This window comes from Pseudoalteromonas sp. SANK 73390 (assembly GCF_054966645.1).
On sequence record NZ_ARPN01000118.1, the window covers coordinates 57,672 to 115,342 of the forward strand.

A 57,671-nucleotide genomic window follows, 5' to 3' on the forward strand; every position below is an offset into this window, starting at 1 on the left:
TGATGGTGGCGCTGATGCGTTAGAGCTGGGTATTCCATTTTCAGATCCGATTGCCGATGGCCCGGTGATCCAAGCTGCAAACATTAGAGCATTAGAGCAAAACATTAATACCCAAGATTGCTTTAAAATAATCAAGCAAGTACGCCAATACAATGCTGATATTCCTATTGGATTATTACTTTATTCTAATCTTATTTTTGCTAAAGGGATTGATACCTTTTATCAGCAAGCAAAAGAAGCGGGTGTGGATTCAATCCTCGTAGCAGATGTACCGCTACATGAGTCAAAACTGTTTCGACATGCCGCACAAAGTGTAGGTATTGAGCCTATTTTTATTGCCACGCCTAACGCCAATGATGACACACTTCGAGAGTGTGCCAGCTATGGTCGAGGATATACTTACTTGCTGTCACGCGCAGGCGTAACAGGGACTGACACCAGCGTTCAAATACCAGCGGACTCTATAATCAGCAAACTTAAAGAATATCACGCTGCGCCAACTTTACTTGGTTTTGGTGTTTCAACACCCGAGCATGTAAAAGCAGCGCTTGACTCAGGTGCTGCTGGTGCAATTAGTGGCTCAGCTGTGGTTAAAATTATTGAGCAACACCTTAGTGAACCTGAGCGCATGTTAGCTGAACTCACACAGTTTGTCAGTGCAATGAAAGAAGCAACCTTAAAGTAACTCAACAGTCAGGTTAAGGCGTCTTTAAGCGCCTTAGCCGCTTTAAATTGTACTTTATTTGCCCCTGCAATGGTGATTGCTTCTCCCGTTCTTGGGTTGCGCCCTGCTTTTGCTGGATGGTAACTCAATGCGAAAGTACCTAATCCTGATATTGGCACCTGATCTCCCTCCGACAAACGCTTTTTTATGACAAACAACAGCGCATTCAGCGCATCCTGCGACTCTTTTTTAGTCAGTTCACTATGCGTGGATATAGCTGTTATCAATTGAGATTTATTCATTACTACACTCTCATTAGGGGTTGCTTAATAACCTAAGCGCTTGGTAAGCGAAGTTGTCCACTCTCAGCGTTGTTTTTATTTGTAATAGCCAACTATTTCTGCATAAAAACGCCCTGATACTGAACAAAATATCTTGATCAGATGATAAATAACGTAAGTTATTACATCTTTACTATTTCAAAATTCTTATCCTAACCTCAGGTTAATTATGCAACACTTTGACGATACAAATAATAAAAACCGCAGAGGCTAAGGAGTTAGCATCAAAATGTCAATCTTGAACTTCGTTAAATAACTTGGTAAAACCAAAGGATTGTTATTGAATAGGTGACCATAAATGGCCGCATTGCTTGAATACTTGCCACTCATTTTATTTTTTGCCGTCTATAAATTTGTTGATATCTACTGGGCAACAGGCGTGTTAATCATCGCTTCTATCATTCAGCTCGGTTTTTATTATTTACAAAGTGGCTACATTGCCACAAGACATTGGGTGTTTTTCGTTATTGCTCTGGTACTTGGTGGCATGACTGTGGTGTTTCAAAATGAACATTTTATTATGTGGAAAGCCACAGTAATTTATGCACTACTTGCTTTATCATTACTCATCTCTCGCTATATTTTTAACAAAAACCTAGTTGAAAAAGCACTGCTCGGGCTCCTTAACACAGTCAATGAAAAAGAGAATGGCCGTGATTCGCAGCTTGAAATTACCATTCCAGAGTCAATTTGTGAACAACTGAACATGATGTGGATGGTACTTTTAGCATTTATTTCTGTTCTTAACTTATATGTAGCATATAACTTTTCATTAGATACGTGGGTAAACTTCAAGGTTTTCGGATTAATGGGCATAACCTTTTTAGCTATTTTAGCTACTATGGTACGTATTTATAAATACCTACCCGACGAAAAATAGCACTCTAAAGTATTCAAGCTAGAGCCACAATGCTGCTTGCCAATATTGTCGCAATAATATCACTTACAAAGGCATTTTTACTGCTATAGTTTTTGTAACTGATTGAAAGTGAGAATATCCTTGAACGCTAGTCAATACCGTTGGTGTGAACTGTTTTTAATTTTCTTTTGCTTGCCAATTCTTGCATATGTTTTTCGTGATCACTTGTCCAATTGGCTATTTCCTGCACTCATTATTTTGATGATAGTTTGCAGCTTTCTATTACTTAGCGACCCCCACTTTAAGCGCTTTCGTTTGACCAGCTTAGGGCAGTTTTCTACGATTAAACGGCGTTTGTTTACAACTTTTTTTGCAGGGGCCCTATTTTCAGCCATGCTATACGGACTGTCTAACCAAGAGAATTGGTTTGCATTGCCGCTGAATTCAACAACCCAATGGCTGTATTTACTCATTGCTTACCCAGTGCTTTCCGTGCTCCCGCAGGAGCTTATCTTCAGGAGTTATTTTTTCCACAGGTACAAGCGCATACTACCAAAAAAAAGCGCACGTATCGTCCTCAGCGCCGCTGTATTCGCTCTAGCTCACTGTGTTTATGATAACTGGATTGCAATAGCACTTTCTTTCGCTGGCGGTTTGTTGTTTTCTTATACCTATGCACACAGTCGTTCACTGTTAGTGTGCGTACTTGAGCACAGTTTGTGGGGGCTGTGGATTTTTACTTTAGGGCTAGGTGAATACTTAGATTCTGGTATGACTTTTTGACAAAAAGCCGAGACACCTCGGCTTTTTGGCTCAAGATTAAGATAGGCTAGAACCCGAATATACTAAAAGCAAAAAACTTGGTCGATACCGTATTAACAAAAATAATAAGTAGTATGACTGGGATAAAGGTTGAAAGTGAGAAGTTTACGTATTTTTCACCAAAACTGCCTTTGTAGTGCTCACAACCTTGCTCTAACTCCGCATTTAAATTTGATTTTTTCCAACGGTAAATAACAAACAAGCAAACCATTAAGCCATTTAACGGTAAAATTGTGTCGTAGAAAACATCATAGACCAAGTCAAATAAGCTTTTGTTAGCGCCACCATAGTTTACAAATTGAGTTAACCAATCAACCATACCAAATGACATGGTACATAATACAGTTAACAACCCTGTTGATGCTGCTAAAACTAGTAATGCAGTTTTACGGCTCAAGTTTTTTTCTTCCATCAACGCAGAGGTAGGCACTTCTACGATTGATACCAAAGAGGTGATCGCAGCAAAAAACACTAACAAGAAGAAAATAAACGCGACAATAGATGCCCCTACGTAACCTATATCACTTTGCGTTGCTAATAAGATTTTTGGTAAAAACTCGAAAATCATTGATACAGATGATTCAGATAACTCATCAGTATTGGTTGCAGGGTTAAAACTAAAAATAGCAGGAAGCACCATGAGACCTGCAATAAATGCCACTAAAGAGTCCGTAATAGCCACCATTTTTGCTCCGCCTACAATATCGTCTTTCTTAGAAATATAAGACGCATAGGTCATCAAAATACCCATACCCAATGACAGTGAGAAGAAAGCTTGTGATAAAGCGCCATTGAGCACACTGGCATCCATCTTAGAAAAATCTGGTACTATGTAGTAGCGCACTCCCGCCATGGCATTATCAAGTGTTAAGACGTAAGCAACTAAACCTGTTAACAGCACAAACAGAGTCGGCATTAGGAACTTCGCAGCTTTTTCAATCCCCTGTTTAACACCGCCCACTAGAATCAAATTAACAATTAGGCCAACAAGCAGCATGTACCAAAATACGCTAGTTTGGTTTATAAACTGACCAAAATGGCTAGGATTAGCCAAAGCATCTAAATTGCCCATGGCGGTTTGTACTAGATAGCCAAAGATCCATACCGTTATAACCATATAAAATACCGCTATCATAAACGGCGTTAATACAGCTAACCCACCTGCAATAGACCACCGCTTATCACCCCCAGATAGGTCTTTATAAGCACCGTAAGGGTCTTTCTGCGATTTTCTACCCATGGCCATTTCAGCCATCATTACAGGCAAACAAATAAATGCCACAAATAAGGCATACACTAATAAAAATGCACCACCACCATTTTTAGTTGCAGAAACAGGAAAACCGACCAAATTACCAATACCAACCGCAGATCCCGCGGCCGCTAATATAAAACCCAGTCGAGAGCTAAAATGCTCACGATTTGCACTCATGTGAAAAACCTTATTATTATTTTTTCTTAATATCCGAGCGACTCTACCAGCCTTGATATAGGCTTTTCAAGTTTTAAAGGATAAAGCCCCCTACAAATGTCATGAAGGATTTACATTAATATGCAAAGCAGACTAATATATGCGTTTGTTTGTTCTAACAATGAATCGCTCACTATGCTTTATATGATTTATTCTACTGATGTAGAAAACTCTTTAGAAAAACGCCTTGCAACAAGACCAGCTCATCTTGCACGCTTAACCGAATTGCAAACACAAAATCGCCTCTTTGCCGCAGGGCCATTGCCAGCTATAGATAGTGAAGACCCAGGACAAGCGGGCTTTAGTGGCTCCTTAGTCATTGCAGAGTTTGCATCGTTAGAGCAAGCCAAAGCTTGGGCAAACGCTGATCCCTATATCGAAGCTGGCGTTTACGCTAATAGCGTTGTTAAGCCGTATAAAAAAGTATTGCCATAATTCAGTTTTGGTTAATTACACGTACCATAAGATTGCGACAGATGTTTAGCAATGCAAACAATGGAGCTTAGTAAAATGCGATTGTCAGTTTGTTTTCTTTTTATTGCCTGTCTCTACTGCACTGATGTGTTAGGTGCAGCAAACGAAAACAAAAATGTGAATAAAAAACAAGCCATTGAACTAGCCCTAGCAGAATATAAAGGGCGAACGCTCAAAATTACAGAACAAAATGACAGTTTCATAGTCAGAGTGTTACAAACTGATGGCCGTGTTATCGATATTATTGTTGATAAAAAAACAGGCACGGTCACAAAGGATTAAAAATGCGAATTTTAGTAATCGAAGACGATATACAGCTAGCAGAAAACCTGCGCAGCGCACTTGAAAAAGAAAAGTATAGTATTGATTTATGTCATGATGGAGAGTCTGGGTTATTTCATTTGACTGAATACCCACTTGATATGGCAGTGATTGACTTAGGGTTACCAAAATTAGATGGTATTGAACTAATCAGACGGGCTCGCGCAGCCGGTATTAAGATCCCAATTTTAATCTTAACGGCGCGAGACCGATGGCAAGACAAAGTAGAAGGGTTAGACGCGGGCGCCGATGATTATCTCACCAAGCCATTTCATGTAGAAGAACTGATAGCTAGGTGTAATGCGCTTATTAGACGTAGCGCAGGTCAAGCAAATCCAGAGATTTGCATTGGCCCGATTAAAATTCACACTCGCTCTCAACAGGTTTGGGTGGGTGAACAAGAATTATCACTGACTGCATATGAGTATAAAGTACTTGAATATATGATGGTTAACCCACAAAAGGTGATTTCTAAATCTGAATTAACAGAGCATATATACGATCAGGACTTTGATCTTGATTCAAATGTCATCGAAGTATTTGTATTGCGTCTGCGTAAAAAACTTGACCCCGATGGTAGTTTAAACCCAGTAGAAACATTGCGTGGTAGAGGGTATAGGTTTAAAACCCAGTGGTAAAAACAGCTCAAATTTCTCTCAAAATAAGACAAGGATTTATCCTTGTCTTTGTGCTTTTAGTGGCACTGCCTGCACTATTTTTTTCAATTGGTCGTGCTTATCATGCATCCCTAGTAGAAGCGACTGAAAAAACGCTTGAAGCACATCTATATTCATTAATTTCTGAAGTCGAATTCTTAGAAGACGGATTGGAAATGCCGCGTACAATCTTAGCACCAGAGTTAAACCGAATAAACTCAGACACGTTTGCGTTAATTTACCAAGGACAAGAGCTTATCTGGTACTCTGAATCGGCGATTAATTTGTCTTTTTCACCCATTTTTGATGATGATGAAGCTGGTGCCGCTGATTTTAAATTGATTAGCTACAGTGGCAGAGAGTTTTGGCAACTAAGTTTAACTGTGATTTTAGGGAATGCAGATTATTCTCAGCAAGCTAAGTTTGTCTTACTCAAAGATAACAAAGCACTAATAAAATTGATGTCCGGATTTAGAAATACATTAATTAGCTGGACCATGATTATGGGTGTAATTATTGCCGCACTTATGGCAATCGGATTCATTTGGAATGCCCGGCCATTACAGCGATTGGACAAAGAGATCAAAGCCATTGAAGCGGGTAAAATAGAAAAAATCACAGGCCTCTACCCTAAAGAGTTAGTGACAATAAAATCAGACTTAAATTTATTGCTTGATTCACAAAAGCGCCAGAAGGAACGTTATAGAGCCTCTTTGAGTGACTTGGCTCACGCACTCAAAACACCACTCGCGGTACTTAAATCGAGTGAATTAGCCAAAGATCACGATGCTCAAGAGCAACTAGACCGCATTAATGTGATGATCGAACATCAGCTTAAAAGAGCCGCAACTGGTGCATCTGACACTTGGAAAAAACAGACAATCATCAAACCAATTCTCAACTCAATTTTAAATGCGATGAAAAAGGTCTATCATGATAAGGAGATTATTTTTAATTCTCAATGTGATGACAAACTTGCATTTTTGGGTGACAAAACCGACTTAATGGAAATTTTGGGCAATCTTATCGATAACGCATGTAAAGCATGTAATACACAAGTGGAAATTAATGTGCGCTTTGATAAACATAACACGCTTCAGTTCGAGATAGAGGATGATGGTCCTGGTGTACCTGAACATCAACGCTCGGAGTTGCTCAAAAGAGGAAGCCGTTTAGATACATACGAAGCAGGACACGGCGTCGGGATGGCGATTGTGTCTGACTTAGTTAATGCTTACCATGGTAATATTGAGATAGGAAGCTCTAAATTTGCAGGTGCAAAATTTTTAATCGAATTCAATTATGACAAAAATTAGTGTTACATTAGTTTTCTTGTTGCCACTATGTGCACAAGCAAGCTCAACAGACATCACACTACAGGATTGCTCTTCGCTTGAAAGCTATCACCCTGTTGATTCAAAAGTTTATATTAAGTGCTTAGACAGTAATATTAATATGGTGCGCAGGCACCAGCAAAGCTGGATCAATAAGCTGTTACACGATATTGAGCAAATTCAAACTCAAACGGGCAACACTCAACTGATGCCCATTATCAAAAGAAGTATTGTGTACCATGAGCAGTATTCTGACGATACCTGCAAATGGCGCTACCTTTACACACTACCAAACTCTATTAAGGCTTCAGTAGCATACAAAAAATGTACACTACACATGTTACACCGGCATATTGAAGACTTACAGCAACCTTATTAAGCAGTTACTCGTCTCTACCACCTAGCATAGTCGCTAACCAACGACCATCATCACTGTTTTCTAACGCTATTTTTACTACCATTGTCAAAGGAACTGACAGCAACATACCGACTGTGCCTAACAACCACCCCCAAAATATTAAAGATAAAAATACGACTAGCGCAGATAGCCCAAGTCCTCTGCCCATATATTTTGGCTCTACAATATTACCCATCACAGTATTAATGGTTACGTAGCCTATCGCTACAATACCTGCGACCAAAGGGCCATGTGTAACAAGCGCAAGCAGTACGGCCGGAATAGCAGCAATAATAGAACCGATATTAGGGATATAATTCAATAAAAAGGCAACCACGCCCCACAATACAAAATAATCAACATTCAGCAACCAAAGTAACAACGACGCGCAAATACCAGTAGCCAAAGAAACCATTGTTTTAATAGCAAGATATGAGTTAATTGACTCCAAGAATCGATCAATTTGTTTAATTTTCATTTCTGGGTCATCAAGAGCCAAATGCACCTTGTTAGTGATCATAGGTGCTTCAAATAACATAAAAACCACTGTCAGTATGATCAAGAACACATTAGCCATTACACCGCCAAATCCCGTCAACATGGAAGATGCCATATCGATCATTTTCCCTGGGTCAAACAGTGAGATAATTTGTTGTTTATCAATTAAAATATTATATTGTGCTGCAGTATTGACTAACCAAAGAAATTTACTTTGCAACTGCTCCCTATAACTCGGTAACTGCTGTGAGAAATCGGTAACCGATTGGCCCACTAACCCAGCAATACTAGTGCCAATCGCAAGCACAAGAAAAATCACAATGATAATCGCTATTCCTTTGGGGATGTGAAACCTCGCAAAAAACTTTAAAAGTGGATTACAAATAATGGCGATAAAAGCAGCCAAGATAAAAGGCACGATAATATCGCTGGCGAGCTTAACACCCGCAAATACGATTACAAGCGAAGCCAAAACCACGAGACTTTTATTTAATCCTGATAATGATGACACATAACTTCCTTACTAAGTTTTTGCTGAGTTTAAAGTATTACCATACAAAATAAAACGTTATGATCTTTATTCAGTATTTTCCGTAAATTACCTACACTTGATTATATAAACACATCTTCAGAGCAAACGAATATGAATATTTTGGTTACAGGCGCTACTGGCTTAATAGGCGATCACCTATGTCGATTTTTATACAACAAACATCAGGTCAGTATATTGACGCGTAATGTACCAAAAGCACAGCAGCAATTCAGGAACCGGGTAAATTGTTTAAATAGTCTTGATAAGATAGATTTCAACCAAATAGATGTTGTTATAAATCTTGCCGGAGAGCCAATCGCAGAAAAACGCTGGACAGACAATCAAAAACAACTAATACGCCAAAGCCGTTTCAATATTACACAAGCTATTGTTGAGAAGATAGATAAAGCGCAAACACCGCCTCACACATTTATATCAGGTAGTGCAATCGGCTATTATGGTCGCCAAAGTAACGATGTAACCATTGATGAAAAGCACGACAAACCATATGATGAATTTAGTCATCGCTTGTGCAAACAGTGGGAAGACCTTGCCATGAGCGCGCATAGCCCATCAACTCGCGTATGTATTTTGCGAACGGGCATTGTGTTGAGCCAACATGGTGGTGCACTTAAAAAAATGCTATTGCCATTCAAATTGGGCTTAGGTGGCAAACTTGCCAACGGCAAACAAATGATGTCTTGGATACATATAGATGATATGGTTCATATCATTTTATTTCTACTCAAGCATAACGAAATTAATGGCGTGTTCAACGCAACAGCCCCCACCCCTGTGAGCAATGATAATTTTACCCAAGCACTGGGCATCGCATTACGTCGGCCAACATTTTTACCCATGCCTGAGAAAGCCCTAAAGCTATTATTTGGTGAAATGTCTGAGCTATTAATTTATGGTCAAGCGGTCATTCCAAAACGTTTGCAACAATCGGGGTATCGGTTTAGGTTTAGCAGTATTAGTGAAGCGTTGTCCAACTTATTGGTCAGAGATAGCTAAAATAGTAAAGTATGCCGTGAAAGATTTAAGGCTTGAGTAATTGGTTTGGTATTAAACTAATTATATGCACATCCTGCGTTTGCTAAGGTCTGTTGATCTTTGCTACGTGTTTTTTCAACAGTCATTCGGGTATTTTCTCAAGGCAGAACCTGCATCCAGAGCTATTCTATGTAAGTCAGGTGATAACGTAGAAAAAATGCCCGAATAGCGCTGCCCAAAGGGTTCACTACTTTATTATTCGCAACTGACATAAACTAAAAATGATTCATGTAGAATAACTACATATCGAAATTTGTGCCTAGTTACAAAGCCATTTATCTGTCGAAATATCTATTCATTTAATGCAATTGGTATGATAGTTGTTTTAGACTGCATGAAAAAGCGACAATGCAAAATGTATACTCTTTGTCGCTTTAACTGAGTAAACTTACATATTTAGAGCTAATGTTAAATACTAAGGCAGTACGCTATTAATAAGCTGAGATACACTCTTGCTATCTGAGCTTTTCACATAACGATAGTGCTCTTTGAATATCCAAAAGCCAGTGCTTTTATCATAGGTTTGAAAGCCAACATTACGCCCAGCTACGTCTATGTTGTTTTGTGCTATTGTCACCTTCCCTTGGTTATCAGCTTTACGGATATTACTATGTGTATAGTCATCAGCCATGATTAACGGGTAGTGGTACGGCATAAATCCAGTGACCGCATTACTTTGTGATTTGATTTTCCCATCCATTGCAATCTGTTGCGAACAACTACCAAACCTTCCGACCCTGCTGGCACCACATGCAGAGTGCGAGGCAACAACACCATCATCACTGCCCTTTAAAAATCCACCCGTAATGCCAAAAAAGTCACTTGAATTAGCAACAAAACGCAGCCGTGGTGCTCGGCTATCAGGTAAAGGTGCTATTTTTCGCGCGTTATTAACTTTTAAGTCATGCAGCACGCCCAATGCATCGACTGTAGAGCTGCCTAACCATAAATATATCGCAGCTTCGACTAAGTCATCCCAGGCATTCCCGCCCATTAGCGCACTAACTGCTGTATCTGCTAACTCACTACCTCCACCTGCGCCTGCAATATCAAAGGTTGCAACAATATTAAGCGGTTGCAATCCCGCATTTTCAAGCCAGTTTGCTTGATTATCTAACAGATAACGCGCAACTAGATCGCCAGTTGAGTGTGTTAGTAATACACAACCAGACTCACACAAACCTGATTGAGAAAGTTGTTTTAACTTAGGCCATAGCCAATCAGTTGCAATCTTGCCTTCAATACGTTCATATGATGGCCAATCAATACGCTCGTCAGCTTTATCTGTCCAGTAAGATGACCAATAAGATTGACCATCACTAATAACATTTGTACCGTTGGGATTAGTCAATTGAGATGGCTGAAAACCATGGATAAGAATCGTTTTGTAATCATTACTGTGCGCTGTAAAACTTGTTAATAAGCATAAAATAAACACCCCTAGGGTATTCCCAAGGGATTTGATGCTCAACTTACCGAATTTGTTGTTCATGTAAAACTCCTGAGTATTTATTTATTATTCATTTGTACACTCAGACATCAGATCTCGTATCACTGAGTGACCTCAGTATGTTTAAGAAATAAACAAAGTTCAACAATAAATTTACAACAAACCCGATTTAGACAACAAACATTCTCCTCTTAGAAACACCTTTAAGTATAAAAATCAGATAAGTACATGTTATTTTGATAAAGAACAAATAGATTAATAACTCTACTTTAACTTAATGTGTTCCTTAGCTTGAGTACGATGAAACTGATTAACTTATTGAATAAGATACCTCTGTTACCGACAAGCTAAAGCTGGCCACTATTAGCTAGCTGGCGTAAAAACTCCAAGCTCTGTAGTTCCTTTGAACTCGCTTGGTAAGGTAGCTGCTGTAAACTGTCATAGGGAAAGTCTTGGATCTCATATAACTTTATATCACTACTGCCATAACTATTAGGTTCGTCAGGGCTTGGTGACATGCGCTCAATAACAAATCCAGACAAAAGCATATTGGAAATTTTCGGTTGTAGAACTGACCAATGTGCCTGAAGCTTAATCGTTTGTGTGCCTCGTGATAACTTTTCTTTGCTCACTAAATGCGCTAAAGGCAGTTCACCTGCAAATAGGTTCGCTCTTAAACGATATACACCCGGATTTGTAACTTCTAAACGCACATCAACGACCATATTATCATTGTGGGGGTATACGTCAGAAATAGAGACAACTTTTGCACTGGGCTGCATGTACTGAAATTGCGCAATAATAGGCACCTCCTTTCGTTCAAGCTGAGCGCTGGCAATAAGCTGGAGATTTCTAGGCAGTTGCTTACTCCCTTTAAATCGCGCTTCATAAGGATGAGTTAATAAGCGGGTAGATGCATATTCTTGCTGGTTATCTATATCTACCAATTTTAGTTCAACGTTTTTAACGTCAGGGCCACTTATCTCAACAACAATATCTTCTGGATACACATAACGATATTTTGAAAGTTTAATGGTCAACGGTTCTGACTTATCAGCAATCACACTTGAAACGGGGTAAAAATAGTTGGGCCTTAGACGATCGTCGTCATTAGCTGATAAAGGTTGAGAATATGGAGGATATTTTAGCGCTTGTTGGTATTGAGTCGCGACATGTTCTGCTGCTTCACTAAGTTGATCACTCATTTGCACCATGGCATGTACCGTGTTTGTTTGTGGCTTTGGCAATGGCGCTACGCCCTTTGTTACATCAGTTAAAGCTGAGCCTACTGGCGGCTTCTTATACACACCTTTACTTTTACTCTCTTGCTCTTCATTATCTGATAGAGACCAAAACAATAAACCTGCAAGACATACACTTAGCACAAGGTACTTTTTTTCCATACCATACTCTCTCAGTTATACAGTTGTCATGAAAGAAGTCAAAGATAAAGCTCCCTACCTAAGACCTTTAGAGTTATTTTAAAGCCAGTATGTAAAATTTAAACCAAGCATTCAAACAAAATTCAATATTTATTAACCTATGCCGCAACTAGTTGACAGACTTCGCTCATAAAACTCGAAGATAAATAGGTACGATTGAAATAGCATCAATCATTACACACTTTAAAATGCACTAAAGCGACTATAACTCAACCAATACTTTATCTAATAGCTGTGTTAATTGCTTCAGGTCTTGCGATGTTATATTTTTGAAACTACAACGTATTCTTTCAGGGATCGCCTGAGCATCAGCTTTAAGGTTTAAACCTGAGGGTGTTAAAATAACCCACTTTTTTCGTTTGTCATGTTCATCTTTAACAATATTGAGTAACGACTTAGCAACCATTTTTTTTAAGATCAAAGTCATGGCGCCTCCATCTATGGCAGTTTTTTCCAGCAATTGCGCGATCGTTAACTTATCATGCTCCCACATTGCCATCATCACAATATATTGTGGATAAGTGAGATCAATTGTTTCGAGTAATGGTCTGTAATTTCTAGTTACACCATTTGAAGCCATATACAACCGGTGACATAGCTGGTTTTCTAACTTAAGAAGACTGTCATTCATAATATTTACCTCTAGGCTTATTTTATTTTGTACGCAAAGTATTTGCAAATTATTTTAATGTTACATATACTTTGCATGCAAACCAAATATAACCAACTAGGAGAAAATAATGAATCAATTACAATCAGTCGCCTATTCAGCCCAAGCGAGTGCAACCGGAGGTCGTGAAGGCACTGCCAAATCAAATGATGGCCGTTTGGATGTGAAGCTTTCAACTCCAAAAGGGCTAGGTGGTGATGATGGCGCTGGTACTAATCCAGAGCAATTATTTGCAGCAGGATATGCAGCTTGCTTTATTGGTGCGTTAAAGTTTGTCTCTGGGCAAAATAAACAATCGCTGCCTAGCGATACCAAAATTGACTCGCAAGTTGATATTGGCGCTATTGAAGGTGGTTTTGGTATTGCTGTAAAGCTTACCGTAACTATCCCTAATATGGATAAAGATACAGCGACGCAACTTGTTGAAAAGGCGCATCAAGTATGCCCTTATTCAAATGCAACGAGAGGCAATATTGCTGTAGAACTGATAGTTGGCTAACAGTCGACAATATGTAGGTATAATATTCTATACTGATGGACTTAAATCCTTTTTAAGTCCTAATTTATAATAGTTAATAATTTTATGGTGTTAGTATTACCGTATTAATAGTTTAAATTTTTTTGGTAACTCATTTGTTCATTACTACGAAATATCAGTTTTTTACTCAATCCGAAACAAAATAACATTGTTTAGGTTGAAAAATTAACACCCCCTTCCCTGCATAATAATTAGTGCTCAGTGCAGGCTACCTACTAGTTCGCTTGCACAGACAAGTACCATTGAACAAAAGCAATTAGAGGTCATTACGGTTACCTCTTGTAAAAAAGTCGAGTCGATTCTTAAAATACCTATGAGTGTCTCTGCGGTTTCTGCCGCAGCACCGAGAAGTCAACTTATTTTACGTGGTTTAAGTGGCGGTAATGATACCACTCCTGATACACCGCCATATTTATCGATGATATTCCCTATGAATTTACAAATTTAGCCGATATCAAACGGGTAGAAATATTACGCGGCCCACAAGGCACACTATATGGCTCTAACGCTATCGGTGGTAATGTACGTGTTATCACCAATAAACCTCGTTTAGATGAATTTGAACTATTAGATACTATACAAGGGGCTGCTGAAAAAGATGTAGATGGCTACGACAGTAGCATGTCTTTAGGTGTCAATATGCCTTTAATAGACAATACCCTAGCTATGTGCATAAACGGTAACATCACTAATAATATGCGTCCTATGGCTAGCAAAGCCACTGGTCAACTGAGTGAGAAAAACCGACTTCATACGCACCCAATTATTGTGACAGCCAATAGATGGCACAACGGTTAACTTTACATAAGTTCGAGATGAGCGAAACCCAAAGGATACACGTCAAGCGATAGATCAAAACCTGCTAGCTATTACAGCTTAAACTATAAAAATTACCCGAATGCTCAGAGGTATCACACCAATGGAATGACTGCGACCCAAGCTGAAGTCGTGTGCGTTGCGCACAAAGCAGTGAGTTTGTAACAGGCGCAGTTGACTAATATTCTGTATATGAAACATTCGATGGTTGGGGAAAAGGATACCTGTGGTTTTAGTTATACAGCTAATGCCGGTGCTGCACAATCTCGTGGTCTTGAGTTTGAGTCAAAAGCCAACCTAACTGATAATTTATCACTTATCTTTAATGCTTCGTATACTAAATCGGAGCTTACGCAAGACAATGACACTATTGGTGGTAGCAAAGGCGATGAAGTGACCTTAGTACCTAAATACAATGCCTACATTGCGCTTGATCAAGAGTTTGAATTTAGAGGTCGTCCGGCTTTTATTCGCGCTGATATGAGTGCCTATGGTAAATATCAAGCACATTTTGATACTAAAGATGGCGATAAAGTACCTAGTTATGAGGTGTTTAACTTATCTGCACGCTATGAGCTAAATGACAACGTAAAACTTAGCGTTCACCTGAACAATGTTGTTAATAATGATGCGGTTAAATATCAAAAGGACAGAAGTCGAAGCGATAGTGCAACAGCGCAGAAATATATCGAGTTTTTACCCGGTAGAACCCTAGCTGCACGCTTAGATTATATTTTCTTCTAAAATCCAAAAAGATACTGAAGGCAATAAAAAATCCGATGCATTACATCGGATTTTTTATTGGATTACGTAAAACTAAGCTAACGTTTTAAAATAGCAATCACTCTATTGCTATCAACTTGACCATTACAAACACTAAAATAATCAAGCAAACACTGCTTAAAACTGACTTTTTCGCCCTGCAATTTTGCATCCAATAAGGCAACTTGCTCAGCCATACGCAGTGATTTTAACTCAGCTGGGGAGCTAACTTCTGCCAGAATTTCTAAACGAAGTAATAGTTGCTCACCCGTAAGCTTACTTATACTTTTAGCTTGTTGCCAAGCTTCAGGAAGTGGCTCACCATGCTCTATGGCTGCAATAAGAACATCATATTTTTGCTGATCTTTTTTTACCGCTAGCTTTTGCTTAAGCTGTGCAGTTTTATCTACTAAAGCTGCTTGGAGCTTTTTCATGCTAGGCAATAAGCGTAATTCAGAAACTTTTGCAGCAAGTTGTTCAAGCTCTTGCTCTGATAAGTCGTTATGTAGTTGCGATGCCAAAGCATCTAACTGAGCCTGCTGCTGAGTTTCTTGTTCAGATTGCTGCTGCTTATGTAATTCAAATTGCTCACTTCGCTTAACAAACACCGCATCGTTATGTGCTCTAAAGTTTTGCCATAAAGTATGCTCTTGTTTAGAGCCTGCAAAACCAATCGTTTGCCATTGTTTTTGAAGCTCTTTAAGTTGCTCACACGCTGAAGCGAGGTCATCTAATTCAAGCTGCTGCTGCGCTTGCTCAACAAGCTGTTGTTTCAATACTGCATTACTTTGGTGGTAGGCCTTTAAACGATCATTCACCACATTATAATTGCTGCGATATTCATTATTGAGTGTTTTATACACTGCGCCATCAACACTGCCAGCTGAGCGCCATTGCTTTGCTATACGATTGAATTGGCTTTCATATTGTCGCCAATCAAATATCTGCTGTTGCGTATCTTGAAGACCAAGTTCTTGCATTTGCTCAATAATAAGCGTTCTCGATTTTTTAGCTTCATCGCGTTGACGTTCCTGCTGCGCAAAGAATTCACGACACGGTGCAAATAACAACTCTATTTTTTCATCGAACAAGGCTGCCTGAGCTTTTTCTTCATCTGTATCTATACGGCCTAATTCGTTCCAACGAGCTCTGAGTAATTTAACTTCTTTCGCTCGCTCTTTAGGGTCAATATCAGTTTGAGTAAGTTTTTCATCAAGTAGTAATAATAACTCAGCACGTTTAGGTGTGGCTGCGTATTTTTGCCAATCACGCACCTCTTTTAACGCGTCACTTAAACCACTGTGCAACTTCTCAATACTTTGCTGATTGTATTCAGTTAGTTTCTCATAATGCTCTAAAAAGCCATTGAACACACCAAACGCGACATTAAAACGGCCTTGTTCGATAAGCCTTTGCACATCTTTAGCTTTTCGTCTTGCTTGCTTTAGCTGGTTTTGCTGCTCATCGACTAACGGCGAGACATCCTGCTTAAACTGCTTGCTCAAAGCATTTAAACGCGCTGATGCCTGCTTATGTAAATTCGATGGTAGTTTGCGTAATGTAGTTTTACACTGTTCATACGCTGCTTTTTGTGCAGTTAATACAGCATCTAACTGCGTAATATCTTGTGCAGGTTTAATCTGTTCAAGCTCATCAAGGCTTTTTTGCATCAATGTATTAGCAGCAATCAGTTCAGGAAGCTTCGCCAATTGTTGCGTCAAGCTATCAACCTGCTTGTTCAATGTAAGCAACTCTTTTGATTCAATAAACTCACTGTGCGTTAGCTGTGCTTTTAAATCAGCAAGCATGTCACCTAAAGCTGACGAATGCTGCTCTTCAAGCGCCTCAATGGCTGCAGCTAATTGCATTTCAGCACGTGTCGCGGCCTCTGTCATTTGGCTAATAAAGTTCGCTTTAGCTTGCAATGCCAGCTCATGCGCTTGCTGTGTGTAAAAATCATGCTTTAGCTTGGCTAAATGTTGAGTTAACTTTTCATTGATACGATTAAACTTTTCATCCACCGTAGCGATGGTATCTTCATTCAACCATTTTAGTTCAATTTCTTGCCACTGCATTAGCAGGGCAGTTGATTGCTCTTCAACTTGCAGGTATTGCTGCTTTTCACGCAAGGCATTGAGCTTGGCCAACACGACTTTGGTCTGCTGCTCAACTTGGGCTGGCATTTCTTTAGCTAAACGTTGCTGCTCGATACGGTTAGTAATGTGCGTCTTAGCTGCGTTGTGGGCGCTTTTAATAACTGCTTTTTCTAATTGATACTGTTCAATTAAAGGCAGCAATGCAACTTGCAACTCTTCTGCACCATCTTTAAAGGCGCGTTCAATTAACTTTGTATTGGCCAAACGCTTAAGTAATTTGACTCTGACCTGAATCTCTTTTTCTGAAAAAGCTAATTTCTCTAGTAGTTTTGCTGATGCATATTTATCTATATACTCGCAGCGAATATCATCGGATAACGCCTCATTTTTATTTAGTACAGCACTGGATATTTGTTGTTCAGCAAGCTCTTTCAGACTTTGATCTTGTTTGTAGGCTTGCCACCATAACACTAAATTATTAACTTTGTGCAATGCTTTTTTACGGATTTCAGCTGAGCTATCCTGAAGCGCTAAAGTGTTCAATACCTCGGCATCTTTTCCGGTATCTAGTTTATCAACTGCGGCTAGACGCACCGCTGTTTTTGGATGCTTCCACTTCGGGGTAAAAAGGTGTTTAAAGATCATTTTCGCTGAACCTAGCTATTTCATTTTGGGTTTTAAATTCTTGTTGCAACTCACGCTTTGATTTTTGAACCATTTCGCCACGTTCATTAACAGTAAATTGCTCATTACTTTTTGCTACTTTGGCCTGATACAGCATTACCAATTGTACCGTTTGCACTTTTTGCGCTTCACTGAGCACTGTGCCATCAGGCCACTTACCCGTTGATGCACCATATTGCAAACGTTCAAACACATCTGGAGTAATACTATTTACCAAATTATCAATATTCATCGCTACTTTTTCTTTTTCAGATATATCAAAATTACACGGTTAACCAAATACCACACACAACCAGTCGCGATTGCTCCTTGGGCTGCCATCATCTGAAATGAACCGGGTTCGGGTTGACGCCAATACATGTAAAAAAAACCACCCAAGAACAAGATTAATGCTAAAAATGAGTGATTAATAAATTTTTGCTGTTTACTGATACGCTTTCTACTTGCAAGGCGTTCAATTTGTTCAGCCGTCATTTCACCTAACTGCATTTGGCAGTTCGGGCATACGGTGTTTTTATTTGAAATAGATTTGCTGCAACCGGGACATTGTACAATTGCCATAAATAACTCTCCAAATGCTACAAAAAAGCGCCCATTGTGGGCGCCATTTTACTCGCTTTCTAATCGAATGTCTTTGTTCAATTAGACTCGTTTACCCGCATGCTGTTTTTATCATCACCTTTGTTCGGATTTTGGTCATCAGCATTATGCTCAGAGTTAAATTTCTGCCAATAATCATCAACAGACTCTTTCATTTCTTTACGGAGTAAGAAAATACCAAACAAGTTAGGTAATGTCATCACAACGATAGCGACCGCTGCCAACTTCCAAACTAGCGTGGTATCTGCAAATGATGCCCAGAAGAAACCTGCTACATAAAATACCCGATAAGGCATTACTGAACGGCTACCAAGCAGGTAAATCATCGCACGGTCACCATAGTAAGACCAAGCAATTGCAGTTGAAAATGCAAACATAAGTAAACCAATGGAAACGATGTATTGTCCACTGTCACCAAAGAAACCTCGGGTAAATGCTTTCGTGGTCAGCTCTGCTGAGTGCACCAGCGACTTACCTCGAATGCTGATACTGTTATCAACTACTATACCATTTGCAATTTCGACAGTGCCAGTATAAACATGTCGCTCCGTAATACCAAAGCGGATATTTTCACCAATTGAGCGAGAGTGAAGGATAGTAAAGTCATTGCTCAGGGCTTTACCTTGAACTACTTCAATATTGCCATTATAAAGCTCAATATTATGCTCTTTACCCCCATTTAGATACTGATAAAGAGACTCCCTTTGTTGCGCGTTACCCTCACTATATTGACCTTGAATAATAGTCATAGATGAGCGCTCAAATTGTGTATCGAATTTTTCGGACCACACGCCTGATGATAAAATAACAAGGCCCGTCAACGTACAAATAATAATAGTATCAATAAATGGCTCAAGAATTGATACCATCCCTTCAGATACTGGCTCATCAGCCTTAGCCGATGCGTGAGCTATTGGTGCAGAGCCTTGCCCCGCTTCATTTGAAAATAACCCTCGGTTTACTCCACGGTTAAACGCATAGGCAAATGATGCCCCGAGGAATCCACCTGCCGCTGCAGAGCCAGACATTGCATTTGTAAATACTGATGCAAACGAAGGTCCAATATTCTCTATATTATAAAAAAATCACACCGAATGCACCGACGATATATACTGCAGCCATCAGTGGTACAATGCGAGAGGTAATTGCAGCTATGCGCTTAATACCACCAAGAATAACCAAAGCTAATAGTACAGATAATACGCCACCAGTATGCCAAGGTTCAAAACCAAATGTCGCCTCCATACCCTGAGCAATATTATTGATTTGCGGCAAACTGCCAGTACCAAACGAACTAATTACTGTGGCTATGGCAAATAAGATAGCCAACCACTTCATATTCAAGCGACGGTCCATATAGTACATTGGGCCACCCGCCATAGTACCATCGTCTGTTTTTACACGGTATTTATGAGACAACGTCACTTCTACAAACTTGGTCGTCATACCAAAGAATGCCGTCATCCACATCCAAAATAATGCGGCTGGACCACCAATTGAAATCGCCAATGCAACACCGCCGATATTACCTGTACCTACTGTGCCCGATAAAGCTGTTGCCAATGCTTGGAAATGCGTGGTATCTCCTTCGTGACTCTTTTTATCAAACTTACCAGTAACCACTTTACATGCATGTTTGAAATATCGAATTTGTGGGAACTTGAGATAAATTGTAAAAAAGAACCCTACACCTAATAATACATATGGGAACCATGCCGATCCCCCTAAAATACTATCTAGAAAATCTAGAAACTGTCCGAACGCATCCACGACTCACCCTCTTGTTGTTATACGTAAAAAGCAACCTTATATTAGGTTGCTTTTTGCATTGTTTATTATCTTAAGTTATCTACCACACTAACGATAGCCGCTAATGTATCTTGTCCAAATTGATATGAACGTCTGTCGGACCAACCATAATATGGATCAGGCAAGTTCGCATTATCTTTAAACGGCATTTCGATAGTAAATGCCAACACTTTAAATGCCTCGCCAACTGCACTTGAAGCAACCGTTAAATTAGCCTCCCCAGGTGCATCTTTATCATAGCCAAATTCATCTTGAAATTCAGGTGTAATGGTGAGCAATGCATTTTTAAACACCTCTTCAAGGTTTTTAATACGTGCATCATAACTGGGAATACCCTCACCACCAGCTACAAAATTGTATGGTAGCGCTTCATCACCATGGATATCTAAATACATATCAACACCCGTTTCATGCATTTTATTTAATACATAATAAACCTCAGGTGATTTTTCTAAACTCGGCGTTTGCCATTCTCTGTTTAAATTAACACCCGCTGCATTGGTACGAAGATGCCCTCTAACACTGCCATCAGGGTTCATGTTAGGTATGATGTGGAATACTGCTTTTGATAGTAATGCAGCAGCATGAGGGTCTTCATCATCAAGTAGTTTATGCAATAACCCCTCAACAAACCACTGTGCCATAGTTTCACCGGGATGTTGACGAGCAGTTATCCAAATATGTTTTTTATCGTCGCTGGGTTCACCTATCGTTAATAAACTAATATCTCGTCCATCTAGGGTTTCGCCTAGTGTCTCAACTTCACTAATATCGTGACTTTGAGCCCAATAAACTAAATCTAGATGGCGCTCATAACTATAAGGTGTAAAATAAGCAAAGTAGGTATGCGCATACTCAGGTTCAAAATCAATAACTAATTGACCATTATCGTACTGACTCGGTACTCTGAACCAAGTTTGGCGATCATAAGATGCGACTGCATGATAGTCGTCCCACCCCTCAGGGTAAGCAGACTTGTCTAAACCATTTATATGTAACTTATGACATAAAAACGGTGTGCTTTCGAGGCGAAAGTGAAACCACTGGAAAAATTCCGACTCATTGTCTTGGTTAATTTCTAACTGAATATCAAGTGGCTCGCTTGAATCAAGCACCTTGATATTGCCACTGTCAAAATTACTGGAGATCTTCATTATGTACCTTAATATTTCATTCCATACTAATAAGATAGAACCACTGCGCTGTTAATCTTGTTATCTACCTGTAACGTAATAGGGTCAAGAGTAACACAGCATGATAAGTTCAAAAACCAAAAAAGCCAGCAAAAGCTGGCTTTTTGAAGCTAAAATGTATTAACGAGGTAGGCTTGGAAAAGAGACTTCTGCCATATCGCGCATTACTCGCACTACCTGACAGCTATAGCCAAACTCATTATCGTACCATACGTAAAGTACAACTCTGTCGCCGTCAACAATAGTAGCTTGGGAATCAACTACGCCCGCATAACGACTACCTACGAGGTCAGTTGATACAATTTCTGTTGACGCCGTATAATCAATTTGGTCGCGTAACTCTGAATACAACGACGTGTCACGTAAAAACTCATTTAACTCGTCACGGTCAGTCGCATTTTCAAGATTTAAGTTAATAATCGCCATCGACACATTAGGTGTAGGTACGCGGATAGCATTACCTGTCAACTTACCAGCAAGCTCAGGTAGAGCTTTAGCAACCGCTTTGGCTGCACCAGTTGAAGTAATAACCATATTCAATGCAGCACTACGACCACGACGTTCAGCCTTGTGGTAGTTATCAATCAAGTTTTGGTCATTAGTATACGAATGCACTGTTTCTACATGGCCATTCTTAATACCAAACTTATCATTAATTGCTTTCAATACAGGTGTGATGGCATTAGTTGTACAGCTAGCTGCTGATACAATTTTATCTTCGTTCTTTATATCCTGGTTATTTACACCATAAACAACGTTCTTAATGTCACCTTTAGCAGGTGCGGTCAATAATACTTTAGCCGCACCGGTAGATTTCAGGTGAAGGCCAAGACCATCTTCATCTTTCCAAATACCTGTATTATCAACAATCAAGGCATTTTCAATGCCATACTTAGTATAATCTACTTCATCAGGAGAATTTGAATAAATTATTTGAATGTAATTACCATTTGCTTTGATTGCACTCTTTTCATGGTCAACAGTAATCGAACCATTAAAAGGCCCATGAATAGAGTCACGGCGTAGTAAGCTTGCGCGTTTTTCCAAATCACCATCACGACCACCACGCACCACAATTGCACGTAATCGTAAATCAGCGTGAGAGCCGCCACGTTCAATAAGTAAGCGCGCTAATAAACGACCAATGCGGCCAAAGCCATACAACACAACGTCACGAGGTTTCTGCTCACCATCTTTATTGAGCAACTCACTTAATTCTGCGTTTAAATATTCTTCAATAGAGCGACCTTCGCCAGCATTCTTATAAATATAGCCGTATGCTAGCTTGCCCAAATCAATACGTGCTGGCGCTAAGTCCATTTTACTGATTGCTTCTAGAAATGGAAAACTTTCGCGCAAACGCAATTTACGCTCTTCAAAACGAGCAACCGTTTTGTGTGCTTTAATTACATCAATCGTGCTCGTATTTACTAATGGACGACCGTAAACAGCAATTTCTATGCCTGCGTTACGGTATAAACGGCCAATAATTGGCTGCATGTTTTCTGCGTAATCTTGGCGTTCTTGCCAGCTATTTTGATATTCTTGCTCGTGAGATAAGGTCATTTTTTCTGCCTAATAAACAATTTTTGAACGGATAGCCCACTTGGGCATCGCTATTCTAATTTAAACTGCTTTGATTCTCCACTGTTACTCATCAATTCATTGGGCTAGAATACTAATTAACAACTAACCATTAGAGGAAGTCTTATGGCATTAAGACAATCTATTGTCTTATCTGTATTGCTGTTGGCTGGGTGCGACGATACCATAACGTTAAGTCATGTTTGTAACGAAACCCCTGGTTTGTGTAGTGACTTAAATACTGATAGTCATTGTAGAGAAGAGCGTGCCAATGTCATAATCGCTCGCTATCATGAATATAAAGAGCCTACCGACAATAACAAATACCAATTACTTAAATTATTTGAAGGCTACAACAAGTGCGTATCACGTGCTGCAAAAATAGAACACATAAAGCTAAAAGAAAAAACCACTTCACGAGTAGAAGGTCACTTAACTAGCCTCAAAGAGATGAACCGGATTTTTAACGAAACCTTAGATACTTCTCATCCAGGGCTACTCTACTATCATTGGTCTCGTAACAATAATAAAGCAGCCATGAATAAATTGCTAAATATGCAAGATCAAAAAGATGTGCGTAACGACTCTGAACTGCAATTATTTTTAGCGACGTTTTACGCAAAAATTGATGATGATAAAACGATAAATATTCTGTACCGTGTCTTAGAGCTAAATCAAGCGGGTCAACATCCAGCTGCAGAGGTTTATGAAACATTAACCAGCATTTTTTATAAACAAGAAAAATATAAACACGCTTACACCTTCGCGAAAGTAGCAACTCTATCTGGCTACACAAATGTAGATATCATCCCCATAGAAAACCAACTTATAAGTGCGGGAAAGTCATTAGACTCTTATGATGAACTCGCACAACAAACTTATAAGCAAATACAAGAAGGTATATTTGTTTCACCAAGAGAGTTTTAAAAAAAGAGCAGCGCAATGCTGCTCTTAAAGCTTTAACTTTAAAGTCGGAAAGTTAAATTAGTTACGCCTTACTTTTCAATTCATGAGTCACTTTTGTAAGCCCCACTTCTGATATACGTGTGGTGATCTCTTTTTGTTTTGCGCTAAGCAATGAAATACCCTCAGCAACCATGTCATATACTTTCCAGCTTCCGTCATTGCTTTGTCTGAATTTAAAATGCATATCGATATCTGGGCCTGAAGTTTCTTTTATAACAACTTTAACGGTTGCAAAATGACTGTCATTACTAATCGGTAATTCTTCAAATATCACTTGCTGGCCTTTGTATTGCATAAGCGCATTTGCATAAGTCGTTACAAGGTAACTATCCACTGCATCAATAAACTCAACCGCATCAGCACGTTGCAACCCTTTAATATGCTTACCTAAGAGCTTAAATGAAACAAACTTGACATCAATATGCGGCATCAAGCGACTTCGGACAATATTCTTCATAATTGTAGGTTCTGCTTTACCTTCTTTATTAACCACTTTTATATCGGAAAATAATCCATCACCCACTTGATTAATCAACTGATATGGTGTGTCTGACGAAAAGCCAAATGCAGAAAAAAACAATGTAAGTGCGAAGAGTAATTTATTCATAACCATAAGTCCTAAATGTTTATCTGCATGTATGATACGCAAACATTTCATGCTTAAAAAGATGCAAAAGTGCATATATTTGATGCCTAAAAAACACCAATAAACAATATACCAAACTCTATATCAGTCATTAGTAGCCATACTGATCCAAGAGCTTAAATATTGATAGGGTGTAGTATATCTGCAGCCATGTGCTAGAAGTGTTAGGATTTGTAAGGAATATAAAGAAAGTGTTTGCAAACAAAGTTGTGGCCACAATTAACTGTTTAAACGTGGCCACTAATGACAAGTAATTAGTCTGAACTTACCTCTATACTTTGGTAAGTACAATGGCTCGAGCCTATTCTTGCCTTTAAAGCATTCGTGATAGCATCGGCATCAAAATTGATTTGCTCGTGAAATGGCATTCTCAACAAATCACTCTCTAGGTTTTCTATAAGCATATTGCCTAAAAACGACATCCTTTGTTGAGCACACATACTTTTCGCCAGCCAAGCGCCAGGTAAAGAAACAATGCCAATATTGGGTGCCTTTTTAAACAATAAAGCATCATCTAGTTGAGAAAGACCCGAGATACAACTAATCCGCCCGCAAAACTGCAATAATGATATGAGCTCGTTGGTATGCTCGCCAGTGCAATCAATCACACCTTGTACGCCATCATAACCATATTTTCGCTGTATTTGCGCCGCAAGATCTTGCTCACCTTGTAGGCACAAAACATCAGCGCCAAGCTCTTTTACTAACTCCAATTGGTCATCTGGACAATTTGTAAAAACCATCAGCCCCTGCTGTTTAGCAAATTGAATCGCCAGTTGACCTGTACAAGAGTGTCCTGACTCTATAAATACAGAATCACCTTCATTTAACTGTAATTTAAACAACGCTATTAAAGCAGTCATACCAGGTGTTGGCAAACATGCTGCTTTGGCCAAGTCAACACCCTCTGGTAATGCAGTCAATGCATAATTTGCAACACAAGCATATTCACTCATTACACCTGCAGTACTAATATCATTATGCCACATAACTTTAGTGCCTACTTGAGGATGTATTCCCTTCGGCGCATCTACAACCGTTCCTACTGCATCAAAACCAAAGATTCGAGGATATTGCCAACATGGTGTACCAATTTGAACAAATTTCTCATCAAGCGCCCCCAAACCCACATACTGTACTTTTACAAGTACTTGCTGTTCTGTCATTTTAGGAACTGAGACCTGCGCTTGCTCTAGGCTAAAGTTTTGCCCCACTTCATTCAATAATATCGCTTTCATATTTTTGGGTATCGTCGTTGTCACGCTATCCTCTATGTTCAATTATTTGGTTCGTTTAGCTATGCTAAATGCTCTAACCTCTTTGCTTAACAATTAGAGCATTCATTGTCACATAGCTCAACTAGAAGTTTTATCATTACCTGCATTGGCATGCTTTTGTTGATTTTTACCATTCACCAACATATAAAATACCGGCGTAAATAATAAACCAAACAGTGTTACACCAAGCATACCAAAAAATACTGCTATGCCCATCGCATGGCGCATCTCCGCCCCTGCCCCCGTTGCTAATACCAACGGTACTACACCCGCCGTAAATGAGATGGAAGTCATCAGAATTGGCCTTAAGCGTAACCGACACGCAGTCATGATAGCGTCAAACGCAGACTGCCCTTCCTCTGTTTGCTCTTTGGCAAATTCCACCATCAATATCGCATTTTTACAGGCAAGAGCCACTAGCACTATCAATGCAATTTGGGTGAAAATATTATTATCTCCGCCTACCCACCACACCCCTAGTAGCGCTGAAAATATTGTCATTGGCACAATTAAGATGATTGCTAGCGGCAGTCGTAAGCTCTCGTACTGCGCTGCCAACACCATAAATACAAGTAATACGACCAACGGAAAGATATACATCATAGTATTTCCGGCTAGAATTTGCTGGTAAGTGACATCAGTCCACTCATAAGCCATACCACCAGATAACTGCTGAGCCAAAATTGCTTCTATCGCTTGTTGCGCTTGATCTGAGCTATACCCCGGTGCAGGGCTACCGTTTAACTCAGCGCTTGGATAGCCATTATAATGCATAACTCTATCTGGCCCAGTGGTGGGCGTTGCAGTTAACACTGACCCTAATGGCACCATATCGCCACGCACATTACGTACCTTAAGTGCCAAGATCTGTTGGGGGTCTAAGCGGCTTTGTGCCTGAGCTTGCGCTGTCACCTGATAGGTACGACCAAACAGATTAAAATCGTTCACGTACAAAGAGCCCATATAAACTTGAAGTGCATTAAATACTTCAGATAAGGGAATACCTTGCAGTAACGCTTGCTCTCTGTCTATATCAATATCCATTTGTGGTACTTGGATTCTAAAACTTGAAAATATACTTGTTAGTGCAGGGTCTTTTCGTGCCTCATTAGTTACTTTTTGCAATGCCTCAAACAATGCTTCAAACCCTTTATTTCCTCGGTCTTCAATTTGCAGCTTAAAACCACCTGTAGTACCTAGCCCTTGAATTGGCGGTGGTGGAAAAACCGCAACAAATGCTTCATCAATTGCAGTAAAGCGCTTATTGAGCTCAGCGGCAATCGCCATAGCTGACAAGCTTGGGTCATCTCGACTAGCAAAATCCTCTAATGGTGTAAATACAATCGCCGAATTAGGGCTATTCGTAAACCCATTAACTGATAGACCTGGGAATGAAACCGTATTGGCAACACCCGGAACTTGAAGTGCTATCTTTTCCATTTCTCTCGTCACAGCTTCTGTTCTATCAAGACTTGCGGCATCTGGTAGCTGTGCAATAGCGACTAGGTACTGCTTATCTTGAGCAGGAATAAAACCACCTGGCACTACATCAAACAATTTAACCGTTGAGCCGACCAACACAAGATACAACACGGCAACAACTGTAGAGAGTCGAATGAGCTTTTTAACTAATTTCTCATACCCTTCACCGCTTTTTTCAAAAAAGCGATTAAACGGCTTGAACAACCAACGACCAAATAGTGTATCAAGCAAAACCGTGAGTTTATCTGGTGCACTGTTATGAGGTTTAAGTAACAATGCAGATAATGCAGGCGATAGCGTCAATGAGTTAATCGCAGAAATAATCGTTGATATTGTTATTGTTAGAGCAAACTGTTTATAAAATTGACCCGACAGTCCTGTGATAAAAGCGGTCGGAATGAATACTGCACACAATACTAAAGCGATTGCAATAATAGGGCCTGTTACTTCATTCATCGCCAATTTAGTGGCCTCTACAGGGCTTAGACCATTGGCAATATTGCGTTCAACATTTTCAACTACAACTATCGCATCATCCACCACAATACCGATGGCCAACACTAGGCCAAATAAAGACAACGTATTAATAGATACACCCAACCATTGCATTACAGCGAAAGTGCCTACTAAAGATACAGGCACAGCAATCAATGGAATGATAGACGCACGCCATGTTTGTAAAAACAAGATAACCACAAGTACGACCAATACAATGGCTTCTAACAGCGTTTTTATTACAGCATCAATTGACCCGCGCACAAACACCGTGGGGTCATAGACAATGTCATACTCAACACCATCAGGGAACGACTCACTTAATCGTGCCATAGTTGCACGTACTTGATCTGAAAGTTCGATCGCATTTGAGCCTGGACGCTGAAAAATCGGCATCGCTAAAGCTGGTTGCCCGTTTAAAAGCGCTCTTAATGCATACTGGTCTTGCCCAAGCTCAATGCGGGCAACATCTTTAAGACGTGTAATTGCACCTTGATCTCCAACTTTGATCACCACTTGCTCAAATTCTTCAATACTGCTCAAACGCCCTCGAACATTTAAAAGAACTTGAAATTGTGATTCATTAGCTGCTGGTTGTGCACCTAAACTACCTGCAGCAACTTGCTGATTTTGCTCTCTGAGTGCACTTACTACATCCATTGCTGTCAGTTGGTTTGATGCTAGAGCATCAGGGTTAAGCCATACACGCATGGCATATTTTCCACCACCAAATAGCTGAACATCACCCACTCCACTCAAGCGCGCAATTTCATCTTTCACATATAAATCAGCGTAGTTAGATAAATAAGCCGTATCATGGCTGTTTTCTGGTGAGTATAAATGAACTACCATCGTTAAATCAGGCGATGCCTTTTCGGCAACGACACCCAAGCGCTGGACCTCTTGAGGTAAGCGAGGCAGTGCACTATTAACTCTATTTTGAACCTGAACTTGCGCACGGTCTAAGTCTGTACCGAGCGCAAATGTTACAGTTAAAGTCATGCGGCCATCGCTAGTAGCTTGTGAAAACATATAAAGCATGTTCTCTGTACCATTGATTTCCTGCTCAAGTGGGGTTGCAACCGTTTGTGCAATCACTTTTGGATTAGCACCAGGGTAACTTGCAGAAACGACTACTGTGGGTGGCACCACCTCCGGATATTCACTAACCGGTAATTGAAATAAGCTCAAAGCACCAGCAATAAAGATAATTAACGACAACATAGCCGCAAATATTGGCCTATGGATAAAAAAGTGAGAAAACGACATTGATTATTCTCCGCGCTTAGCAACCAACAAAGCCTTTACAGCTTGCTTGGTCATGACCAATGATGCATGTTCAGGTTCAATTTCAACTAGCTGGGGAGCAACTGGCATGCCAGGACCCACTCTTGCCGGGCCATTAACCGCTATTTTATCCCCTGGTTGAAGACCCTGAGTTATCGCTCTCATTTGACCATAACGGTCCCCTAAAGTGACAGGCCGATATTGCAAAATATTTTGTTCATCAGTCACTAATACAAAACGATTTTTAAGATCAGTGCCGATTGCTTTTTCAGGTACTAATACATGTTGCTTCACATCATCAGCGGCAACACGAATTCGCGCAAATGCACCTGGTTTGAGTTGTTCTGTGGCTCTAAAGAGTGCTCTAACACGCAGTGTACCTGTTTCAACATCAATGCGGTTATCTACAAAGTCGATGACTCCGCCGTGGTTAAAACCTTGTTCGCCAAGCATTTGCATTACCACTTGCGTTGTCTTATCACCTTTTAACTGGTTAAATTGTTGATGCCATGTGCGTTCATTAATATCGAAGTATGCATACACGTAATCATCAGAAACAAGGTGTGTGAGTAAGCTCACACCTGCTTGAACCGTATTTCCTTTGGTAAGCTCTGCGCGAGATACAACACCATTTATCGGTGCTTTTACTTTGCTATAAGCTAAGTCCAACTCAGCAGCATCTAATTTCGCCTTAGTTGCTTGTACATTTGCCTTGTGTTGAGCAAGTAGAGACCGGCGGTGCTCAACTTCCTCTTGCGAAATTGACTTACTAGCCAGTAAACGATCAGCACGTTTCAAATCATTTTTTGCTTGTGATAATTGCGCTTTAGCACTAGCTAGTTGTGCCTTTAATTCTGCAACTTTAACCATGAAAGGACGCTCATCAAGAGTAAACAACACATCGCCTTTGTTAATTTGCTGCCCTTCTTCAAAGTTTACTTGTGCAATATTGCCAGAAACCCGAGGTTTCAGCTGCACAAACTCCATCGCTTCTAAACGGCTTGTATAAGTAAACCAAGTTTGAACTGGGTATTCTTTAACAGCAGCCACATCAATAGGCTGTTTAAAGGCTTGCACTTGTTGAGCAGGCGCATCCGCATGTGACTCACTACATCCTGTTAAATAAGCCAAGCATCCTAAAATAGCTATCGTCACTAATGATTTTTTCATGGTTTTATCTCCTCTTCCTATGTGATGCTCAGTATATAGAATGGACAAAAGCCAAAAAAGCATCGATTTTTAATTTATTTAGTGCCAAAATAGCACCAATATAAATTATTGGCAGAAAACCATGGATACAAGTACGCGCTTATTAATTTTTTTAGATGTTATTGAACGAGGGTCTTTTGCAAAAGCAGCGCAACATCGTAATATTGATCGCTCTGTTATTTCCAAACAAATCAGTAAATTAGAAGAAGAATTGAGCGTTAGGTTACTCAACCGAACAACTCGCTCCTTCTCATTAACAGCCGCTGGCGCTGAGATGGTAAAAAAAGCACAGCAACTGCGCAAACTCCTCAGCGAAACACACCTACTTGCAGAAAACTACCATACCGAACCCAAAGGCTTACTTAGGATCACAAGTTCAACCATTATTGGAAGAAGGTACGTACAGCCTGTGATCAATGAATTTCAAAAACGTTTTCCTCAAGTTGAAATTGAGTTGCGATTAGAGGATAGACTTGTCGATATCGTTGGCGAAGGCTACGATTTAGCATTTCGTGTCGGTGAACCTAAAGACTCATCGCTGATTGCTCGTAAAATAGCTCGAAATAGGTTAATCATATTAGCTACCTCACAATTTATTAGTACCTTTGGTGAACCAAAGTCTATGGCAGATTTAAGTACTTTACCTGCAGCTTCGTATGCAAGTGAGGGCTTGAGGTTTACTGGAATTAGCTACCTAAACGATAACAACGAGCCCAGTGAGGTGCCAATAAAAAGTATTTATCGTAGCAATGATGGTGAATTATTAATAACGAAGGTACTCTCTGATACCGCCTTTTGTACAGTTCCTGCATTTTTAGTTGACCAAGAAATCATTAATGGCCAGCTAACACCATTAATGACACATGTTACTCTCATCGATTATGCTGCACTTTATGCCGTATACCCACACCGAGATTTACCTGTCAGGACCCGATTATTTTTTGATGCCATGCGTGAATACATTGGCAAAGATGTACCAATTTGGGAAAAGAACATCCCTAACTTTGACAGTTTATACGGCTTTAAGCCCGACATAAAGTTACCACTTTTTTAAACAACAAAGGATCTTTTGGTACAAGCTTTTATGAGGCTTCTTGTGATTAACTCGATGAAATTTATTAACTCTGTCTCTGCGCTCAGCCGCGGCATTTGCAACTTGAGTAAAGCGCTGACGTTGAGATTCCGTTAAATTTGGGATTGACTTTAATTTGCTACCTGAGATAGACGGTGTTGATTTTACAGAGCTACACATTCTTCTAAATCCTAATATATGACTATCATAAACATAGACCATTCAAGTTCATAAAATATTTCACTCATATTTACGTAAAGCACTTTTGACTAAACTATTTGAGCTGATCCATTTGATACACTCATTCAATGGTAACGCTTCGCTAATATTAAACCCTTGCAAATAATCACAATTTAAGTCGCGTAAAAAATCAACAACCCGATCGTCATTAACCCCTACCGCAGTCACACCACAGCGCAAACGTTTCGCTATGAACATCGCGGCTTCTACAATGATTTGTGACTTTTCATCATATAAACAGGACTCAATAAAAGAAGGGTCAACTTTAATTTGAGAAACAGGTAAGTCTCTCAATACTTTAAACGAAGAACAGCCACTACCAAAATCATCAACGCACACCGCAAATCCCATATCAATTAATACATCAATTAATGCATGAGATTGCTGGATATCACTTACCATCATTGTTTCTGTCAATTCAAACATTACATGTTTTGCATTCACTTTGCTGTGAGTTAATAAACTGGCTAGAAGTTTTAGCAGCTCATTATTTAAAAAGTCATGACTTGATAAGTTAATGTGTACCACTAAATTATTATCACATTCGAGTAATTTGGGAAGATCAACAAATACTTGCTTAATAACAAACAAACTTAGTTGCCTAATTAAATTACTGCTTTCTGCTATATGAACAAAATCCTCAGGCATCATCATTGTGCCGTTAGCCTGCGGCCAACGGCACAATGCCTCCACGGCATGTACCTCTGCCGACTTTGCACATATAATGGGTTGATAAAATACTTTTATTGTTTGTTGTGTAAAAGCCTCTTTTAAACTAACTGAGATTAAAAAGTCATGCTCGTTTTGTACGTGAAGTGCCTCATCAAATATAACCAATGACTGTTTTGAATGTTTTGCTTTGTACATAGCAATATCAGCGCCTTTGAGTAGCTCAATACTGTCGTGCCGTTTTTGACCATTGTAAATACTGGCACCGGCACTATATTGCACATCAACAGACATTCCCTCAATTTGCAAAGACTCCTCAAGGGCGTTTAACAATGCATTGTTTTGCTCATAAATTGACGTTTCAGTTGTGCCATCAATTAATAAAACAAACTCATCCCCTCCAATGCGAAATAATTCATTTTTTGGTAACAACGCCACTTTTAAGCGTTCAGATAATGCCAGTAAGACTTTATCACCAAAAAGATGCCCTACCGAATCATTGATTTTTTTAAAATTGTTAAGATCAATTAACATAACTGAAAAGCACTTTTTATGAACGATTCTTTCTTCTATCGTATTGATACAATGTTCACGGTTATTAAGTTTGGTAAGAAAGTCAGTTTGAGCATGAAAGCGTTCATATTCTACCAACTTATTAAGGGATTCAAGACTTTGCCGTGCAAGGTAGTTAACTAATACAACAAAAATAGAGCCAAAAAAAAGAATACTCGCCAAACCAATATTAAGAAAGTCAACGTGTGTTTGCTCAAATAAATAAACAGAAAAAGTACTATAACCAAGAATAAAAAATACGATTAAGCCGAACAGAACACGCCACCCAAAGTGAATCGATATTTGACAAATTTTATGGGCTAAAAAAAGTGAGGTGCACAGCCCAATAATACCGCCAAAAACCAGAACAAATGCTAAGGATTCCACATATTTTCACCATTATTGATGCAATGAATGAAAGTATAGTGGAAAATTTGACAATCGGTTGTTTTAGCTTGCACGTGAACTATTCATACTAGTTGATTTAACATTTCATTTGCTCTGAGCTAAGGTTTCAAGCATAACAAAGTAAATTTACACGCCATATAGAGAGTCAATTACCGATAAGATACAAAAGGCAGAACAACTATCCGAATGTTCGTTTAGTGAAAAGCGAAGGGCTAGCTTTTAGCACCCTTTTAAAAAGGTCGTGCTAGCTGTTAGCGTTATAAACTAAAGTAACTTTTAAAACCTGCGAGCGTATTGGTTGTGGCGACTGCCGCAAGGATCAAGCCCATAACTTTACTAATAACAATGGCACCTGCATTACCGATTAGGTTATGAATTTTGCTCGCCATCAGCATTAATAATATAGCAAGTATCACAACAACTATCATTACACCTGATATTTGTATTTGCTGCCATAAGCTTACCCGCGCATTCTCTGTCATCAGCACGGCAGCCAACATAGCACCAGGGCCTGCGATAGAAGGTACTGCCAGCGGAAAGATAGCCGTCTCGTGATATTTGTTAACCAAACGAACTTCTTCTTCTGGCTTACTTTCTCCAAAGATCATTGATAAAGCGAATAAAAATAATACGATACCCCCTGCAATTTGAAATGCTGGAAGCGGAATGACCATCGCTTTTAAAATTAACTCACCCGCCACAACAAAAAACAATAAAATCAGCGTTGCGGCTAAACCAGAGATTAGCGCTATTCTTCTTTTTGCTTTTACATCATACCCTCGTGTTGCAGCAATAAAGACGGGGACAGTGCCAATTGGGTCAATCACGGCAAAGAACACGATAAACACGGCCACAAAATCTATCATTCGTTCCAAAACCCCACTATTTTAAACACATGCCATATTCATCTTCTCACTGCTTGAAAGTAGTTAACTAAGCAGTATCTTGGCGGTATATTCGCATGTAAAGATTAGCTAAGCTATTGTTATTTTACTTGTCATATTGAACATTAAAGCGTTTGGCTATCCTTTGTCCATTTAAAGATAACCTGCTTGAACAATGCACTGGATATAACGTTGGAAAGAGAGAGTCGAAACATGCCTATAAACACAGCCACACTTCACTGAGTCAAAATGTGAAAATAGTCTTCATTAATTAATTTATAACAAGCTCTCACAGCCAGCTTCATCGCGTAAAACGCATTTGATGTGAGAGCCCAATAAAGGTATGAAAAACCCTTAATATCTTAACTAAATAAAAATCAAATTAATCATGCAGATTTAAGAATCGCGTATAATTGATCTTTTAAATGTAAACGTTGCTTTTTCAAAGAGTCTAGGTACTCATCGGAGGTATTTTCCACCCCTTCTTCAATACGAATAACTTCGTGGTCGAGATTATGATAATCATCGAACAAACGTGCGAAATGACGGTCTTTCATTTTTAATTCATGAATTTTATCTTTAAATTCTGGTAATTCTTTTGCAAGACTGTGGCGTTCAATATGCATTGCTTCATTCCTATTGTATGTATGTGTGTAAGTAGGAGTCTTTACATTACGCTTCAAGTCATACTAAAACTTTGATCTAACACAACCTTAACGCCATATTCAATACAAAAAAGCCTTACGCAAAAGTAAGGCTTTGGGCAAGTATAAGAATTAAAATCGATTACCTAATCAGTCAACTAGGTGCTTTGCAGTTGATTCACGCGTAATAAGCTTAGCTTCTAACGTCGCTTGATATACTGATGTTTGTTCATCACTTATCTGGAGAATTAGTTGCTCCACTGCCTGCCTGGTCATCTCTTCAACTGGTTGTGCTATGGTGGTTAAACCCGGCCAAATATGGCGAGCAATCGGCGCATTATCAAACCCGGCAATAGAAATATCTTTGGGTACTTGCAGCTGGCGCTGTGTTGCTAGTTTCAATACCGCAGCAGCCATATAATCGTTAGAGGCAAACACGGCACTGGGTGTAGGTTGCAAGTCCAATATCTCCTTCGCGCTATCCGCCCCTGAATGATAACTAAAGTTACCCTCAGCAACCAGTTCGCTGTCAAATTCGATATTATGCACAGTAAGCGCTCTTTGGTAACCACTAAAGCGCTGCTCAGTGGCACTGTGATCTGGGTGACCTTTGATAAACGCAATACTTGTGTGGCCTAGCTTAATCAAGTGCTCTGTTATCTCAAAAGCGCCTTGCTCATCGTTGCTCCTTACAGAGATAGAATCTTTGTCTTCAATAGCAGATGCAACCCGAGCAAAATGAATTTTCTTTCTCTTTAAAAATGCAATTAACTCTTGCGAATCAGAAAATGGCGGCGTCAATACCATGCCGTCCAATCGAGAGGTGGTGAGCAAATGCTCAATATTCTCAATTAACGCTTCGCCCCGTAATTCACATGGGTGAATAAGTAAGTTGTAATTATGCTTATGGCACGCTTCCAACGCCCCGCTTTGTACACGAGTGATGTAACTTTTACTGGGGTTATCATACAAGCAACCAATAATAAAGCTTCTGTTTCTAGCTAGACCACGTGCTATTGGATTTGGCGTATAGTCTAGCTCTTTAAATACTTTTAAAACTTTTTCACGCGTTGCTGGACTCACATTTGGCTCATTATTTAGCACTCGCGATACCGTTTTTTTAGATACGCCAGCATAAGTTGCAACGCTATTAATGGTTACTTTTTTCATGCAATTATTCCAAACCTCTGATTAAGTACGGCGTTCATGCAAACACGCCGCGGCACCAATTAAAGGAATATTGTCTTGTACAACCAAAGTGACTGGTATCTGCCCCACATATTGAGACATTAAGCCTTTTTCAGTAAACCTTTCAATAAAGCGACTAGATGATAGTCGCTCGGTCATGCGAGGCAAAATTCCACCGCCAATGTACACGCCGCCCAAAGCACCAAACGTAAGTGCTAAATCGCCAGCTACGCTACCCATCCAGTCACAGAAATGTGTCAGTGTAGCATCGCACACCTCACATTCAGCAGCCAATTGACTAATTTGCTCTGCGTTTAAATCCATCGGTGTATGGCCCTTAACCTCTGCCATAGCACGATACAAACGTGCAATCCCTGGTCCTGAAAATACACTTTCTATCGAAACATGCTGCAAATTAGCACGTAATGCATGTAGCAATTGCCTGTCTAACGCTGTTACAGGAGCAAGATTTATATGACCCGCTTCACAACTCATCACCGCACTGCCGTTAATATCACGCGCCAAACATGCTGCACCAAATCCAGTACCAGGACCCATAACCGCAATATTCGCATCGGGTTCTGGCTGCCCCGATTTTATCATTAAATTTTGCTCAGCATCTAAATAAGGCGCTGCGTAAGCAAACGCAGCAAAATCATTAATCACTGCCAGTTCATCAAAACGCATTTGCTTTTTAAGCTCAGCAATACCGAAATGCCAGCCTAAATTAGTTAAATATACTTGCTGAGATTTTATTGGCCCAGCCACGGCAAGGCTAGCTCTTGTCGGCTTGATAATTGGGAGCTGTTCAATATAGCGGTTTAAGGCACTTTCAAATGATTGAAATTCAGCGCTTGGATAAGTTGTTTGATATTGTATTTCAAATTGGTAAGTTTGTTGGCAATAATGTGTAACAACCGCAAATCGTGCGTTCGTTCCACCAATATCAGCAACTACAATCGGTTCAAAGTCTTGCTGTTGGTAACTTGTTGTCTGGGTCATGTTGTTTTCTCTTTTGCCATTGCGCGAGATCTGCGCTTATTTTTATGCACTAAGCTTGATGTGCCAATGCAATTATTTCTATTGGTCATTCAGTTAATTTTGCACGCTAACTGACGTAAAAAATGCTGCCCACACACGTTGGGCAGCCAATACGTTTTGACAACAAAATGATAAAACAACCACATTATGACACCGGTGTCAGAATGTGGCAATAAAAAATTAATGTTTCTGTGGAAATTGGTTGAAAAATTTATTCAAATCCTGACAATGGTTGGGATAACTTCACACGAGTATAAAAATGAAACATAAAGGTAAAGCGACGTCTTTTGATATCGCCCATTATGCAGGTGTATCACAGTCTACGGTATCTCGAGCTTTGAGAAACAGTCCTTTAGTTAATGAAGAAACTCGTCGAAAAGTCCACGAAATGGCAGCCAAGTTAAATTATAAAGTTGATAAGAATGCCAGTAATTTACGCACGCAACAAAGCAGTACACTGGCACTTTTACTGTTTGAAGACCCAACCACCGATGAGTCACAAATCAACCCTTTTTTCTTGAGTATGTTAGGCAGTATCACTCGAGCATGCTCAAAAGAAGGCTACGACTTGCTGGTTTCATTCCAATCTAGTAGCCAAGATTGGCGTGCGGATTATGAAGATAGCCACCGAGCGGATGGTATTATATTGCTTGGCTATGGAGACTATTTAGATTATCAGTCACGCCTTCAGCAGTTGTTAGATCAAGATACTAAGTTTGTGTGCTGGGGCGCAAAAGTGGATGGCCGCGAAGATCTCAGCGTCAGTTGCGACAATTATGGCGGTGGTCAACTCGCAGCTAAATACTTGATTGAACACAAACGCACGGACTGCGCATTTATTGGAGATGCATCAGAGCATAGCCCTGAGTTTTTTGCCCGCTATGAGGGCTTTAAAAACACTTTCGAGCAACACAATATAACCCTCAGCGAACGTAAAATAGCCAATGCAATTTCCACCGAAGACTCTGGCTACCATGCAACCAAATCTTTAATTGCCAATAATATCTCTTTTAACGCACTATTTGCAGCAAGTGATTTAATTGCAATCGGTGCGATTCGAGCATTACAAGAGGCTGGCATTTTAGTTCCTAACGATGTACGAGTCGTTGGCTTTGATAATATACCGGCAGCCAGTTATGTATCACCATCCCTAACAACCATTGAGCAAAATACAACCCTTGCAGGACAAATGTTGGTGTCAAATTTATTGAATCTCATCAAGGGTGAGAAAGTTGAGTGTACACTACTACCACCCAGTTTAATTGTAAGAAATACATAATAAACGAAGGTAACTTTAGTCCATGTATAGACTATTAAATAGCGATAAAGCGCGACTTTAATTGCAAGCCCCGCGCTTTTTATACCTCTCGGCTTAATTAAATGATCTCTCGTGAGAAAGTAAAACTGTATCAATAACAACGCTCTGGCATCTTGCTATCGCCGAGGTAACTACATCCCTATAAACAAAAAAATTCGCTATTTGGTTGCTCTAAATGAGCAATTTTTAACTCAGCTAATGCCAGATTTGGTTCAAGTTTTGCTCTAAGAATACTGACTCTTCAATTTGTTCAAAAATAGAGCTGTAATACTCAGGTGCAACTATCATTTCTGACTCTAAAATTTCTCCATCACTATTCATTTTTTCGCTACAGCATTAATACGAACCTTTGTAGCCCTTGAATTTGAGTTACGTTTGCAGAGACATCAATCTATAAAGCATCTTCCAAATTATTATCTCCAAAAACCCAATTAAGTCCAAACGTAAAATAAGTAGCAAGCGCCTTAGTTAGTACTTCACCTTTATTTAGCTTCGTCGTAGTGTAACTAGCGAGCACTATGCCAGCATCAGAGCCTGACGCATTTAACGAAAACTCTCTATCTAATAACGCAATGATCAATGCCTTATATACAACAAACTGAGTGGTGCTTTCATACTCTTTTATTTGCTGCAATCGTCGACATCTGCGGTTTAGATGAAGCACAGCCAAACATTATGACTGCCAGCAAATTAAGCACAATTTTACTAAAAAATCATGTGAGTACTCAGTTACTAAAACTTACTGCGGTGATAAGCAATGCTTTCGACATTACTGGCAACATCAAACTTTATAATAACAGTGAGTGTGCTGGAGCTAACCTGACTTGAACCATACTCTGAAGAAATTATGCCACCACCATTGCCAGAAAAAGATCCTAAAGCACCACCTGTAGTTTGATAAACTTGGTCTTTAGAAACTTATCATAGACCCAAACTTCATTACCATTGTTGGGTATTTCAGTGCTTTAAGGGAACAAGCTAATTGAATCGATACACCTCATGAGAAAAAATCATCCGTATGATCGCAGCCCATGCAATGCATTTATATAATATTCAAAAAAGTGGTCTGAGGGTCTGAACAATGCCATATTTATGACTCTTTTATAAATATATCTTTAAACATGCCAACCACTTGCTCAACGGTAGAACGTTTAACATGGCGCTCATCTTTTTCCCATGGCTCTTTTATACACTCAGTAACAAGCTCATAACTCGGCAAGTAGTAAATATCATCATTACTATTTACTAACTCTTCTGCTGCAACCCGCAATACAGATTTAGAGTGAGTATTTGCGCTGATCACATGATGTGTATCCGCGCGACCAGTTGCTAAAAAAGGAATTGGTGAAACACTCACAATCAGTTTGAAGTTTGGGTTATGTTCCTTACAAATATCAAAAAATGTTTGAATATTTTCTACATTATCTTGCACCGTCAGAGTTTTGTGTCTTACATAAGGGTAGATGTTGGGCCTTGGGTTTCTCGACATTACACTGCCGTCTCTAAACTCCCAACACTCGTTAAGCCCTAAAGTAACGATGAATATTTCAGTCTGCTCAAGGGCAACTCTTGTCGCATTAATATGATTGTCGTAGTCACTCAAATAAGCTTCTCTGGAATAAAAAATCACATTTTCCCTGTAAGGATCTACCCATGAACCGTCACTTTGTTCAAATAAAAGCTGCTTTGTTTTTTTAATACCAAAAGCACGTTCAGCAAGCTGCTTAAAGCTCGGGGTATTAAATAAGATTCCGTAATTTGCGCAAAACTTTGCGTATTTATCACCTGATGTGTAACCATCGACAATAATGCCAGAAGAAGGACTATCATTACGCTCTGTTACCACATAGTTGTATCCCATTTTTTGAAATACATGTGCAATTTCAAAAGCAAAACAACTACCAGCTGAACCAATAGGCGTGCTCATGTCCATAATTGGATATTTTTTTACGAAGGGCCGTTTATTATACTTACTATCTGGTTTGCTCCCATGCACAGGTGAAGGCCAAAATACCGCATCGGGGTCTGGCTTACCTTTACTTGAGTATCGACTCATCGCATCTTGAAATTCTTCTTCATAGCGAGCTAAGTGGATTAAACTCTTGATATTCTCACTGCCTAGTTTACCTTGCCAGTTAATGCTATGTTGAAAAGAGGATTTTAGAGTATCTAAAAGTGCAGTTATAGAGTTTAGCTGCTGAAAATTAGGGTCAGCTTCTAGTAATCGCTCTAACATTAGCGCTGCATAATCATTACAGCCACAGATGTTGTCTAACAATAGTTTTAGCTGCTCTTTAGATTTAATAACGTCAGTCGCTGGGATTACAATGCGCTCTTGTATTTCTTTTGGATCTCGATTGAAAAAATCAATCAACTTGCTTGCCGCACCATCAAAAGGCACAACTTCCCCTCGTGTAAATAGCACTTCTTTTTGCGTATACTCCCAATGAAAAGGCGAAGGGATGAAGCAAAGTTGAAGTACATACCGACAGCCTTTAGTTGGTACAACACCGCGATGTGCAATTTTAGAAGGATTAAACAACAAAGCATCCCCTGCCTCAATATTATCGTATCGCGTTTGAATTGGGCTGATATTTTTAGCTTTACATAGCGGCCCAATGTCTTCATTTCGTTTGTTAACATCATTGAAGATATAACCACAATGTTTTAGTTTCTCTGTTGATTGCTTATCCAAAAACAAAGTGTTACCACCATGCTCCTCATAATCATTTAAATATATCAACATTTTAAGGTGATGTTCTGGCCCACCATCACAATGCCAGTATGATGAGATAGAACGGCTCTCAAGATCGGCTGATGTCTCCAAATATGTGTACCAAAAAAGTGTGTACTCACTATTAAAATGTGAGCAAATTAAGCTATCAATTTCTTTACTGAGGATGACGGGCAATAACTTTTTCATAAAATCAGGATGATAAATTGCTTCTTTTGCTTTTTTGGCTTCCTCTATAAAAATCTTACACAGATCTTTTGGCAGTGTTTTTTTCAAGTGAGCATGTAAATTATCTGTAAACAAAGATTCTTTTAATACACTTTTACGCTCAAATAGCTTCCGACTAATATGAGATAGCTGCTTGTAGCGATAGCGATTCTCCATTAAATCTTTCATATGAGGTGGGTTTTGTGGCACCAAATAATATGTTTGTCCTTCATACTGTTCTTCAAACTCAGTCGCAACAGGCATTTTATTAAACTGAATACTCTTAACTTTCATTGTCAAAACGCTCCTCAAAGTCATACGTTATTATAATTAAGTATTTAAGCAAAGTTTGGACCATAATTTAATATAGAACAAACACCTAAAATATACTTAATATTAGATAACTAATTTAGCTAATAGCTATGAAGTTATATATTCAATAAACTCAGCCAGTGCATACTTTCACTTGCCAATGACCACAAATCGTATGGGCGCTTGATCTGGCTTAGGCGCATTTGGATGTGTGGTAACCCGCTCAATGGTAAATTGTTTGCCAGCAACGGTTAGTTTCGCCCTGTGTAATCGGAAAAAATAAGGTGTGCAACTGTCACTATCCAGTTAGTTTTAATTAATGAACCATGGCCCTCACCAGGCATATCAATAAGATAGTCTGGTGCTGATTGAGCGAGGTAACACTCATTTGCAACATCATGTCTTTGCACAATAGACCAACTTGGTAAAGACATTCCTAAAAGTGCTAACCACACGATGTTTTTCATATTCTTCCCTTCGATGAATTAGGCTGATGATTAAATGAGGCTTCAAATTAAAGCTTTTATTATTGAATACGCTATTACAGTTTATTAGCTTAACCAATAGAATGTACCTTCCATTGTGTTGTCAAACTACGTTACTCTAAATACACAATAAATAAAGTGGGAATTGTCATGACCTTTAAAGTGTATCTTAGCGGAGAAATACACACCGATTGGCGAAAGCAAATCATCAATGGATGTAAAGCAGCTAATCTTGATATTCAGTTTTCATCAGCCGTGACAAATCATGCCGCGAGCGACGCTGCGGGTGACTGTTTATCAGAGGAAAATAATGGCTTTTGGCGCGACCACAAATCAGCCAAAGTAAACGCAATACGCACTAAAACACTCATTGAAAAATCAGACGTCGCGATAATTCGTTTTGGTGAACAGTATAAACAGTGGAATGCTGCGTTTGATGCGGGCTATTGTGCTGCACTGGGAAAGCCTTACATTACACTGCATGATGAGGCGTTAATTCACCCTTTGAAAGAAGTTGATGGCTCAGCACAAGCATGGGCAACTAAGCCTGAACAGGTTGTTGAAGTACTTACTTATCTATTATCTGATCAACTCGACTAGGATGTGTTGATCAGATAATAGAAAAACAGCGGGTAAAGCCCGCTGTTTTTCTGACATGCTGCTTATTTAAGCTGTTGCTCAACCACTGGGTAGTGATCCCAAACTTGTTTGTCTGCTAATGAACGAACTAGTTTAATATACTCGGCATGCGTCCAAGCTAGAGGTGTTGCTGAATTAGTGCCTTCTCCAAATTCATAGCCACGTGGATTCACACCCACATTATCCCAAACTTGTTCGGGTAGCATCATGCCCTCATTCGCAAACAACTCCATACCTTTAACATAAGTTTGTTGAATTTGCTTCACTTTCTGAGCTGATAAATCATTACTTAATACGGCTGAAGCAATTTCGTAGTGCCCACGCTCACCAGTAAAAAACGGCCAAACACGACCACGTTGACCAGCCGTGTTACTGCCCCCTTCAGCGTAATTAGTACCCGAAATTTCATCTTCTCCATAACCATCATTTCCATAGCGGCGGTAGCCTGGATATGTGCCCGTTTCACCCGTAAAGGTAAAGCTGTATTTTACCCTTAAATTATCTGTCATAGTTTCATCCTCATACTCTGGCAATGTCGCCAAAATACTTGGTGCATCTGCCAAGCGCACGCCATAACGCACTAACTCTAAAAAGCCACCATCAATGATAGCCTTTTTGTTCATGCCAGCACGGCCATTGTTACTGTTAATTTTACTATTGCTGTTTGGGTTTGAGTCTTGGCCAATTCTAAAAAAATACTGTCCATCCGTTGCAGTGCTATTTGCCTGTTTTGCAAGCGCACCATCGCGGGTAAACATCAACGCTTCAACTTGCTTATCATATTGTTGCGCGACCTCAAGGTAACGCTCAGCAGCAGCTATATCACCACTGTGTTTAGCGATATCAGACGCAGTCACCAAACCTGCTATTACTGCCGCCGTAGTTGACGGAGAATAACCATTTTGCTCCTCCCAACGCTCTTGTTGAGTTGCTGGAGGCGTGATCTGCGTATCGTTCCAGAGAATTTTTGCTTTGCCACCATGTACTAAAAAATCCGCAGCAGGTTTGAGCATTTTTGTATACCAATAGCTCAATTCATCATCACTTAGCACATCAGCTTGGTGTAACTTCCAAGCTAGCATAATTGGCATCGCAGTTTGATCTAGCTGAACACCTACCCATTCAAGCTCACCGTCAACATGGGTCTTTTGTAAAAACCAGCCAGTGTCACCCTTGTTACCCGGCGTTTTATCAGTTACCTGTACTTTTTCTAAATATTCAAATGCGGTTTTCGCAGTCTGCGTATCCCCCATTGCCATAAATGCCATTGCAACTTGATAAAAATCACGTACCCACACTGCTTTGTAGCCAGTTGAACCTTTTTCAGCTGATACTGTATCGCCCCAAGGGTTAGATAATGAAGCGATTAAAGCCCCTGCGTGCGTTTTATCTTCTTGTGCTTTAAGCACTAACGCACTGGTATATAGCAACTTACCTTGGTCAGCACTGTATGGAGTTAAACGCTGCATTGGGCTTAGCGAAGTTAGGTAATCTTCCCATCCAAGTGCACTACCTTTGCCATTATAGGTATCAAGCACCGATTGATAGCCGTTGTATAACGTTTTTTGTGCCTGATTAGTACTTGTTTGTTGTGATGAACCAAAGCTCAGTACCAAATCAAACTCTGCACTTTGCTGAACATTACCCAGCTTACCCAGTAGGCTGACATTACCTGATGTATCGCCTGTCCAATCATATGTTTTCGCAAGCTTTTGCGTTTGCATCAACGATGCAAGGTTATCGCTTTGCCCAATAAAGCCAACAGACGCAACTTCAAAACCACCTTTAACTTGCAAGGTTAAGTAATTATTACCTTCATAAGCCAGTAATCCTTGTTTAGTTACTTTTGCGTGGTCATTTATACCATTATTATTAATGTACGGATTGGCAGAAACATAGGCTTGAAGTGGTGTTTTAAGGTTATTTTTAATGTGCGCGCGTAAAAATAAGCTTTGTCCATCAGGGTCTGTAAATACGTGCTTTTCTAATACAAAACGACCTTGTTTGTCTTTACTGATTATTTTATAGGCCAATGATAATGGTCGACCTGCGTTATCTTTGTACAAGTAATCAACTGTGACCTCAAACGCGTGGTCATCGCTCTCTTTAACACTAAATGCACGCCCCTCATTATCAACGCCTGTGACTATCATTTGCATGTCTTTAAGTTGCGCTTGATGAATAAGTCCGAACATAGTTTCTGTAACCATGCCTTTGGCAAGTGAGAACCATACTTTTGACACAGTACCTGTAGCTGCTTTATCGCTATACTGACCATCTACATAAGCCTCATAAGAGGTGCCAATACCTGTTTTACCTGAATATGCCCAAAATGGCTTATCACCTGGCGCACCTGGCGCAACCGCTTGTGATACAGCTACGTTAGGCGTATCATAACTTGCACTACCACAGCCAACAAGGCCCACAGTCAATAATGCTGCAGTAAGTTTATTAATCTTATTTTTCATACTTTTCTCCTAAACGGCGGTGGTTTTAACACGTAATACTGACACGGCAGCAAAAATAAAAGAGACACCACCTATCACCAGTGCATATATAGGTTGATTATCAAATAGGTGTCTTAAAATTAAGCCTAAAATACTGGCTGCTAATAGTTGTGGGATCACGATAAAAAAGTTAAAAATACCCATAAATACACCCATTTTGTGACTTGGTAATGAGTTACTCAGCATGGCATAAGGCAAAGATAAAATTGACGCCCATGCAAACCCAACCCCCACCATGGGCAACCACAACATTTGTGGCTGATGAATAAACATAAAGCTCATTAATGACCCCGCGCCTAACAGCAAGTTCACACAATGTGCTTTAGCCAAACCAATGCGCTTCACCATGATAGGTATTACAATCGCAGCCAGTGCGGCAAAACCATTGTAGGCAGCAAACAAAACGCCCACCCAATCAGCGCCATCGTTATAGGCTTGGCTGGTAACATCTGAGCTGCCATAATGAAAGCTAGTTACCGCTGAAGTGGTATAAATCCACATTGCAAACAAGGCAAACCAACTGAAAAATTGCACCACGGCAAGTTGTCGCATGGTTGATGGCATAGTAAATACATCATAAATAACCTGATAAAAACCGCCGTTAACACGCTGCTGATTTTGTAAAAAGCCTGAAATTAACTGCACCATAGCAAAGCTTAAAAGCAATGCTGCGAGTAAATAAAGCTCTTTCTCTAATTCAAATGTAAACACACTCGCTAATAACCCCCCACCCAAAATTGCAAATATCATAGCGCCTTTGGCATAGTTAATAATTTTGAGCGAGCCATTGGTTTCATGTGTACTGTTTAATTGGCCATCAAATTGCGCTAATTGCTCAGGACTATATTCTTTGGTTTTAATAATGGTCCACATCACCGCAAAAAATAAAATAGCGCCACCAAAGTAAAAAGCAAATTTGACCGACTCTGGAATTTGCCCTTCTCCCGCAGTGTTACTTATGCCAAACCAATTAGTCATCATCCAGGGTAACGCTGATGCCACAATAGCTCCAATACCAATGAAAAAGCTCTGCATTGAATAACCAGTAGCCCGTTGCTTTTCATTTAAGTTGTCACCCACCAGCGCTCTAAATGGCTCCATCGTGACATTAATTGATGCATCCATTATCCATAACACGCCCGCGGCAATCCAAAGCGTTGATGAATTAGGCATAATGAATAATGATAAAGTCGTTAAAATAGCACCATATAAAAAGAACGGTCTTCGACGGCCTAAACGGCCCCATGTTTTATCACTCCAATAACCAATAATTGGCTGCACAATTAACCCTGTGAGCGGCGCTGCAACCCACAAAATAGGAATATCATCTACCGATGCACCTAAAGTCTGAAAAATACGGCTGACGTTACCATTTTGCAGAGCAAAGCCAAATTGAATCCCTAGAAAGCCGAAACACATGTTCCAGATTTGCCAAAAGCTTAAGTTCGGTTTTTGTTGTTCCATGGCTAATCCTCAAGTAAATAAACCACACTCGCGCGCGGTGCTAAAGTGATGGTTATTTGGTTATCTTGTATAGTTTGAACGCCACGCTGCTCTAGTAAATCACGGGCGGCATGTTGAGTTATCTGTTGCCAGTTTTTAGGTAACTGCAAACTAACGGTATGGGTGCTTGCAGCATCAAAGTTGCTCGCAACCACTAACTTTTGATTGCCGAGTGAACGGGCAAATGCCATCACACGTTGTTGTGCTTCAATAGTATCGGTTTCTAAATCTATTGATAATAAATCGCCAGCAACAATGGCAGGCAAAGTACTTAACGACATAAGTTTAATGTAATAGGCTCTTAAGTCTCGCTGCTGATCACTCAACTGCCCGCCGTCAAACTTACCTCCGTTCATCCATGCTTGGTGAGCAGGTACACCAATATAATCAAAAATACTGGTACGACTTGGTTTACCAAAACCCGCTTGTTCAGAGCCATCTTCGCCAACCGCTTGGCCAAAATACAACATAGTGGGCGCTTTACTGATTAAATGAGAAACCACCATCGCAGGTTTTCCCATCCGTGCATCGCCTGCAAACTCAGCACTAGCAATGCGTTGTTCATCATGGTTCTCTAAAAAGTGCAGCATATGCTTTGCAATATCACTCACACTCAAATGCTGTTCAAATACCGCTTTTGCACTGCCCGTTTGTTGCATTAATGCTTTTAGGCTATCGTAGAACCCCACTTTGTCATATAAATAATCCATCTTACCTTTTTGGATATAATCGCGATAAAGCGCAGGGTTATAAACCTCTGCAAGCAAAAATGCCTCTGGATTTTGCATTTTTATAGATGCATTTAAAAAGCTCCAAAACTCCACCGGCACCATCTCAGCCATATCGTATCTAAAGCCATCTACGCCACGATTTAACCAGTACTGAGTAATATCCCTGAACTTATACCAGCTGTCAGGTAGGTCATGCTGTTGCCAAAATTTATAATGATCAGACACCGACTTTGTCTCAAAGCCATCTGGTAGCTTTGGAAAGTCATAACTACCATCTGGCTTTACCCCGTAGTTTACTTTTACAGTCTCATACCAGTCATTAATATCGGGTGCTGCTGCACGAGCCCCGTTTCCCGTCCACTTAGCTGGAGACTCAACAAATTGCCCATCAATACGTGGGTGATGTTGGCCACCTAACGGCGGATGTTCAGTGCTTTTAGGTACTTTAAAGTCTTGGCCCACAACATAATAAAAATTATTATCTCTGGCATACATTTTTGTAGTGTCATCATTAGCGCCAAAATCAGCGACTCCTTGAGGTGCAGACAGAGATTGGTAGTTGCGTGCAACATGGTTTGGCACAATATCAATAATCACTTTCATATCGGCTTTGTGCGTTCGCGCTATAAGCGCATCGAACTCCGCTAAGCGTTGACTTGGATCAGTCGCTAAATCGGGGTTCACATTATAGTAATCCTTTACCGCATAAGGGGAACCTGCGCGCCCTTTTACTACATCGGGGTCATCCGCCGCTATACCAAATTTGCTATGTTCGGTCACCAAAGCATGGTGCAACACACCGGTATACCAAACATGCGTTGTACCTAATGCTTTTATTTCTTGTAATGCTTTTGGGCTAAAATCAGCAAACTTGCCCACACCGTTTTGCTCAACTGTGCCCCAAGGGATATTAGCGGTTTTTTTGTTACCAAATAGGCGCGTAAACACTTGATATACAACAGGCTTACTCACTTGAGTCTCGGCACTATGTAGCTCGGTTATACGCGCTTTATTTACGTGATTATCATGCTCAGAGCAGCTTACTAATAGACTGCTACACATCACACCGACAACTGCGCGCTTTAACACTCGCGTTGTGGACTTTGCTTTTTTATTTATCATTAAATTTTTTGTCACTTGTTGTCATAATGTGGCTTATAGCAGTCTACCTTGGCTTATCATGTTGGTTGAACAGCCTGCATACGTATTCAAAGCGGGTATTCATATGTAAGTCATACATCACCTGTGAGATTACAGGTGTTTATACGCATTTTTGCGTTATTTATCTTTTTAAAAAGTCGGTATGCGTCGGCATAGCCGATACTGTCTGCTGAATTAAAGTCTGCAAACTGTCAAATAATGAGGCACGCTGTTCATCATTCATGCTATTAACCAAAGGGTGAGATTGCTTGGGGATTAAACCTTGACCAATAAATACCTGCAACCAAGCCACTTGCGCAAATAACTCTTCATCTTCACGCAGCAACTGGCCTGTTTGCTTAAACAAATGCATTTTTTTTACCAAACTATCAGGAATATCCATATTTGCGCACTGCTGCCAAAAATCAGAATCGTCTCGCTGATTAAGTTTGTAATGCAAAATGATAAAATCTCGAATACGTTCAAATTCAGTCTTTGATTGCTCATTGAAAAGCGCCACTTGGCTAGGCTCAATCCCGTGATGAGGAAATAACTTAACCAAGCGTACAATCGCCGTTTGGATTAAGTGAATACTGGTTGACTCTAAAGGTTCTAAAAAACCACTCGATAAGCCAATGGCAACTACATTTTTATGCCATGCTTTGAGCCTACGTCCCGTTCTAAAGCGTATTAGTTTTGGCTCTGCGAGCGCTTCGCTGGGTAAATTGTTTAGTAATAACTGTTTTGCTTGCTCATCACTTAAGTGCTTACTGGCGTATACTAATCCGTTCCCAATGCGATGCTGTAAGGGTATTTGCCATTGCCACCCTGCTTGATGTGCAATAGAGCGCGTGTAAGGTGCACGTTCATCATTTGGATGTTCACATGAAACAGCCAGAGCACTGTCACAAGGTAACCAGTGCGACCAATCCTCAAACCCCGTGTTAAGTGTTTTATCTATTAGTAAGCCGTGCATACCAGTGCAATCAATAAATAAATCGCCACTTATTTGCGCGCCGTTATCTAACTCAAGTTTACTAATATTGCCGCTGAGATTATCTTTTATTACCTTATGTACCGTTGCCTTTATGTGCTCAACGCCCATGCTTTTAGCGTGTTCAGCCAAAAATTTTGCATATAAACCGGCGTCAAAATGATAGGCATAAGCAATTCCCGGTAAATTAGTACCTGCAATAGCATTGAGTTTTGAAAACTTGTGCTGTTTCGCTGCTTGGTAATTTAAAGAAAAATCCCAAAAATCGCTCTGCTTACCTTGCTGTTGTGCATGTAACCAGTGATTGTGAAACTCACAAAACGCAAAATCTTTACCAATTGCACCAAAAGCATGCATATAGCAACTATCTGCCTTCCCCCAACCCTCAAACTGAATACCAAGCTTCATGGTTGCTTTCGTTGCCTTAATAAAAGCAGCTTCATCAATGCCCATTGCGCTGTTAAAAGGCTGTAATGGTGGAATGGTCGCCTCCCCCACACCAACAGTGCCAATATCTGTTGACTCCAGCAAAGTAATGTTGATCAGTTTACCCATTACTTTGGCTAGAAACGTCGCACTGAGCCACCCTGCGGTGCCTCCACCAACAATCACAACATTTTTAATTTGTTGAGCTGACATAGCAAAACCTCTTCGTAGCTTAATACAAAAAAGCCCTTGTGTTTATAACAAGGGCTTTGGCTCAATCGCGTGTCAACGATTAAAACTTATAGCTTAATCCTAGCATATAGGTGCGACCATAATCTTGGTAGTCACGCACTTGCAATGCATTGTCACCTGATAGCGCGGTAAATGGCTCTTCAGTGATATTTTGTACTTGCAAGCTAACCGCTAAACCTTCTAATGAGTTAAATCCACCCTCGCCAAAGTCATAACCAAGTTGTGCATCCCAAATGGTTTCGCCCATGATATCCACCTGAACACCAGTAAAGCCAACACCATTTATTTCACCTTTAAAGTCACTGCGCTTACGCATGCTTGTACGCGCTTGGAAACCATGGTTTTCGTAATATACGGTTAGACTCTGAATTTTTTCTGACAGACCAGGAAGTTTGTACTCTTTCCCATACTGGTCCTTCACATCTTGTTTAACACCTGTATGACTAACAATAATGCCGAAACCTTCAAGTGTGTCATGGAATAAGTTAAATGGTAATGTCAGTGCAAGTTCATAACCCCAAAGATCTCCACTGCCACCATTTTCTTTGTACTTTCTCGTTGCAGTTGTGTTATCAGGCACTTCACCTGTTGAAGGGTTCACAACACCGGCTAAATCTTCTTCAACCGAGCCATCAAAAGTCCATACATCGAGTTCTTTATGAAATAATGCAGCCGAAAAATAACCTTCTGCACTGAAGTAATTTTCATAGCTCAAATCTAGACCCGTTGCCTCTTTTGGCGCTAGATTAGGGTTACCCCCGGTGATCTCCCAATTATTGCCATTATCATCCGGTTGTTGTTTGTACTCTCTAGCCAGTGATGCGTGCATCTCATCCATGCGAGGACGTGACAAGGTTTTTGCCGCACCAAAGCGCACGGTTTGCGTGTCATCTATTGCTAATGATAGATTCAAGCTCGGTAAAACATGAGAGTAGTCATTTTCTACATCACTTGGAGTGAAAGCAAGCTGCCCATTACCCGTATTTCTTGCAATTGCACCTTGTGTATTGATCTTAGTTTTTACATAGCGCACACCCACATTACCACTTAAAGGTAAATTGGCGACCTCAGCATTAATATTTGCTTGCAGGTATGCTGCTGTTACCTGTTCTTCTACGCGCCAAGATTTGGTTGTATGATCAGGCTTTGTCAAGCTTTCTGCCAGTTGTGAAAACTGCCCATCAGCAACCATCGCTTTTGAGTCATACGCTATCATGTCTCCCATGCCAATAAAGTCTAAGCTGGCAGTGCCTAACCGGTACTGCTCAGGTACAACCATCATGCCGGTATTATCAGGGTAAGAAAAGTCACTTAAAGTAAGGAAGTAACCTTCTGATACCTTATTTTTTTCACGTTTACGATAAGAGACGCCACCTTCCACGCTTGAGATAAATTCGTTATCTAACGCTTGTTTTGCAGCTAACTTCAGGGTATTTAATTCATCTTCAACTGTTGGCGTATTTAAAAAACCGTCTTGTAATTGGTTTTTATATTCAGTCTCACTCACACCGTATTTATCATTAAGTGCCGCACTCCCGCCCCAAGAAAGAGGTCCGCCCACTTTGATTAAATCGTAGTCACTGTAATCTAATTGGTGCGAAAACTGCGCGCCGGTATTGCCGCCATTAAATGTATAACCGATGGTATCTGCAGCACCACGATTATCACCGCGCCCAGTACCTGAGTAACTTTCAAGGCTCCACACTTTTTTATCAACACTTGAGTGACTTGCATCAAGCTCAAGTGTTAAAGAATCATTCACGTTATATTTAGTATTGAAACCAAACGCACTTAACTCTGCACCGCGCTCTTCATAATCGTTTCGCACGACTACACGCTGTCCCTCAGTGATGGCACTAGTAACAAAACCTGACGCTTCATCAAACACTGCACTTTGCTCTGAAATAGTCCCTTGCCCCCAAGCAAATGGGATCTCAATACCGCGTAATATTTTTTTGTCTTTAAAGTCAACATATAGTGCGTCAAACACCATAGACAGGTTATCAGATGGAGCCATCTCTAATACAAACATGGCTGAATCACGCTCAAGCGTTGAAGAACGGACAAAAGGTTTAGCACCACCTAAGATTGAATACTTGTCGTCGTCACCAAAAGTTGGGTAACCCCATGCATTCCAGCGTTTTTCTTGGTTTGGTGAGGTCATTGTGGTCAATGCTAATGCAACACCAACTGAATCATCAGCAAACTTGTCTACATATGAAAATGTACCGCGCAAACCGGCATCATCTCCATCCGGGTTTAATTTATCGAAGCTGGTCTTTTCATACATGGTGTTAATTTGCACGACACGTTCATCAACACTCAGTGGCTTAATGGTTTGCATGTCAATAACACCTGCAATACCTTCAGCTTCTAAGTTTGCACTGGGTGTTTTGTAAACGGTTACGCCGCTCATTATTTCCGAAGGGTATAAGTCAAACTCAACACCTCGGTTGTCTGAAATCGATACTTGCTCACGGCCATTGAATGTCGTAGCGCTTTCGTCTTCACTAAAGCCTCGAACACTCACTTTACTTGCTCTGCCATCAAGACGTTGCGCAGCTAGCCCCGGTAATCGGGCAATCGATTCTGCAATAGAAGAGTCTGGTAATTTGCCTATGTCTTCAGCCGAGATTGATTCCACAACCTCCGAAGAGAAACGTTTAGTGTTGATTGATTCAACAACGCTGGCACGAAAGCCTTTAACTTCAATTACTTCTACTTTTTTCGCCGTTTCTTCAGCCGCAAAGGTGGTATGTGATACAACCCCCGCAGCAACGAGTGCAAGTGTTAACATGCTTGGTTTGAACATAGACATAGTGTTTTATCCCAATTACCCAATTTATTACTGGTCACGTTATTATTAGCTGCTTGTTTAAATTACAAGCGTATGGGTGGCCAGCTACTTTTGTTGTCAGGATGCATATTAGCCCCCAGCCAATTTTATACACAACTTTATGCATACGTATTCAAGCCAAACCCAACCAAATTAGCTTTACATTTATTTCACAATAATAAGTGTAACAACTTGTTTTTATTAATTTTATTGATTTATAAATTAACCGTGTCGCGTCACAAATCTATAGCGACTGTATGCACTAAACTTAACGTGAACTCATATTCTTGCTATTTAAAAGCACAATCGAAATTTTAGTTTCACCTTTTTAGATTACAAAATACAAATTGGTAATACCAATTAAAGTCATGCCAAACCAATAAAAACAAACACTTTAAATTGAAATTCATGCATTAAGTCAAATTGGTAAACTTTTATTACATAATATTCAAATGAAATATAGCTGAAAACCCTTAGCCCCAGTTTAGGTATTTATACTGCATACGTATGTAACCTTTTTACAGTATTTTGGGGATAACGTATGCTTTTTGCCATTATTGCCCCAAAGCTATTTTTTATGTAAACACACATAAAAATATTGTGGCATTGAGCAGAGATTTGGAGAATATACATGGCTCAACAGCAGTGGTGGAAAGGTGCGGTTATCTATCAGATATACCCTCGTAGCTTCCAAGATACAAATGGTGATGGTATTGGTGATTTACCAGGGATCATAGACCGATTAGATTATATTAAATCATTGGGTGTTGATGCGATATGGATCTCACCATTTTTTAAATCTCCAATGAAAGACTTTGGTTATGATATTAGCGACTATCGCGATATCGACCCAATGTTTGGTAATTTAAATGATTTCGATACATTAATAGAGCAAGCACATCAGCGCAATATCAAAATTATTATTGATCAAGTATTAAGTCATACCTCTAACGAGCACCAATGGTTTATCGATAGCCGTCAAAGCGCAGATAATGAAAAGTCCGATTGGTATGTTTGGGCAGACGCCAAACCTGATGGCAGCGCCCCTAACAATTGGCTATCAATTTTTGGTGGAACAGCTTGGCAATGGGAGCCTCGACGCTGCCAATACTATTTGCATAACTTTCTCACTGAACAGCCTGATTTGAACTTTCACAATCCAGATGTGCGCAAAGCGGTATTAGACAACGTAGAGTTTTGGCTTAAAAAGGGCGTAGATGGCTTCCGTCTCGATGCAATCAACTTTTGCTATCATGACGCACAACTTCGCGATAACCCAGCTAAACCAAAAGCATTGCGTCAAGGGCGTGGATTTAGTGAAGATAACCCTTATGCGTTTCAGTACCATTATTATAATAATACCCAACCTGAAAATCTGGCCTTCATGCAAGAAATTCGGACATTGTTAGACCGCTACCCAGGCACCGTAAGTTTAGGTGAAATATCATCCGAAGACTCTTTACAAACCATGGCTGAATATACAGCTGATGATGATAAACTTCATATGGGCTATAGCTTTGAATTACTAACAAAAGACTACAGCGCACAGTATATCCGAGAAACAGTCAGCACACTTGAGTCGGTAATGACACAAGGTTGGCCATGTTGGGCATTTAGTAATCATGATGTAGAACGTGTTGCGAGTCGATGGCACATAGATGGTAAATCAGTCAATAACCAGCAAGTAAAAATGCTGAGCGCATTGCTTGGTTCATTACGCGGCAGTGTTTGTATGTATCAAGGTGAGGAACTTGGCTTAGGTGAGGCAGAAGTTGCCTTTGAAGACTTACAAGACCCATATGGGATTACTTTTTGGCCAAACTTCAAAGGCCGTGATGGTTGTCGCACCCCAATGCCATGGGCACCAGAACAGGACAATGCTGGCTTTAGTAAAAGTACGCCTTGGCTACCGATGTTTAACGAGCACACATCGCGGTCAGTCGAGCTACAAGCCCAGCAACCCGGTTCAGTACTCGCTTACTTTCAAACGTTCATGGCGTGGCGTAAACAAATCCCTGAATTGCTTTATGGCGATATTGAGTTTATCGAAACAGCAGAACCCATATTGGCATTTTATAGAAAATATAAAGGTAAAACGATGCTGTGCGCATTCAATTTATCCCAAGCACAAGCAACACTGCCCATAAACCTGAATGAACCAGCTCAATGTAAGCTGCCACATAACACAGGTAGCTATAGTGCGGGTCAAATCACGCTGCCTGAGTATGCTTGCTACTTTGCTTACCTATAATTTTAAAGTTTGCACTTCCTAAAAAGCCCCATAAAGGGGCTTTCATTCTATTCTTGTCGTGAATTAAAGGCTCACCCTAGGCTGCATTTACCCTTGTCATAGACAATGTAATATTGGTTTGCGCTATCTTTTTTAAGGCATTTATTTTCAGTGCTTTATAGTAGCACCATCCTTGATGCACCGTGACCCCTTTACTGATAAGGTAAGCCGCTTGATGAGGTGTTTCTACCCCCTCAGCTATTAACTTTTTATCCAGCTTCTCTGCCATTTCTATTACGGCGTTAAGTACGGGTGATTGCAAATTATCAAGTCCGATTGAAGCGACAAAACTTTGATCTATTTTCAACAAGTCAATTGGGAAACTTTGCAGATATTGTAATCCACTATATCCCGTGCCAAAGTCATCAACGGCGACTTCTATACCTTGCTCAACCAGCTGCTCTAACGTTTGTTGTACTTGATTTTGTGACAATACATCTCGCTCTGTCAATTCAATCGTCAAAGCACTTATCTGCTGATGTGCTTTGTACAGTGTATTTAGATATTCTTGACAACAAAGCAGCTGACCATTGACGTTAAACGACACTTTATACTCAGGGTTTTGAGTATATAATGGCGCAAGCTCCTCAAGCGCAGTATTAACTTGAGCAATTGATATTTCCACAATCGCCCCACTTCTTTCAGCTTCAGGGATAAAGTATGCTGGGCCCAACTCACCTTCTGTCGGATGCTGCCAACGGATCAACACTTCCACCCCAACAATATTTTGGGTTTTTGCATCGATCAAAGGTTGATAAACATTAAATAACTGCTGCTTTGCAATGGCGTGTTTGAGCTGAGATTTTAAACTCAATTGTCGCTGCTCATAATGATGATGTAAAAAGCTCAAAGCGGCCCATGCAAATAGATACAACACAGCCAATACGCTCAAAGACGATGGGGCAACTAAAAAAATAGATAGGCTGTTGCTGCTCGCTATAATCGCAAGCTTAGGTAATGAAGCCAGTGGTTTAGCATATAGGTATTTACCTTGCCCATCATCGAACTCTCCTTGCGCTTGTACTGATCTTTTAATAGGAAATAAAGGCTCGTTTAGCGGTAAACTATAATGGCCTTTCAATATAATAGGTACACCTGTTTGACTATCTACTAACGCGATAAAGTCAAGACCAGAATACTGCTCTAACTCCAGCGTATGACGTAACCAATCACTGGGTAACAGTACATTAATTTCATAGCCATCAGGTCGTGTTCTGGCCAGTACAAACGCAGACGCCTCCATATATTCACTAATGATAGGGCCATGGTATCTTAACCCATCTGCTTTTATTGGCGCTGTTGTTTGAATCGGTGGATTTAATCGCTCATAGGAATTACACAGTAATTGGCCTTTTTGATTAACAATACCAATTTCACTCATTGCAGGGTTTTTAAATACTTGCTGGCGCAATCTAAATAGTGTTTCAGGCGGGCAATTTACATCAAGCGACTGAGCCTGATTCAAAAATTCATCTATCTCTTTAATTTGCGAGTTAAGTTCAAAGTGCACTTTTTCTGCAATATTTTGAATGTGGTGTTTTTCGCTATCACGGTGCTGTACAAATAATAACGCAAGTAAAATACCAAATATAAAGCTGCAAGCCAGCCAAGCTAACGCAACGCTTCTTAATTGCTTTGCGAACATGTATGCCCTTGGCATGATCTAAACTCCAGCCTGCCATTTTTAAGAGGTACAAGTTTAAATAATATGTATGACTAATTTATGACAAAACAAAAGGCCTTGAGTGTTAACCCAAGGCCTTAAGAATAGCTTCAACTTTTAAAAAATATTAACTTTCTTTACTGGTACCAACTTCGACGCGAGTCTTCAGTTTTTGACCTGGACGGAAAGTTACTACGCGACGCGCAGAGATAGGAATGTCTTCACCTGTTTTAGGGTTTCGACCCGGTCTCTCTTTTTTGTCACGAAGATCAAAGTTACCAAATCCAGAGAGCTTTACTTGCTCTCCTTTTTCAAGCGCTGAGCGGATTTCTTCAAAAAACGCTTCAACTAAGTCTTTGGCATCCTTTTTATTTATCCCCAATTTTTCAAATAGGTGTTCAGCTATGTCGGCTTTAGTAAGCGCCATATCTAGTCCCTCAACGATGCATTAAATTGTTTGGCCAATTCGGCCACCACGTTGTCTACAACTTGATTGATGTCTTTC

Annotated in this window: 49 protein-coding genes and 2 pseudogenes (2 of these 51 cut by a window edge); 18 read left to right on the forward strand and 33 right to left on the reverse strand. The window is 40.0% G+C overall.

The features are described 5' to 3' along the window. Window positions 1–685, forward strand: partial view of a tryptophan synthase subunit alpha gene (gene trpA, locus SANK73390_RS16685; protein ID WP_462767474.1) — the 3' portion only. It extends 122 nt beyond the left edge of the window; only the last 685 of its 807 coding nucleotides appear in the window; its start codon lies off the left edge, out of view; its stop codon occupies window positions 683–685. Between the two features lie 8 nt (window positions 686–693). On the opposite strand, the gene SANK73390_RS16690 is transcribed toward trpA, so the two are convergent. Next, window positions 694–966: an HU family DNA-binding protein gene (locus SANK73390_RS16690; protein ID WP_261625840.1), complete on the reverse strand. Its 273-nt coding sequence runs from the start codon at window positions 964–966 to the stop codon at window positions 694–696. A gap of 337 nt (window positions 967–1,303) precedes the next feature. Between SANK73390_RS16690 and SANK73390_RS16695 the strand changes: the two genes are divergently transcribed. Continuing rightward, on the forward strand, window positions 1,304–1,885 hold the full coding sequence (locus SANK73390_RS16695) for an inner membrane-spanning protein YciB (RefSeq protein WP_462767476.1): 582 nt from the start codon (window positions 1,304–1,306) through the stop codon (window positions 1,883–1,885). Between the two features lie 120 nt (window positions 1,886–2,005). Next, window positions 2,006–2,647, forward strand: a complete 642-nt coding sequence (locus tag SANK73390_RS16700) for a lysostaphin resistance A-like protein (protein WP_462767478.1) — start codon at window positions 2,006–2,008, stop codon at window positions 2,645–2,647. 46 nt (window positions 2,648–2,693) lie between these two features. On the opposite strand, the gene SANK73390_RS16705 is transcribed toward SANK73390_RS16700, so the two are convergent. Continuing rightward, window positions 2,694–4,118: a sodium-dependent transporter gene (locus SANK73390_RS16705; protein WP_261625839.1), complete on the reverse strand. Its 1,425-nt coding sequence runs from the start codon at window positions 4,116–4,118 to the stop codon at window positions 2,694–2,696. Window positions 4,119–4,292: 174 nt separating this feature from the next. On the opposite strand from SANK73390_RS16705, the gene SANK73390_RS16710 reads away from it, so the two are divergent. The 5 genes from SANK73390_RS16710 to SANK73390_RS16730 all read left to right on the forward strand — a co-directional run bounded on the left by SANK73390_RS16710 (window position 4,293) and on the right by SANK73390_RS16730 (window position 7,321). Continuing rightward, window positions 4,293–4,592, forward strand: coding sequence for a YciI family protein (locus SANK73390_RS16710; RefSeq protein ID WP_462767610.1), 300 nt, complete (start codon window positions 4,293–4,295; stop codon window positions 4,590–4,592). A gap of 75 nt (window positions 4,593–4,667) precedes the next feature. Beyond that, window positions 4,668–4,913, forward strand: coding sequence for a PepSY domain-containing protein (locus SANK73390_RS16715; protein WP_462767480.1), 246 nt, complete (start codon window positions 4,668–4,670; stop codon window positions 4,911–4,913). 2 nt (window positions 4,914–4,915) lie between these two features. After that, window positions 4,916–5,590 carry a response regulator transcription factor gene (locus tag SANK73390_RS16720; RefSeq protein WP_462767482.1) on the forward strand — a complete coding sequence of 225 codons (675 nt, stop codon included), beginning with the start codon at window positions 4,916–4,918 and terminating at the stop codon, window positions 5,588–5,590. Then, window positions 5,584–6,924 (forward strand): ATP-binding protein, encoded by a 1,341-nt coding sequence (locus tag SANK73390_RS16725; RefSeq protein ID WP_462767484.1) that lies wholly within the window; start codon window positions 5,584–5,586, stop codon window positions 6,922–6,924. The genes SANK73390_RS16720 and SANK73390_RS16725 overlap by 7 nt, the downstream gene beginning before the upstream one ends. Further along, on the forward strand, window positions 6,911–7,321 hold the full coding sequence (locus SANK73390_RS16730; RefSeq protein WP_462767486.1) for a hypothetical protein: 411 nt from the start codon (window positions 6,911–6,913) through the stop codon (window positions 7,319–7,321). Before SANK73390_RS16725 ends, SANK73390_RS16730 begins: the two co-directional genes overlap by 14 nt. A gap of 4 nt (window positions 7,322–7,325) precedes the next feature. Here the strand turns inward: SANK73390_RS16730 and SANK73390_RS16735 are convergent, their stop codons facing one another. Then, entirely contained in the window at window positions 7,326–8,348 is a 1,023-nt protein-coding gene (locus SANK73390_RS16735; RefSeq protein ID WP_261592831.1) for an AI-2E family transporter, read from the reverse strand. A gap of 132 nt (window positions 8,349–8,480) precedes the next feature. On the opposite strand from SANK73390_RS16735, the gene SANK73390_RS16740 reads away from it, so the two are divergent. Further along, complete coding sequence (locus SANK73390_RS16740; protein WP_462767489.1) at window positions 8,481–9,386, forward strand: TIGR01777 family oxidoreductase; 906 nt, start codon at window positions 8,481–8,483, stop codon at window positions 9,384–9,386. 454 nt (window positions 9,387–9,840) lie between these two features. Here SANK73390_RS16740 and SANK73390_RS16745 read toward each other — a convergent pair whose 3' ends face one another. The 3 genes from SANK73390_RS16745 to SANK73390_RS16755 form a co-directional block, all read right to left on the reverse strand. Then, window positions 9,841–10,917, reverse strand: a complete 1,077-nt coding sequence (locus SANK73390_RS16745) for a hypothetical protein (RefSeq protein WP_462767491.1) — start codon at window positions 10,915–10,917, stop codon at window positions 9,841–9,843. 305 nt (window positions 10,918–11,222) lie between these two features. Continuing rightward, window positions 11,223–12,278, reverse strand: a complete 1,056-nt coding sequence (locus SANK73390_RS16750; RefSeq protein ID WP_462767493.1) for a hypothetical protein — start codon at window positions 12,276–12,278, stop codon at window positions 11,223–11,225. Window positions 12,279–12,519: 241 nt separating this feature from the next. Beyond that, window positions 12,520–12,948, reverse strand: a complete 429-nt coding sequence (locus SANK73390_RS16755) for a MarR family winged helix-turn-helix transcriptional regulator (protein WP_462767495.1) — start codon at window positions 12,946–12,948, stop codon at window positions 12,520–12,522. Window positions 12,949–13,057: 109 nt separating this feature from the next. On the opposite strand from SANK73390_RS16755, the gene SANK73390_RS16760 reads away from it, so the two are divergent. The 4 genes and pseudogenes from SANK73390_RS16760 to SANK73390_RS16775 all read left to right on the forward strand — a co-directional run bounded on the left by SANK73390_RS16760 (window position 13,058) and on the right by SANK73390_RS16775 (window position 15,085). After that, window positions 13,058–13,486 carry an organic hydroperoxide resistance protein gene (locus tag SANK73390_RS16760; RefSeq protein WP_462767497.1) on the forward strand — a complete coding sequence of 143 codons (429 nt, stop codon included), beginning with the start codon at window positions 13,058–13,060 and terminating at the stop codon, window positions 13,484–13,486. Between the two features lie 462 nt (window positions 13,487–13,948). Continuing rightward, a pseudogene (locus SANK73390_RS16765) lies at window positions 13,949–14,032 on the forward strand (TonB-dependent receptor plug domain-containing protein); the annotation flags it as partial. A 132-nt stretch (window positions 14,033–14,164) separates the two neighbouring features. Continuing rightward, window positions 14,165–14,323 carry a hypothetical protein gene (locus SANK73390_RS16770; protein WP_462767499.1) on the forward strand — a complete coding sequence of 53 codons (159 nt, stop codon included), beginning with the start codon at window positions 14,165–14,167 and terminating at the stop codon, window positions 14,321–14,323. Between the two features lie 222 nt (window positions 14,324–14,545). Beyond that, a complete protein-coding gene (locus SANK73390_RS16775) occupies window positions 14,546–15,085 on the forward strand; it encodes a TonB-dependent receptor domain-containing protein (protein WP_462767501.1) in 540 nt (179 codons plus the stop codon). Window positions 15,086–15,162: 77 nt separating this feature from the next. Here SANK73390_RS16775 and SANK73390_RS16780 read toward each other — a convergent pair whose 3' ends face one another. The 6 genes and pseudogenes from SANK73390_RS16780 to SANK73390_RS16805 all read right to left on the reverse strand — a co-directional run bounded on the left by SANK73390_RS16780 (window position 15,163) and on the right by SANK73390_RS16805 (window position 23,051). Next, a complete protein-coding gene (locus SANK73390_RS16780; protein ID WP_462767503.1) occupies window positions 15,163–17,844 on the reverse strand; it encodes a DUF349 domain-containing protein in 2,682 nt (893 codons plus the stop codon). Beyond that, window positions 17,834–18,115, reverse strand: a complete 282-nt coding sequence (locus tag SANK73390_RS16785) for a YeaC family protein (RefSeq protein WP_462767505.1) — start codon at window positions 18,113–18,115, stop codon at window positions 17,834–17,836. Before SANK73390_RS16785 ends, SANK73390_RS16780 begins: the two co-directional genes overlap by 11 nt. 2 nt (window positions 18,116–18,117) lie before the next feature. Then, entirely contained in the window at window positions 18,118–18,444 is a 327-nt protein-coding gene (locus SANK73390_RS16790) for a hypothetical protein (protein ID WP_462767507.1), read from the reverse strand. Window positions 18,445–18,521: 77 nt separating this feature from the next. After that, window positions 18,522–20,253: pseudogene (locus SANK73390_RS16795) on the reverse strand (alanine/glycine:cation symporter family protein). A gap of 65 nt (window positions 20,254–20,318) precedes the next feature. Further along, complete coding sequence (locus SANK73390_RS16800) at window positions 20,319–21,446, reverse strand: M14 family metallopeptidase (protein ID WP_462767509.1); 1,128 nt, start codon at window positions 21,444–21,446, stop codon at window positions 20,319–20,321. Between the two features lie 159 nt (window positions 21,447–21,605). Next, window positions 21,606–23,051, reverse strand: a complete 1,446-nt coding sequence (locus SANK73390_RS16805; protein WP_261592819.1) for a glyceraldehyde-3-phosphate dehydrogenase — start codon at window positions 23,049–23,051, stop codon at window positions 21,606–21,608. Window positions 23,052–23,195: 144 nt separating this feature from the next. Here SANK73390_RS16805 and SANK73390_RS16810 point away from each other — a divergent pair, with 144 nt between their 5' ends. Continuing rightward, window positions 23,196–23,996, forward strand: a complete 801-nt coding sequence (locus SANK73390_RS16810) for a DUF2989 domain-containing protein (protein WP_462767511.1) — start codon at window positions 23,196–23,198, stop codon at window positions 23,994–23,996. 61 nt (window positions 23,997–24,057) lie between these two features. On the opposite strand, the gene SANK73390_RS16815 is transcribed toward SANK73390_RS16810, so the two are convergent. The 4 genes from SANK73390_RS16815 to SANK73390_RS16830 all read right to left on the reverse strand — a co-directional run bounded on the left by SANK73390_RS16815 (window position 24,058) and on the right by SANK73390_RS16830 (window position 30,392). After that, complete coding sequence (locus tag SANK73390_RS16815; RefSeq protein WP_462767513.1) at window positions 24,058–24,642, reverse strand: MlaC/ttg2D family ABC transporter substrate-binding protein; 585 nt, start codon at window positions 24,640–24,642, stop codon at window positions 24,058–24,060. A 293-nt stretch (window positions 24,643–24,935) separates the two neighbouring features. Continuing rightward, entirely contained in the window at window positions 24,936–25,943 is a 1,008-nt protein-coding gene (locus SANK73390_RS16820) for a zinc-binding dehydrogenase (RefSeq protein ID WP_462767515.1), read from the reverse strand. A 93-nt stretch (window positions 25,944–26,036) separates the two neighbouring features. Continuing rightward, entirely contained in the window at window positions 26,037–29,204 is a 3,168-nt protein-coding gene (locus tag SANK73390_RS16825) for an efflux RND transporter permease subunit (protein ID WP_462767517.1), read from the reverse strand. 3 nt (window positions 29,205–29,207) lie between these two features. Further along, window positions 29,208–30,392 (reverse strand): efflux RND transporter periplasmic adaptor subunit, encoded by a 1,185-nt coding sequence (locus SANK73390_RS16830; protein ID WP_462767519.1) that lies wholly within the window; start codon window positions 30,390–30,392, stop codon window positions 29,208–29,210. A 121-nt stretch (window positions 30,393–30,513) separates the two neighbouring features. Between SANK73390_RS16830 and SANK73390_RS16835 the strand changes: the two genes are divergently transcribed. Continuing rightward, entirely contained in the window at window positions 30,514–31,485 is a 972-nt protein-coding gene (locus SANK73390_RS16835; protein WP_462767521.1) for a LysR family transcriptional regulator, read from the forward strand. 258 nt (window positions 31,486–31,743) lie between these two features. On the opposite strand, the gene SANK73390_RS16840 is transcribed toward SANK73390_RS16835, so the two are convergent. The 5 genes from SANK73390_RS16840 to glk form a co-directional block, all read right to left on the reverse strand. Beyond that, complete coding sequence (locus SANK73390_RS16840) at window positions 31,744–33,351, reverse strand: putative bifunctional diguanylate cyclase/phosphodiesterase (RefSeq protein WP_462767523.1); 1,608 nt, start codon at window positions 33,349–33,351, stop codon at window positions 31,744–31,746. 278 nt (window positions 33,352–33,629) lie between these two features. Next, window positions 33,630–34,238 (reverse strand): MarC family protein, encoded by a 609-nt coding sequence (locus tag SANK73390_RS16845; protein WP_462767525.1) that lies wholly within the window; start codon window positions 34,236–34,238, stop codon window positions 33,630–33,632. Between the two features lie 404 nt (window positions 34,239–34,642). Further along, a complete protein-coding gene (locus SANK73390_RS16850; RefSeq protein WP_261592810.1) occupies window positions 34,643–34,882 on the reverse strand; it encodes a YdcH family protein in 240 nt (79 codons plus the stop codon). A gap of 168 nt (window positions 34,883–35,050) precedes the next feature. Continuing rightward, window positions 35,051–36,070 carry a LacI family DNA-binding transcriptional regulator gene (locus tag SANK73390_RS16855; protein WP_462767527.1) on the reverse strand — a complete coding sequence of 340 codons (1,020 nt, stop codon included), beginning with the start codon at window positions 36,068–36,070 and terminating at the stop codon, window positions 35,051–35,053. A 21-nt stretch (window positions 36,071–36,091) separates the two neighbouring features. Next, window positions 36,092–37,090 (reverse strand): glucokinase, encoded by a 999-nt coding sequence (glk, locus tag SANK73390_RS16860; RefSeq protein WP_261592808.1) that lies wholly within the window; start codon window positions 37,088–37,090, stop codon window positions 36,092–36,094. Between the two features lie 298 nt (window positions 37,091–37,388). Between glk and SANK73390_RS16865 the strand changes: the two genes are divergently transcribed. Next, on the forward strand, window positions 37,389–38,408 hold the full coding sequence (locus tag SANK73390_RS16865; protein WP_462767530.1) for a LacI family DNA-binding transcriptional regulator: 1,020 nt from the start codon (window positions 37,389–37,391) through the stop codon (window positions 38,406–38,408). A gap of 234 nt (window positions 38,409–38,642) precedes the next feature. On the opposite strand, the gene SANK73390_RS16870 is transcribed toward SANK73390_RS16865, so the two are convergent. The 4 genes from SANK73390_RS16870 to SANK73390_RS16885 all read right to left on the reverse strand — a co-directional run bounded on the left by SANK73390_RS16870 (window position 38,643) and on the right by SANK73390_RS16885 (window position 42,167). After that, window positions 38,643–38,768, reverse strand: coding sequence for a hypothetical protein (locus SANK73390_RS16870; RefSeq protein ID WP_462767532.1), 126 nt, complete (start codon window positions 38,766–38,768; stop codon window positions 38,643–38,645). A gap of 70 nt (window positions 38,769–38,838) precedes the next feature. Further along, window positions 38,839–39,081, reverse strand: a complete 243-nt coding sequence (locus SANK73390_RS16875; protein WP_462767534.1) for a hypothetical protein — start codon at window positions 39,079–39,081, stop codon at window positions 38,839–38,841. Window positions 39,082–39,537: 456 nt separating this feature from the next. Then, window positions 39,538–41,682, reverse strand: coding sequence for a GSCFA domain-containing protein (locus SANK73390_RS16880; RefSeq protein WP_462767536.1), 2,145 nt, complete (start codon window positions 41,680–41,682; stop codon window positions 39,538–39,540). 269 nt (window positions 41,683–41,951) lie between these two features. Beyond that, window positions 41,952–42,167 carry a hypothetical protein gene (locus SANK73390_RS16885; protein WP_462767538.1) on the reverse strand — a complete coding sequence of 72 codons (216 nt, stop codon included), beginning with the start codon at window positions 42,165–42,167 and terminating at the stop codon, window positions 41,952–41,954. A 168-nt stretch (window positions 42,168–42,335) separates the two neighbouring features. On the opposite strand from SANK73390_RS16885, the gene SANK73390_RS16890 reads away from it, so the two are divergent. Continuing rightward, window positions 42,336–42,785, forward strand: coding sequence for a YtoQ family protein (locus tag SANK73390_RS16890; RefSeq protein ID WP_462767540.1), 450 nt, complete (start codon window positions 42,336–42,338; stop codon window positions 42,783–42,785). Window positions 42,786–42,847: 62 nt separating this feature from the next. Here SANK73390_RS16890 and SANK73390_RS16895 read toward each other — a convergent pair whose 3' ends face one another. The 5 genes from SANK73390_RS16895 to SANK73390_RS16915 all read right to left on the reverse strand — a co-directional run bounded on the left by SANK73390_RS16895 (window position 42,848) and on the right by SANK73390_RS16915 (window position 53,195). Next, a complete protein-coding gene (locus tag SANK73390_RS16895) occupies window positions 42,848–45,292 on the reverse strand; it encodes a glycoside hydrolase family 15 protein (RefSeq protein WP_462767542.1) in 2,445 nt (814 codons plus the stop codon). A 9-nt stretch (window positions 45,293–45,301) separates the two neighbouring features. Further along, window positions 45,302–46,795, reverse strand: coding sequence for an MFS transporter (locus tag SANK73390_RS16900; protein WP_462767544.1), 1,494 nt, complete (start codon window positions 46,793–46,795; stop codon window positions 45,302–45,304). Window positions 46,796–46,797: 2 nt separating this feature from the next. After that, entirely contained in the window at window positions 46,798–48,687 is a 1,890-nt protein-coding gene (locus SANK73390_RS16905; protein ID WP_462767612.1) for an alpha-amylase family glycosyl hydrolase, read from the reverse strand. Window positions 48,688–48,847: 160 nt separating this feature from the next. Further along, window positions 48,848–50,338 carry a tryptophan halogenase family protein gene (locus SANK73390_RS16910; RefSeq protein ID WP_462767546.1) on the reverse strand — a complete coding sequence of 497 codons (1,491 nt, stop codon included), beginning with the start codon at window positions 50,336–50,338 and terminating at the stop codon, window positions 48,848–48,850. Window positions 50,339–50,417: 79 nt separating this feature from the next. Continuing rightward, window positions 50,418–53,195, reverse strand: a complete 2,778-nt coding sequence (locus tag SANK73390_RS16915; protein ID WP_462767548.1) for a TonB-dependent receptor — start codon at window positions 53,193–53,195, stop codon at window positions 50,418–50,420. Between the two features lie 649 nt (window positions 53,196–53,844). On the opposite strand from SANK73390_RS16915, the gene SANK73390_RS16920 reads away from it, so the two are divergent. After that, window positions 53,845–55,464: an alpha-glucosidase family protein gene (locus SANK73390_RS16920; protein WP_462767550.1), complete on the forward strand. Its 1,620-nt coding sequence runs from the start codon at window positions 53,845–53,847 to the stop codon at window positions 55,462–55,464. Between the two features lie 76 nt (window positions 55,465–55,540). Here SANK73390_RS16920 and SANK73390_RS16925 read toward each other — a convergent pair whose 3' ends face one another. The 3 genes from SANK73390_RS16925 to pheT form a co-directional block, all read right to left on the reverse strand. Continuing rightward, complete coding sequence (locus SANK73390_RS16925) at window positions 55,541–57,163, reverse strand: EAL domain-containing protein (protein ID WP_462767552.1); 1,623 nt, start codon at window positions 57,161–57,163, stop codon at window positions 55,541–55,543. A gap of 130 nt (window positions 57,164–57,293) precedes the next feature. Beyond that, window positions 57,294–57,593 carry an integration host factor subunit alpha gene (ihfA, locus tag SANK73390_RS16930; RefSeq protein WP_010362644.1) on the reverse strand — a complete coding sequence of 100 codons (300 nt, stop codon included), beginning with the start codon at window positions 57,591–57,593 and terminating at the stop codon, window positions 57,294–57,296. 2 nt (window positions 57,594–57,595) lie between these two features. Further along, window positions 57,596–57,671, reverse strand: partial view of a phenylalanine--tRNA ligase subunit beta gene (pheT, locus tag SANK73390_RS16935; protein WP_462767555.1) — the 3' end only. It continues 2,312 nt past the right edge of the window; the window shows 76 of its 2,388 coding nt (coding positions 2,313–2,388); the start codon falls outside the window, past its right edge; its stop codon occupies window positions 57,596–57,598.

Excerpts from the sequence above, each read along its gene's own strand:
- SANK73390_RS16705 (WP_261625839.1), bottom strand. The coding sequence starts at position 4,118 with ATGAGTGCAAATCGTGAGCATTTTAGCTCTCGACTGGGTTTTATATTA.
- SANK73390_RS16815 (WP_462767513.1), bottom strand. The coding sequence starts at position 24,642 with ATGAATAAATTACTCTTCGCACTTACATTGTTTTTTTCTGCATTTGGC.
- SANK73390_RS16785 (WP_462767505.1), bottom strand. The coding sequence starts at position 18,115 with ATGAATATTGATAATTTGGTAAATAGTATTACTCCAGATGTGTTTGAA.
- SANK73390_RS16810 (WP_462767511.1), top strand. The coding sequence starts at position 23,196 with ATGGCATTAAGACAATCTATTGTCTTATCTGTATTGCTGTTGGCTGGG.
- SANK73390_RS16905 (WP_462767612.1), bottom strand. The coding sequence starts at position 48,687 with ATGATAAATAAAAAAGCAAAGTCCACAACGCGAGTGTTAAAGCGCGCA.
- SANK73390_RS16870 (WP_462767532.1), bottom strand. The coding sequence starts at position 38,768 with ATGAATAGTGATGGAGAAATTTTAGAGTCAGAAATGATAGTTGCACCT.
- SANK73390_RS16915 (WP_462767548.1), bottom strand. The coding sequence starts at position 53,195 with ATGTCTATGTTCAAACCAAGCATGTTAACACTTGCACTCGTTGCTGCG.
- SANK73390_RS16850 (WP_261592810.1), bottom strand. The coding sequence starts at position 34,882 with ATGCATATTGAACGCCACAGTCTTGCAAAAGAATTACCAGAATTTAAA.
- SANK73390_RS16720 (WP_462767482.1), top strand. The coding sequence starts at position 4,916 with ATGCGAATTTTAGTAATCGAAGACGATATACAGCTAGCAGAAAACCTG.
- SANK73390_RS16790 (WP_462767507.1), bottom strand. The coding sequence starts at position 18,444 with ATGGCAATTGTACAATGTCCCGGTTGCAGCAAATCTATTTCAAATAAA.
- SANK73390_RS16835 (WP_462767521.1), top strand. The coding sequence starts at position 30,514 with ATGGATACAAGTACGCGCTTATTAATTTTTTTAGATGTTATTGAACGA.
- SANK73390_RS16830 (WP_462767519.1), bottom strand. The coding sequence starts at position 30,392 with ATGAAAAAATCATTAGTGACGATAGCTATTTTAGGATGCTTGGCTTAT.
- SANK73390_RS16845 (WP_462767525.1), bottom strand. The coding sequence starts at position 34,238 with ATGATAGATTTTGTGGCCGTGTTTATCGTGTTCTTTGCCGTGATTGAC.
- SANK73390_RS16825 (WP_462767517.1), bottom strand. The coding sequence starts at position 29,204 with ATGTCGTTTTCTCACTTTTTTATCCATAGGCCAATATTTGCGGCTATG.
- SANK73390_RS16780 (WP_462767503.1), bottom strand. The coding sequence starts at position 17,844 with ATGATCTTTAAACACCTTTTTACCCCGAAGTGGAAGCATCCAAAAACA.
- SANK73390_RS16740 (WP_462767489.1), top strand. The coding sequence starts at position 8,481 with ATGAATATTTTGGTTACAGGCGCTACTGGCTTAATAGGCGATCACCTA.
- SANK73390_RS16865 (WP_462767530.1), top strand. The coding sequence starts at position 37,389 with ATGAAACATAAAGGTAAAGCGACGTCTTTTGATATCGCCCATTATGCA.
- SANK73390_RS16895 (WP_462767542.1), bottom strand. The coding sequence starts at position 45,292 with ATGAAAAATAAGATTAATAAACTTACTGCAGCATTATTGACTGTGGGC.
- SANK73390_RS16910 (WP_462767546.1), bottom strand. The coding sequence starts at position 50,338 with ATGTCAGCTCAACAAATTAAAAATGTTGTGATTGTTGGTGGAGGCACC.
- SANK73390_RS16745 (WP_462767491.1), bottom strand. The coding sequence starts at position 10,917 with ATGAACAACAAATTCGGTAAGTTGAGCATCAAATCCCTTGGGAATACC.
- SANK73390_RS16690 (WP_261625840.1), bottom strand. The coding sequence starts at position 966 with ATGAATAAATCTCAATTGATAACAGCTATATCCACGCATAGTGAACTG.
- SANK73390_RS16730 (WP_462767486.1), top strand. The coding sequence starts at position 6,911 with ATGACAAAAATTAGTGTTACATTAGTTTTCTTGTTGCCACTATGTGCA.
- SANK73390_RS16900 (WP_462767544.1), bottom strand. The coding sequence starts at position 46,795 with ATGGAACAACAAAAACCGAACTTAAGCTTTTGGCAAATCTGGAACATG.
- SANK73390_RS16880 (WP_462767536.1), bottom strand. The coding sequence starts at position 41,682 with ATGAAAGTTAAGAGTATTCAGTTTAATAAAATGCCTGTTGCGACTGAG.
- SANK73390_RS16750 (WP_462767493.1), bottom strand. The coding sequence starts at position 12,278 with ATGGAAAAAAAGTACCTTGTGCTAAGTGTATGTCTTGCAGGTTTATTG.
- SANK73390_RS16925 (WP_462767552.1), bottom strand. The coding sequence starts at position 57,163 with ATGCCAAGGGCATACATGTTCGCAAAGCAATTAAGAAGCGTTGCGTTA.
- SANK73390_RS16920 (WP_462767550.1), top strand. The coding sequence starts at position 53,845 with ATGGCTCAACAGCAGTGGTGGAAAGGTGCGGTTATCTATCAGATATAC.
- ihfA (WP_010362644.1), bottom strand. The coding sequence starts at position 57,593 with ATGGCGCTTACTAAAGCCGACATAGCTGAACACCTATTTGAAAAATTG.
- SANK73390_RS16760 (WP_462767497.1), top strand. The coding sequence starts at position 13,058 with ATGAATCAATTACAATCAGTCGCCTATTCAGCCCAAGCGAGTGCAACC.
- SANK73390_RS16805 (WP_261592819.1), bottom strand. The coding sequence starts at position 23,051 with ATGACCTTATCTCACGAGCAAGAATATCAAAATAGCTGGCAAGAACGC.
- SANK73390_RS16855 (WP_462767527.1), bottom strand. The coding sequence starts at position 36,070 with ATGAAAAAAGTAACCATTAATAGCGTTGCAACTTATGCTGGCGTATCT.
- SANK73390_RS16755 (WP_462767495.1), bottom strand. The coding sequence starts at position 12,948 with ATGAATGACAGTCTTCTTAAGTTAGAAAACCAGCTATGTCACCGGTTG.
- SANK73390_RS16695 (WP_462767476.1), top strand. The coding sequence starts at position 1,304 with ATGGCCGCATTGCTTGAATACTTGCCACTCATTTTATTTTTTGCCGTC.
- SANK73390_RS16890 (WP_462767540.1), top strand. The coding sequence starts at position 42,336 with ATGACCTTTAAAGTGTATCTTAGCGGAGAAATACACACCGATTGGCGA.
- SANK73390_RS16885 (WP_462767538.1), bottom strand. The coding sequence starts at position 42,167 with ATGAAAAACATCGTGTGGTTAGCACTTTTAGGAATGTCTTTACCAAGT.
- glk (WP_261592808.1), bottom strand. The coding sequence starts at position 37,090 with ATGACCCAGACAACAAGTTACCAACAGCAAGACTTTGAACCGATTGTA.
- SANK73390_RS16775 (WP_462767501.1), top strand. The coding sequence starts at position 14,546 with ATGGTTGGGGAAAAGGATACCTGTGGTTTTAGTTATACAGCTAATGCC.
- SANK73390_RS16715 (WP_462767480.1), top strand. The coding sequence starts at position 4,668 with ATGCGATTGTCAGTTTGTTTTCTTTTTATTGCCTGTCTCTACTGCACT.
- SANK73390_RS16800 (WP_462767509.1), bottom strand. The coding sequence starts at position 21,446 with ATGAAGATCTCCAGTAATTTTGACAGTGGCAATATCAAGGTGCTTGAT.
- SANK73390_RS16770 (WP_462767499.1), top strand. The coding sequence starts at position 14,165 with ATGCCTTTAATAGACAATACCCTAGCTATGTGCATAAACGGTAACATC.
- SANK73390_RS16710 (WP_462767610.1), top strand. The coding sequence starts at position 4,293 with ATGCTTTATATGATTTATTCTACTGATGTAGAAAACTCTTTAGAAAAA.